This window comes from Haloarcula quadrata (genome assembly GCF_003634715.1).
GTDB lineage: Archaea > Halobacteriota > Halobacteria > Halobacteriales > Haloarculaceae > Haloarcula > Haloarcula marismortui.
In genome coordinates, this window is sequence record NZ_RBWW01000004.1 from 1 (window position 1) to 55,392 (window position 55,392).

At 55.1% G+C, this 55,392-nt stretch carries 57 protein-coding genes and 6 pseudogenes (1 of these 63 only partly in view); 28 read left to right on the forward strand and 35 right to left on the reverse strand.

Annotated elements, in window-relative coordinates; genetic code table 11:
* From BDK61_RS22210 to BDK61_RS24060, 4 genes are all read right to left on the reverse strand, one after another.
* On the reverse strand, nucleotides 1-744 hold a 744-nt coding region (locus BDK61_RS22210), incomplete at its 3' end, for a glycosyltransferase family 2 protein (RefSeq protein ID WP_148709176.1).
* Nucleotides 741-1,655 carry a HEAT repeat domain-containing protein gene (locus BDK61_RS22215; RefSeq protein WP_148709177.1) on the reverse strand — a complete coding sequence of 305 codons (915 nt, stop codon included), beginning with the start codon at nucleotides 1,653-1,655 and terminating at the stop codon, nucleotides 741-743. The genes BDK61_RS22210 and BDK61_RS22215, both read right to left, overlap by 4 nt.
* Nucleotides 1,656-1,825: 170 nt before the next feature.
* Nucleotides 1,826-2,194 carry a response regulator transcription factor gene (locus BDK61_RS22220; RefSeq protein ID WP_007189723.1) on the reverse strand — a complete coding sequence of 123 codons (369 nt, stop codon included), beginning with the start codon at nucleotides 2,192-2,194 and terminating at the stop codon, nucleotides 1,826-1,828.
* 248 nt (nucleotides 2,195-2,442) lie between these two features.
* A complete protein-coding gene (locus BDK61_RS24060; protein WP_241432648.1) occupies nucleotides 2,443-2,775 on the reverse strand; it encodes a hypothetical protein in 333 nt (110 codons plus the stop codon).
* An 84-nt stretch (nucleotides 2,776-2,859) separates the two neighbouring features.
* Here BDK61_RS24060 and BDK61_RS24065 point away from each other — a divergent pair, with 84 nt between their 5' ends.
* The gene (locus BDK61_RS24065) at nucleotides 2,860-3,162 is read left to right on the forward strand and encodes a hypothetical protein (RefSeq protein WP_241432647.1); all 303 of its coding nucleotides are present in this window, start codon (nucleotides 2,860-2,862) and stop codon (nucleotides 3,160-3,162) included.
* A gap of 296 nt (nucleotides 3,163-3,458) precedes the next feature.
* On the opposite strand, the gene BDK61_RS22230 is transcribed toward BDK61_RS24065, so the two are convergent.
* A complete protein-coding gene (locus tag BDK61_RS22230; protein ID WP_007189720.1) occupies nucleotides 3,459-3,764 on the reverse strand; it encodes a hypothetical protein in 306 nt (101 codons plus the stop codon).
* Nucleotides 3,765-3,891: 127 nt separating this feature from the next.
* On the opposite strand from BDK61_RS22230, the gene BDK61_RS22235 reads away from it, so the two are divergent.
* Nucleotides 3,892-4,146, forward strand: coding sequence for a hypothetical protein (locus BDK61_RS22235; protein WP_229380466.1), 255 nt, complete (start codon nucleotides 3,892-3,894; stop codon nucleotides 4,144-4,146).
* A gap of 900 nt (nucleotides 4,147-5,046) precedes the next feature.
* On the opposite strand, the gene BDK61_RS22240 is transcribed toward BDK61_RS22235, so the two are convergent.
* From BDK61_RS22240 to BDK61_RS22255, 4 genes are all read right to left on the reverse strand, one after another.
* Nucleotides 5,047-6,234, reverse strand: a complete 1,188-nt coding sequence (locus tag BDK61_RS22240) for a LolA family protein (RefSeq protein WP_244210011.1) — start codon at nucleotides 6,232-6,234, stop codon at nucleotides 5,047-5,049.
* Between the two features lie 292 nt (nucleotides 6,235-6,526).
* Nucleotides 6,527-7,036: a radical SAM domain-containing protein gene (locus tag BDK61_RS22245; protein WP_121304886.1), complete on the reverse strand. Its 510-nt coding sequence runs from the start codon at nucleotides 7,034-7,036 to the stop codon at nucleotides 6,527-6,529.
* 19 nt (nucleotides 7,037-7,055) lie between these two features.
* Nucleotides 7,056-7,229 (reverse strand): hypothetical protein, encoded by a 174-nt coding sequence (locus tag BDK61_RS24070; protein ID WP_244210013.1) that lies wholly within the window; start codon nucleotides 7,227-7,229, stop codon nucleotides 7,056-7,058.
* A gap of 343 nt (nucleotides 7,230-7,572) precedes the next feature.
* Complete coding sequence (locus tag BDK61_RS22255) at nucleotides 7,573-8,274, reverse strand: halocyanin domain-containing protein (protein ID WP_167467425.1); 702 nt, start codon at nucleotides 8,272-8,274, stop codon at nucleotides 7,573-7,575.
* Between the two features lie 292 nt (nucleotides 8,275-8,566).
* On the opposite strand from BDK61_RS22255, the gene BDK61_RS23155 reads away from it, so the two are divergent.
* The 3 genes from BDK61_RS23155 to BDK61_RS22270 are packed head-to-tail and all read left to right on the forward strand — an operon-like array spanning nucleotide 8,567 to nucleotide 10,193.
* Nucleotides 8,567-9,139, forward strand: a complete 573-nt coding sequence (locus BDK61_RS23155; protein ID WP_148709178.1) for a hypothetical protein — start codon at nucleotides 8,567-8,569, stop codon at nucleotides 9,137-9,139.
* The gene (locus BDK61_RS22265; RefSeq protein WP_121304808.1) at nucleotides 9,136-9,402 is read left to right on the forward strand and encodes a hypothetical protein; all 267 of its coding nucleotides are present in this window, start codon (nucleotides 9,136-9,138) and stop codon (nucleotides 9,400-9,402) included. The genes BDK61_RS23155 and BDK61_RS22265 overlap by 4 nt, the downstream gene beginning before the upstream one ends.
* A complete protein-coding gene (locus BDK61_RS22270) occupies nucleotides 9,402-10,193 on the forward strand; it encodes a hypothetical protein (RefSeq protein WP_148709179.1) in 792 nt (263 codons plus the stop codon). The genes BDK61_RS22265 and BDK61_RS22270 overlap by 1 nt, the downstream gene beginning before the upstream one ends.
* Before the next feature lie 376 nt (nucleotides 10,194-10,569).
* Here BDK61_RS22270 and BDK61_RS22275 read toward each other — a convergent pair.
* Nucleotides 10,570-10,716, reverse strand: a pseudogene (locus BDK61_RS22275) (IS5/IS1182 family transposase); the annotation flags it as partial.
* A 64-nt stretch (nucleotides 10,717-10,780) separates the two neighbouring features.
* Here BDK61_RS22275 and BDK61_RS24435 point away from each other — a divergent pair.
* Nucleotides 10,781-11,044 carry a potassium channel family protein gene (locus BDK61_RS24435; protein WP_121304812.1) on the forward strand — a complete coding sequence of 88 codons (264 nt, stop codon included), beginning with the start codon at nucleotides 10,781-10,783 and terminating at the stop codon, nucleotides 11,042-11,044.
* A 234-nt stretch (nucleotides 11,045-11,278) separates the two neighbouring features.
* Here the strand turns inward: BDK61_RS24435 and BDK61_RS22285 are convergent, their stop codons facing one another.
* On the reverse strand, nucleotides 11,279-11,461 hold the full coding sequence (locus BDK61_RS22285) for a hypothetical protein (RefSeq protein WP_121304814.1): 183 nt from the start codon (nucleotides 11,459-11,461) through the stop codon (nucleotides 11,279-11,281).
* 176 nt (nucleotides 11,462-11,637) lie between these two features.
* Between BDK61_RS22285 and BDK61_RS22290 the strand changes: the two genes are divergently transcribed.
* Nucleotides 11,638-12,774, forward strand: coding sequence for a DUF4238 domain-containing protein (locus BDK61_RS22290; protein ID WP_121304815.1), 1,137 nt, complete (start codon nucleotides 11,638-11,640; stop codon nucleotides 12,772-12,774).
* A 298-nt stretch (nucleotides 12,775-13,072) separates the two neighbouring features.
* Here the strand turns inward: BDK61_RS22290 and BDK61_RS22295 are convergent, their stop codons facing one another.
* The gene (locus BDK61_RS22295) at nucleotides 13,073-13,324 is read right to left on the reverse strand and encodes a hypothetical protein (RefSeq protein ID WP_121304817.1); all 252 of its coding nucleotides are present in this window, start codon (nucleotides 13,322-13,324) and stop codon (nucleotides 13,073-13,075) included.
* On the reverse strand, nucleotides 13,321-13,617 hold the full coding sequence (locus tag BDK61_RS22300; protein ID WP_121304819.1) for a hypothetical protein: 297 nt from the start codon (nucleotides 13,615-13,617) through the stop codon (nucleotides 13,321-13,323). The genes BDK61_RS22295 and BDK61_RS22300 overlap by 4 nt, the downstream gene beginning before the upstream one ends.
* A gap of 181 nt (nucleotides 13,618-13,798) precedes the next feature.
* Here BDK61_RS22300 and BDK61_RS22305 point away from each other — a divergent pair, with 181 nt between their 5' ends.
* The 7 genes from BDK61_RS22305 (at nucleotide 13,799) to BDK61_RS22340 (ending at nucleotide 22,516) form a co-directional block, all read left to right on the forward strand.
* Nucleotides 13,799-14,005, forward strand: coding sequence for a winged helix-turn-helix transcriptional regulator (locus BDK61_RS22305; RefSeq protein WP_161618955.1), 207 nt, complete (start codon nucleotides 13,799-13,801; stop codon nucleotides 14,003-14,005).
* Between the two features lie 480 nt (nucleotides 14,006-14,485).
* Entirely contained in the window at nucleotides 14,486-15,166 is a 681-nt protein-coding gene (locus tag BDK61_RS22310) for a transcriptional regulator (protein ID WP_121304823.1), read from the forward strand.
* A complete protein-coding gene (locus BDK61_RS22315; RefSeq protein WP_121304825.1) occupies nucleotides 15,163-15,477 on the forward strand; it encodes a helix-turn-helix transcriptional regulator in 315 nt (104 codons plus the stop codon). The genes BDK61_RS22310 and BDK61_RS22315 overlap by 4 nt, the downstream gene beginning before the upstream one ends.
* 2,188 nt (nucleotides 15,478-17,665) lie before the next feature.
* On the forward strand, nucleotides 17,666-17,965 hold the full coding sequence (locus BDK61_RS22325) for a hypothetical protein (protein ID WP_121304829.1): 300 nt from the start codon (nucleotides 17,666-17,668) through the stop codon (nucleotides 17,963-17,965).
* Complete coding sequence (locus BDK61_RS22330) at nucleotides 17,965-18,177, forward strand: hypothetical protein (RefSeq protein WP_121304830.1); 213 nt, start codon at nucleotides 17,965-17,967, stop codon at nucleotides 18,175-18,177. The genes BDK61_RS22325 and BDK61_RS22330 overlap by 1 nt, the downstream gene beginning before the upstream one ends.
* Nucleotides 18,178-18,371: 194 nt before the next feature.
* Nucleotides 18,372-18,674: a hypothetical protein gene (locus tag BDK61_RS24075; RefSeq protein WP_004966303.1), complete on the forward strand. Its 303-nt coding sequence runs from the start codon at nucleotides 18,372-18,374 to the stop codon at nucleotides 18,672-18,674.
* 437 nt (nucleotides 18,675-19,111) lie between these two features.
* The gene (locus BDK61_RS22340) at nucleotides 19,112-22,516 is read left to right on the forward strand and encodes a DUF5817 domain-containing protein (RefSeq protein WP_121304834.1); all 3,405 of its coding nucleotides are present in this window, start codon (nucleotides 19,112-19,114) and stop codon (nucleotides 22,514-22,516) included.
* 120 nt (nucleotides 22,517-22,636) lie between these two features.
* Here the strand turns inward: BDK61_RS22340 and BDK61_RS22345 are convergent, their stop codons facing one another.
* Together BDK61_RS22345 and BDK61_RS22350 are read right to left on the reverse strand one after the other, a co-directional pair.
* The gene (locus BDK61_RS22345) at nucleotides 22,637-23,152 is read right to left on the reverse strand and encodes a type IV pilin (protein WP_011222255.1); all 516 of its coding nucleotides are present in this window, start codon (nucleotides 23,150-23,152) and stop codon (nucleotides 22,637-22,639) included.
* A 162-nt stretch (nucleotides 23,153-23,314) separates the two neighbouring features.
* Nucleotides 23,315-23,698 (reverse strand): hypothetical protein, encoded by a 384-nt coding sequence (locus BDK61_RS22350; protein ID WP_007189752.1) that lies wholly within the window; start codon nucleotides 23,696-23,698, stop codon nucleotides 23,315-23,317.
* A 629-nt stretch (nucleotides 23,699-24,327) separates the two neighbouring features.
* Here BDK61_RS22350 and BDK61_RS22355 point away from each other — a divergent pair.
* Nucleotides 24,328-24,900, forward strand: a pseudogene (locus BDK61_RS22355) (ISH6 family transposase); the annotation flags it as partial.
* A gap of 241 nt (nucleotides 24,901-25,141) precedes the next feature.
* Here BDK61_RS22355 and BDK61_RS22360 read toward each other — a convergent pair.
* Nucleotides 25,142-25,723, reverse strand: a complete 582-nt coding sequence (locus BDK61_RS22360) for a DUF1102 domain-containing protein (RefSeq protein WP_121304836.1) — start codon at nucleotides 25,721-25,723, stop codon at nucleotides 25,142-25,144.
* Between the two features lie 321 nt (nucleotides 25,724-26,044).
* On the opposite strand from BDK61_RS22360, the gene BDK61_RS22365 reads away from it, so the two are divergent.
* Together BDK61_RS22365 and BDK61_RS22370 are read left to right on the forward strand one after the other, a co-directional pair.
* The gene (locus BDK61_RS22365) at nucleotides 26,045-26,641 is read left to right on the forward strand and encodes a DUF7344 domain-containing protein (RefSeq protein WP_121304838.1); all 597 of its coding nucleotides are present in this window, start codon (nucleotides 26,045-26,047) and stop codon (nucleotides 26,639-26,641) included.
* Entirely contained in the window at nucleotides 26,638-27,090 is a 453-nt protein-coding gene (locus BDK61_RS22370) for a hypothetical protein (RefSeq protein ID WP_121304840.1), read from the forward strand. The genes BDK61_RS22365 and BDK61_RS22370 overlap by 4 nt, the downstream gene beginning before the upstream one ends.
* Nucleotides 27,091-27,163: 73 nt before the next feature.
* Here BDK61_RS22370 and BDK61_RS22375 read toward each other — a convergent pair.
* The 3 genes and pseudogenes from BDK61_RS22375 to BDK61_RS22385 all read right to left on the reverse strand — a co-directional run.
* Nucleotides 27,164-27,487, reverse strand: a pseudogene (locus BDK61_RS22375) (IS6 family transposase); the annotation flags it as partial.
* Between the two features lie 559 nt (nucleotides 27,488-28,046).
* Nucleotides 28,047-28,283, reverse strand: coding sequence for a hypothetical protein (locus BDK61_RS24440; protein ID WP_121304888.1), 237 nt, complete (start codon nucleotides 28,281-28,283; stop codon nucleotides 28,047-28,049).
* 1,384 nt (nucleotides 28,284-29,667) lie between these two features.
* Nucleotides 29,668-29,847 (reverse strand): division/cell wall cluster transcriptional repressor MraZ, encoded by a 180-nt coding sequence (locus BDK61_RS22385; RefSeq protein ID WP_121304842.1) that lies wholly within the window; start codon nucleotides 29,845-29,847, stop codon nucleotides 29,668-29,670.
* Nucleotides 29,848-29,921: 74 nt separating this feature from the next.
* On the opposite strand from BDK61_RS22385, the pseudogene BDK61_RS24080 reads away from it, so the two are divergent.
* A pseudogene (locus BDK61_RS24080) lies at nucleotides 29,922-30,080 on the forward strand (IS630 family transposase); the annotation flags it as partial.
* A gap of 6 nt (nucleotides 30,081-30,086) precedes the next feature.
* On the opposite strand, the pseudogene BDK61_RS22390 reads toward BDK61_RS24080, so the two are convergent.
* Nucleotides 30,087-30,956: pseudogene (locus BDK61_RS22390) on the reverse strand (IS5-like element ISHma6 family transposase); the annotation flags it as partial.
* Between the two features lie 44 nt (nucleotides 30,957-31,000).
* Between BDK61_RS22390 and BDK61_RS22395 the strand changes: the two are divergent.
* Both BDK61_RS22395 and BDK61_RS22405 read left to right on the forward strand, forming a co-directional pair.
* Entirely contained in the window at nucleotides 31,001-31,576 is a 576-nt protein-coding gene (locus tag BDK61_RS22395; RefSeq protein ID WP_121304845.1) for a Cdc6/Cdc18 family protein, read from the forward strand.
* Between the two features lie 3,259 nt (nucleotides 31,577-34,835).
* Entirely contained in the window at nucleotides 34,836-35,672 is an 837-nt protein-coding gene (locus BDK61_RS22405; RefSeq protein ID WP_121304847.1) for a VOC family protein, read from the forward strand.
* On the opposite strand, the gene BDK61_RS22410 is transcribed toward BDK61_RS22405, so the two are convergent.
* From BDK61_RS22410 to BDK61_RS22440, 7 genes are all read right to left on the reverse strand, one after another.
* Entirely contained in the window at nucleotides 35,669-36,640 is a 972-nt protein-coding gene (locus BDK61_RS22410) for an ornithine cyclodeaminase family protein (protein WP_121304848.1), read from the reverse strand. The genes BDK61_RS22405 and BDK61_RS22410 overlap by 4 nt on opposite strands.
* 138 nt (nucleotides 36,641-36,778) lie before the next feature.
* The gene (locus BDK61_RS22415; RefSeq protein WP_121304849.1) at nucleotides 36,779-37,483 is read right to left on the reverse strand and encodes an ABC transporter ATP-binding protein; all 705 of its coding nucleotides are present in this window, start codon (nucleotides 37,481-37,483) and stop codon (nucleotides 36,779-36,781) included.
* Nucleotides 37,480-38,241: an ABC transporter ATP-binding protein gene (locus tag BDK61_RS22420; RefSeq protein ID WP_121304851.1), complete on the reverse strand. Its 762-nt coding sequence runs from the start codon at nucleotides 38,239-38,241 to the stop codon at nucleotides 37,480-37,482. Before BDK61_RS22420 ends, BDK61_RS22415 begins: the two co-directional genes overlap by 4 nt.
* Nucleotides 38,238-39,281 carry a branched-chain amino acid ABC transporter permease gene (locus tag BDK61_RS22425; RefSeq protein ID WP_121304853.1) on the reverse strand — a complete coding sequence of 348 codons (1,044 nt, stop codon included), beginning with the start codon at nucleotides 39,279-39,281 and terminating at the stop codon, nucleotides 38,238-38,240. Before BDK61_RS22425 ends, BDK61_RS22420 begins: the two co-directional genes overlap by 4 nt.
* The gene (locus BDK61_RS22430) at nucleotides 39,278-40,192 is read right to left on the reverse strand and encodes a branched-chain amino acid ABC transporter permease (protein WP_121304855.1); all 915 of its coding nucleotides are present in this window, start codon (nucleotides 40,190-40,192) and stop codon (nucleotides 39,278-39,280) included. Before BDK61_RS22430 ends, BDK61_RS22425 begins: the two co-directional genes overlap by 4 nt.
* 3 nt (nucleotides 40,193-40,195) lie before the next feature.
* Nucleotides 40,196-41,524 (reverse strand): ABC transporter substrate-binding protein, encoded by a 1,329-nt coding sequence (locus tag BDK61_RS22435; RefSeq protein ID WP_121304857.1) that lies wholly within the window; start codon nucleotides 41,522-41,524, stop codon nucleotides 40,196-40,198.
* 142 nt (nucleotides 41,525-41,666) lie between these two features.
* A complete protein-coding gene (locus BDK61_RS22440) occupies nucleotides 41,667-42,374 on the reverse strand; it encodes a helix-turn-helix domain-containing protein (protein WP_121304859.1) in 708 nt (235 codons plus the stop codon).
* 802 nt (nucleotides 42,375-43,176) lie between these two features.
* Between BDK61_RS22440 and BDK61_RS22445 the strand changes: the two are divergent.
* Both BDK61_RS22445 and BDK61_RS24085 read left to right on the forward strand, forming a co-directional pair.
* Nucleotides 43,177-43,779, forward strand: a pseudogene (locus BDK61_RS22445) (AAA family ATPase); the annotation flags it as partial.
* Between the two features lie 236 nt (nucleotides 43,780-44,015).
* On the forward strand, nucleotides 44,016-45,686 hold the full coding sequence (locus BDK61_RS24085; protein WP_244210015.1) for a hypothetical protein: 1,671 nt from the start codon (nucleotides 44,016-44,018) through the stop codon (nucleotides 45,684-45,686).
* A gap of 58 nt (nucleotides 45,687-45,744) precedes the next feature.
* Here the strand turns inward: BDK61_RS24085 and BDK61_RS22460 are convergent, their stop codons facing one another.
* The gene (locus BDK61_RS22460; RefSeq protein ID WP_004966314.1) at nucleotides 45,745-46,002 is read right to left on the reverse strand and encodes a hypothetical protein; all 258 of its coding nucleotides are present in this window, start codon (nucleotides 46,000-46,002) and stop codon (nucleotides 45,745-45,747) included.
* A 148-nt stretch (nucleotides 46,003-46,150) separates the two neighbouring features.
* Between BDK61_RS22460 and BDK61_RS22465 the strand changes: the two genes are divergently transcribed.
* Nucleotides 46,151-46,498 carry a DUF7563 family protein gene (locus BDK61_RS22465; protein ID WP_007189749.1) on the forward strand — a complete coding sequence of 116 codons (348 nt, stop codon included), beginning with the start codon at nucleotides 46,151-46,153 and terminating at the stop codon, nucleotides 46,496-46,498.
* A 57-nt stretch (nucleotides 46,499-46,555) separates the two neighbouring features.
* Here the strand turns inward: BDK61_RS22465 and BDK61_RS22470 are convergent, their stop codons facing one another.
* The gene (locus tag BDK61_RS22470) at nucleotides 46,556-48,043 is read right to left on the reverse strand and encodes a hypothetical protein (protein ID WP_121304861.1); all 1,488 of its coding nucleotides are present in this window, start codon (nucleotides 48,041-48,043) and stop codon (nucleotides 46,556-46,558) included.
* Between the two features lie 735 nt (nucleotides 48,044-48,778).
* Between BDK61_RS22470 and BDK61_RS22475 the strand changes: the two genes are divergently transcribed.
* Together BDK61_RS22475 and BDK61_RS22480 are read left to right on the forward strand one after the other, a co-directional pair.
* On the forward strand, nucleotides 48,779-49,147 hold the full coding sequence (locus tag BDK61_RS22475; RefSeq protein ID WP_121304863.1) for a helix-turn-helix transcriptional regulator: 369 nt from the start codon (nucleotides 48,779-48,781) through the stop codon (nucleotides 49,145-49,147).
* A gap of 177 nt (nucleotides 49,148-49,324) precedes the next feature.
* A complete protein-coding gene (locus tag BDK61_RS22480; RefSeq protein ID WP_121304890.1) occupies nucleotides 49,325-49,729 on the forward strand; it encodes an HVO_A0114 family putative DNA-binding protein in 405 nt (134 codons plus the stop codon).
* Nucleotides 49,730-49,832: 103 nt separating this feature from the next.
* On the opposite strand, the gene BDK61_RS22485 is transcribed toward BDK61_RS22480, so the two are convergent.
* A complete protein-coding gene (locus BDK61_RS22485) occupies nucleotides 49,833-50,174 on the reverse strand; it encodes a helix-turn-helix domain-containing protein (RefSeq protein WP_007189745.1) in 342 nt (113 codons plus the stop codon).
* Nucleotides 50,175-50,266: 92 nt separating this feature from the next.
* On the opposite strand from BDK61_RS22485, the gene BDK61_RS22490 reads away from it, so the two are divergent.
* A complete protein-coding gene (locus BDK61_RS22490) occupies nucleotides 50,267-50,581 on the forward strand; it encodes a hypothetical protein (protein ID WP_121304865.1) in 315 nt (104 codons plus the stop codon).
* Between the two features lie 59 nt (nucleotides 50,582-50,640).
* On the opposite strand, the gene BDK61_RS22495 is transcribed toward BDK61_RS22490, so the two are convergent.
* A complete protein-coding gene (locus BDK61_RS22495; RefSeq protein WP_011222243.1) occupies nucleotides 50,641-51,060 on the reverse strand; it encodes a hypothetical protein in 420 nt (139 codons plus the stop codon).
* Nucleotides 51,057-51,656, reverse strand: coding sequence for a site-specific integrase (locus BDK61_RS22500; protein ID WP_007189742.1), 600 nt, complete (start codon nucleotides 51,654-51,656; stop codon nucleotides 51,057-51,059). The genes BDK61_RS22495 and BDK61_RS22500 overlap by 4 nt, the downstream gene beginning before the upstream one ends.
* 343 nt (nucleotides 51,657-51,999) lie before the next feature.
* On the opposite strand from BDK61_RS22500, the gene BDK61_RS22505 reads away from it, so the two are divergent.
* Nucleotides 52,000-52,389, forward strand: a complete 390-nt coding sequence (locus BDK61_RS22505; RefSeq protein ID WP_121304867.1) for a response regulator — start codon at nucleotides 52,000-52,002, stop codon at nucleotides 52,387-52,389.
* Between the two features lie 108 nt (nucleotides 52,390-52,497).
* Here BDK61_RS22505 and BDK61_RS22510 read toward each other — a convergent pair whose 3' ends face one another.
* The gene (locus tag BDK61_RS22510) at nucleotides 52,498-52,755 is read right to left on the reverse strand and encodes a hypothetical protein (protein WP_004966323.1); all 258 of its coding nucleotides are present in this window, start codon (nucleotides 52,753-52,755) and stop codon (nucleotides 52,498-52,500) included.
* A gap of 197 nt (nucleotides 52,756-52,952) precedes the next feature.
* On the opposite strand from BDK61_RS22510, the gene BDK61_RS22515 reads away from it, so the two are divergent.
* Entirely contained in the window at nucleotides 52,953-54,206 is a 1,254-nt protein-coding gene (locus BDK61_RS22515; protein ID WP_121304870.1) for a HEAT repeat domain-containing protein, read from the forward strand.
* Nucleotides 54,207-54,215: 9 nt separating this feature from the next.
* Here BDK61_RS22515 and BDK61_RS22520 read toward each other — a convergent pair whose 3' ends face one another.
* Nucleotides 54,216-54,554, reverse strand: a complete 339-nt coding sequence (locus BDK61_RS22520; protein ID WP_449405078.1) for a DUF7504 family protein — start codon at nucleotides 54,552-54,554, stop codon at nucleotides 54,216-54,218.
* A protein-coding gene (locus BDK61_RS22525; protein ID WP_121302241.1) for a transposase crosses the window boundary here: on the reverse strand, nucleotides 54,535-55,392 show its 3' portion. Its footprint extends 141 nt past the window's final position; only the last 858 of its 999 coding nucleotides appear in the window; its start codon lies beyond the right edge, outside the window; it ends in the stop codon at nucleotides 54,535-54,537. The genes BDK61_RS22520 and BDK61_RS22525 overlap by 20 nt, the downstream gene beginning before the upstream one ends.

A 55,392-nucleotide genomic window follows, 5' to 3' on the forward strand; every position in this document is an offset into this window, starting at 1 on the left:
AGCGTTCAATCGATCAAGTCCCAGTCGTCCTGAGTAGAAAGCGCGTAGGTACTCCATTGTCTGGATTCCAGCCAACCGGTTACGAGGAAGGCCAACTGACTCAATAACACCATTCTCAATTGTGCATCCGTTTGCGACGCGGATCGTCCCACCGGTTGCGACAGTCTCCTCCGGTTGCTCCAAGAATGGTTCGACTGCCTGCAGTAGTCCGTCTCTATCGATAATTGAATCGGCGTCGACTGTACAGAAAAGCGGTTGCTCGGCGAGCCAAATACCAGCATTCACCGCATCAGCTCGTCCCCCATTTTCTTTATCGACAACCTTGACAGAAGGAGCGTCTCTAGACCGATACACAGTTTCAATGTGCTCACTTGGAACCTCAAACGGAACCGGAGCATCAATCGGGTAGAGGTCAAACGCTGAACGGAGTTGAGAGAGAGTCGTATCCTCTGACCCATCATTGACAACGATGATTTCGGTTTCTGGGTAGTTGAGATTTAACAGCGATTGGACGTTTTCAACGATTACAGCTTCCTCATTGTAGGCGGGAACAACGACTGTTACGCCTGGAAAAAATGGCGATGAAAATTGTTGAAACAGGGTTCTTGTTGTCTGCTTCTTTATATCGTCGCGGAGTCCGTATAGCGCCGTAACGTGGACCACCAGATACACACCATTTACTAGTATGTAATATCCGAGCACAACCCAGCCGATTAACAGGAGCCCATCCCCGAATGACATCATTGTGCGGCCTCTTTATTTCCGTACTTTGACCTAAGAACCCAGTCTTCGGCTGCTGCACTGGCGGTACTCAGGTCGCTTTCTGGAACCTGCGCTACCTGACCTTCGAGAGCAACGATAGCGTCAATCGCTGCTCGCGGACTCGCCTCGGTTTTAATAGCGCTTATCAGTCTATCTGTTGACTCCTTGTCATCCCAAGTACCAAGCATTCGATAGACTGCACGTCTGACTTTTGGAGACTCATCTGCTCGTATCTGCTCAATATCGACTGCAGACCGGACATCTTCATGCCATCCGTAACCCGAAAGAGATTGCGCTGCTGCTGCTCGAACGTTTGGAGACTCACTCAAAAACAGAAACCCAATCCACCCAAGGGTTGCATCTGGTTTCGAGGGGCCAGCCTCGCCAATTACCTGTAACACCTGAATGAGTCGCGATTCGGTCCAGTTATCATACGACCCTTTCGCGGAAGTAATCAACGGTTCGGGAGAGAGTTTATTGAGTTGATAGAGCGTATCAATACCGAGAACAGACAGCGGCTCTGATCCCTGCAACAATAACTCAGTCCCAGCCTGTGCCGCATCTGGCTGCTCCTGCTCATAGAGTACTCTGGCTGCTGCGGCTCTTGTTTCTGGGTAGTCCTTACTAGTGTTCTGGAGCACCTCTATTTTGATATCGATATCGAGGCGCAAAATCCATCGTAAGGCCCAGAACCGCTCAAAACGGTTTCCATTGTGTAGTTTATGCTGCGCTTCTTCGTCAATTCCAAGCGTGCAGCCAAGCTTCTGCAGGGCCGCTCGGTCACGCCCCTGAATACGCTGAAGGTATTCTTCAAGCAGTTCAGTGGCAACACGCTGTTCGGATGTGGTTAATTCCTCAACCCACTCTTCCCAATCTGGGTTTGCAGCCTCCATTCGCTCAAGGAGCGCCTCCTGAACGCTAGACCGTACCTTTTTGTTTTGCTTATCGTGTCGCTCACATCGGACGGACTGAGCAATTGTAAGCACCGCAGTAAGAGCCAGCAGGATGATTATAATAGATGCAATTAGTATCAGTATTTCGAACGAAACGGCCGAAGCGCTGCTCATCCAAGGACTCTTTTAATTCGTGCGATAAGTTCATTGGCCGAGAAGGGCTTACTCATGTAGTCAGTGGCACCGGATTCAAGAGCGCGAACAATATCATCTTCCTTCCCACGGGATGTGAGCATAATGATCTGTATCTGATCGAAGCGTTCGCTGTCTTGCATTCTGTCGAGCACCCGGTATCCACTCAATCCAGGCATCATAATGTCAAGTATTATTAAATCCGGGAGATTATCTGGGTTCGCTTTGAGATAGTTCCAACATTCTTTACCGTCGTTCACAGTAGTAACCTCATATCCGCTCTGTAATTTAAATCTAAGTAGCTCACGCATCTCTTTGTCGTCGTCGGCAATTAAGATAGAATTCATCTATAGCAAGTTGAAAAAGATAACAGTTCTACCAATATATTTGTTCGGATACCTCAATTTATCTATTAATAACCATAGCAGAAATATCGGGACTGCTCGGCTGATATTCGATTTAGACTTTTGCCCTTGTTGGGAAACATGATGAATAACTAACCTCAGTCATGATGGACGGTCTTCCAAAGTCACGACTTCTCCAAGATATGCGCCAGCTATTGATTCTTTCTTGTGGCCGTCGTCGCCGAACTCTATCAGGTCGTGCGACCGGGTCGCTCGCGTACCCAGTCTTCGCCGTGATCGTGGTCGCCGAGGCGATACCAACCGACGAAGCCCTCGCCACTCTGGAACTCCGGATCCAGACTGTCGAGATCGTCGAGGTACGTCAGCGGGTACACATCGACGATCTCACCTTGACCGTAGTCGGCCCACTTCACAGCTACTTCTGGCTTGTCACAGAGCCATGGCATAACGTCTTCATCACGAGTCAGTACGTCGAAGAATAGTACGTGCAAATGCGGATAGCCCCTCTCGGTGAACTCCAGGGCCTTGATGTAGTCCGGTCGGTCACGCGGTCGCCCGGTCACCTCGCTGTCGAGATCGTGCCGCCAGCCAGGTATAGCGGAACGTCGAGTATTCTCTTTCGTCGAAGGGTCGGGATCGAAGTACGATTGGAGCCGATTGAAATTCTCGTTGATAGAGTCGATTCCGTAGAGCAGCGAGTCTTGTCGCTTCGGGTCAGTCGTCAGGGTGACCAGTACAGCGTTATCGACATTCTCCTAGCCGTATTCGAGCGCATCGTTGAACCGTGCAAACTGTTTGGAAACACGGCCCTAGTCGTTGAACCGAGTCTTGTAGTCCTTGATCATCCGCTTGGTAGACTCGCCACCACGCCGGTCGACGAAGTGGACATCGAACAGGAGCTTGTAGTCTTTGATGCGATTCAGATAGGATGTAAAACCGTCCTTCAGTAGCTCCCGTAGGTCGTCGTCTACAGAATCGACCTTAGAGAAGTAATTCCGCAGAAACTCTCTGTCGTACTTGATGCCCCCTTCGTTGGCTGTTTGAGTAATGCCTTCTGTAATCTATGGCAAAGATAAGCGGGACCTCTGACGGAACCCCATCAGCATCTCGAAGCACGGCATCCAACGTCCACGCATCGTACTGACTGCCGCTCGGCGCAAGCACATCAACCGACTCGGTCAGCACCTCCTCTTAAGAATCGCCCGCACGGCCCGCCGCACTCGCTCCCGCTCTTCCATAGTGCAGCTCACGCCTCAACACCTCGCACAAGATCGCCAACGAGCGACCCACCGACGTGCGGGCCGATATCCCACCCACGCTTCCCACGCGTGTATTCACACCACTCCGGAAGCGTCTCGAAGGGCGTCTCTGCCAGCACAACCTTCTCTGCCTCACCATCCGCCGAAACAACAGCCACGGCGAATTCATAACTGTCCCAGTAGTGGGCGGCACCCTCGCCGTCAACGCCAACGAAGAGCGGCCGGCCTTGGGTGAGTAGTTCGCGAGCGGTACAATCAGTACAGGTCGCACACCTACCACGCCCGGCGAACACTCCTCAGAAGCCTACCGGAAACGCCGTGCAAGATATAGAGGGTGAGTTCAGCAAGACGAGGGTGACGAATAGCAGCCCAAGTTAGTGGGTCGTCATTTTATTATCGTCAGCTATGTTATGCGGCATTATGGAGCCCTCCGACAAACTCAATGAAGAGAACGTTCGTGCTATCGTACGTGACGAGCTTATTGGTACAAGTCGCACACTGATTGGAACGATATTCTGGACAATCCTCTCTGTATTTACTGTTCTCGTGGGTCTTCAGCTGTTCCAGCTTGCATTTTCTACCTCGTCAGTTCTCGGCTTAGTCGGACTCCTTCTCGCGGGAGTGGTCGTTCTTGGAGCAAGTCTCTACCTCCTCTATCTCCTTCACTGGAAGTAGCAAGAATTGTTTGAGCCGAGCCTTCCACTCTTCGAATCATGGTTGCCTCGAAGTGACCGACTCGCGCGTTCTATTCAGCACTTAGCGGTGTACCAGACTCAAAATGAGTCAACCAGATAGCTGCTGAATTTAGAGATTGCACGCAGTACGACGATGGTAGCCATGCTATTCCTAATCTGCTGAATTACCGGGGTATCTGGGGTGTAGGTTGGATATACAAAAACACATATTACGATTGGAAATCACAAAGGCTGTTGAAAGTGTTCCGAATATTGACAAAAATACACTATTACCGACTCCCAATTTTAGGTGTATGCGGGACAATAATGACCATTGTGCTCTCTAATCCAGACAATAGTCCGGCCACTGTTGGTCCACTCAGTGTAGATATGTTCTGGGTTTCTCTGGCTGTGAATGGGATACTGATACTGTCTGTACTCGTTCTCGGTGCGTATGATCCAGAAGAATATGGATTAGAACCTTAGAAACGCAAGAAGTAGCACTTCTGTACCACCGATTCGGATTCCCTTCAGTCCAGAGCGAGGTCATGTAAGACTCGCGCTTTCCATCTTGCACGGCTATCAGAACACCGCCCTGAGTTGGTAGAAACCTCGACGGTCAATTCGCACACTTACTGAGCGGGTATTTCTGGTGAGAAACAAACGCTGGTCAGAAATCAATCGGTTCTCGGCTAACCAACGGTATGGGTATTGGTCAGCTATTGTTGGTTAGCACTCCGCTGGTCTACACTGTCGCCCCGACGTGCTGATACTCTGCCTGCGACGGCGTCGGCTGCAAGGTCAGTAATTCCGATGGCCTGCCGCTCCGTTCGAGTGCCAGACCGTGTTTTGTGGATGGCCACTGGAATGGACATAATGACACAGCCGGTCAGATAGCAAATCACGTCGTGTCAGCAACTGAGCGTGCAATACGTAGTAACGTGCTGTCGTCGGCTGTGTCGGCAGGGAACCTGCTCAGGTAATAGGTGGTGCCATTCACCGACCAACTAATGCGTACCGTCCTATTTGTCTGCGTTCGCCTTGCTTCGTACTCACCCACTTGCACGGGCGTTCCTGTAGTTGTGTTCTGTGTCCCGTTGAGAATGCCGATCCTATAGTGTGTATCATTGCTAGTGGACTCATACCTAAGCATCGCTACCTCTGGATCAGTTGAGCGGTGCGACGCAACTGCTAACTCGAATCCCGCTGGGATGTCCGGGTTCGGCACTGGAAGTGAAGCAGCGTTGGCCAGCGCCGCTCGTGACTCGTACGTGTTGAATTGAATCTGTTGTGCGCTGTCCGGAACCTCTTGCGATTCGAGTTGGAAGGTTCCGGGTTCGAACGTCGGATTGAACGTTATATTCTGATATGTAACTGTGTATTCGTAGGCATCGCCGTTAGCCACAAACTCTGTGTGTCGCTTGATCGGGAACAAATACTCACTATCTAGCCACAGCGTCTGTGACTGTAACGAGATGCGTTCGCTGACCGGAGCCAGTTCCAGCCGGTAGGTTTTCCGCCCGTCAACTGTCTCTGTGCCATTATATACGACTGTCACGTTCCCACCACGATACGCGGACGAACTGTTCTCTCCAGACTCGTCTTTTTGTGGCACTACTGGCAGGGGTGAAATGCCTGGTGTCGGCGTCGGCTGCGAGACAGGGTGGTTATTTTTCGCAGCGGCGAGAAGTTCTGGATACGTCGTCTCTGTAGCGCTATCATTGGTCTGGAACGACATTCGGTGGAGTTCGTTCGACTCTGGATCATAGGACACAAGCGTTGATCCGTTTGCAATAATAAATCCGTCTTCACCAACCCGCGGTGGTCTTGTTTCCTCCGCTCTAGTAACCGATATCACTCGCTCAAAATACGCAAATGAGTGAACTCGTTCCCGCTTTTGAGTGACGATTGTTGTTGTTTTCTCGTTCCGGGTTCGGACTGTCGTTACCGTTGCGTTGACAGTATCTAGTGTCGCGTAGCGGTCAGCTGCTTCATCCTCCGACGGAAGCCCCTCATCCTCACTGGATGAAACCCCGATTGCGCTGCATCCGCTCACTGTAATTAGTGCCACTATCACAAGTATGTGCACAAGCCCTCGAACACTGAATGGGGTCCCCGCAGACCTATCCATATGTTAAAAAAGACATAGTAATTGAGTGGATATAAAATACCCTCCAATGGGCTGAGTGGATCGGCGTTTTGACTGATACGATTGCAACGAATGTCCCGGGAAACAAATTAATACTTGGCTGGTAATGATTTCGATGACGAACACAGCACACTCAACGCCAACTTATCTGTTCTCCAGAGCAAATCTCAATCGACATATCAGCGTATAGCGTCACCTGTATAGACGGTAGTGTAGTGGCCTGACAGGCACATCAGATGAGATGTCCGAGATGATCGGTCTCGTGAGCCAACTTTGACTGCTCTGGCGACGTGCCTGAGGCCTTTCCAGAAAACGACTCCGGCGAGACGGCCTGTTGCATGGCCGTGAGCTTCGACCGAAGTTGCCCGCTCGTCGAGCGGACCAACTCATCGTCTGGCCAGGAATGGACTTCGAGCCCGTCGAAGCGTGTTGCGACTTGCTGGACCGTGTTCAGTTGTTCGAGGGCGTACTCGACCCAGTACTGATGGCCGTCTTGGATCTGCTGGAGTTCGGTGACAACGTCGTCGTAGCCGGCTTCTTTGGCGGCAGTGAGACACTGCTGGAAATTCGCGCCACGGGGATTGATTGGTTCGTGGAAGACAACGACCTCACCGAGCGCTCTAAAGTAGCTGAGTAGCTCGTGAAAGTCGTCTTCGCCCATCGTGGGGTATGTGGGCGACATCGAGACGAACACCGACACACCGGCCTGCTGGAGTTCGTCTAACGCCTGCCAGCGAATTATTGGTGGTGACACAATAACCTCATTCAGGCCCACCAGCAGGGAGTTCCCGGACCTTCCAGATGTCGTACTCCTGTTCCTCGCCGTCCTCATTAGTGAACGTACTCGTCTGTTCGGTGTGCTTGATGCCGACCACGTCGCCCTCGCCGAGATCGTTGTCGTTGAGCGCGTTGTCGATCTGGCTGTTCGACCACATAGCGACCACGTCGCTGATGCCACGGGCCAGCTTGATGACGGTCGTATCATACTTGCTGCAGTTGGGCGTGAGTTCCCGAATCTCACCGACGAATGATTCGCCGAGTTCGAGATCAATCCACTCTAACCGTGACTCAGCATCTATTCAACACGGCATACCAATCTACACCGCAGTAGCGGTTGAGACTGGCCGTCTAATCATACAGAAACTGACTGTTTTGTGGCGCTCAGGCAGCACTCTCTCGACTGGTTTGGGAAGTACCGAAATTTCGAGCGAGGAGACGACCCGGGTCGTGAGAAGCTCACACTATGAGGAGGTTTCTACGACACGCTCCCTACTATGTTCATTCGTCCTCTGGCCACGTCTGGACAATGAGCACGACGATAATTGAGATACCGACTACGACCAGAGCTTCTGTCGAAAAGATGCCGGCAAGAAGAGCCGTGAGAACGCTACCGAATGACTGGGAACTATTAGGTGTCGGGGGCGAGGTCTCGGTTTGAGTGGTTAGCGATGCGTCCGTCGGTTCTGGTGTGGGCGAATCGGCTTGTTCTGTATTCCTTGATGATGGGCTTGATGTCTCACCATCTGCATCTCTAACATCAATTACACCTCTCATGCCAAGAGGGCTATGAGGCTTGCAAAGATATCTGACTATGCCTCCGGACTCGAATGTATGCTCGAAAATATAACCTTCGTTGCTGGAGCTCTGACTTTCAAATCTTCCGTTTTCCTCAGCAATAGTATGACCACCGCCCTTACCGGTCCACTCCCATATGACCGTTGTGCCGGAACTAACTGCAACCGCCGGTGGGTCGAAGGCGAAACTGCCACCATTACCCTCTGCACCAACTGTTATGATTACCTCATTTTGGCCAGTTCTCTCGACTACAGTTCCATCATAATTGCTGGTATCTGAGAGCCATCCGCCAAAGTCCGTCTGAGCCGTCGTGGATTCAGTTACCGTAGATAAGATTGTCCCAGAAAGAAAGATTGAGACAGTTGCTTGCAATAATCGACGCCTTTGAACGTTGTTCGATTTCATCGGGCATATTTTTTTCATGAGTTTATAAATAATTTGTACTTACTGAGTGTAGCCTCAACCGTGAACGTATACTGTTATCTCCACTGGGCGCGTATCTACTGGAAAAAAGAGGTTCCTCTTTATCTCAAAACTTTCGGCGTTGAGTACATACTCTGGTGCCAGACAGAATAGTTTTATCCGTGGTTTGCTTAATATTCTACGATATAATAAGAGCAAAGTATATGAACCGATTATACAGGTGATGTACGCTATTTGGAACAGTCTGATATATTAGATTGAATTAAAATAACTCATGAAAAGAAGGCTTCTTAATATATCAGTTATACTTGGACTGTTTCTTATTATTTCTCTTCTCAGTATCCTAGCAACTGCTACTTCAACAGCAAATATGGGCTATTATGACCCTTTGTTTGATGATTGCGATGGCTTGGCACCCGGAGAAAGAGAAAGTGCTGTTACCTACTTGGAAAATACAGCGGGCGAGCAAGGATATGCGGCTGACGAATTGGAAACTGAAATAACAGACTCAGGAGGTCTTGAAGTTTCCACGAGTGATGGTGCTACAATTTTTGATGGCTCATCCTCTATAATTTTCAACTGTCTGGGTTCAGACACGAATGAAACCAGCCAGACATTGACCCAGACGTCGACTCCGGAACCGACTGACACACCAGCACCAACTGACACACCCACGCCAGCACCGACTCCAATCAGCACCGCAGCCGAGACGTCGACTGGCCCGCAGACAATCGGTGGCATCTTCACAACAATCCTCGTCGAGATCTTTTCAGCTGAGGCACTGGTTGTGATCGGCATCTCGATTATCGTCGTGTTGATCGTCCAGACGTGGCCAGACGACGAATGAATATCGCAGCAACGATTACCCTCCTGTGGCCGGCGTTGTTCTGCCTGTCCAGTCTGCTCGTTTTCTTACTCGTCGCCACACAGCGCGGCTACGGCCGACAGCGCCAGTATCTGGGTGCCACCGCTATCCTCGGACTCCTCATACTTGCATACGCGTACCCACCAACAGTCACACCGATCCGCTGGGGACTGACACTGATTGGCTTTGCCGCCCCAGTCGCGCTGAGTATTGTGGGGATTCGCTACTTGATTGAGGAGACATGATGGTACACCTACCACTTCAAGTAGCGTCGTTTCTGGAGGTCGTTCCGGCGTGGCTCCCGGTGGTCACCGTCTCGCTCGGCGTCTGTCTCCTCCTGTTTGGCATGGGCGAGCAGTATATTGGAGCCCACATCGGCCATTGGAAGGCGTATACGGAGCGCACTGGGGCTCTCTTAGCGGGCAGTCTTACCGGCAGCATCGCCGGTGCAACGTACCTTACCATTAGACAGGCCGAGCTGACTCTGCTGTTCATTTTTTTCACCTTCATCAGCGGCCAGCTCATCCAAGGGGCGGTCGCAGCTCGTATCATCCAGAAAATTATTGATTTCTTCAAACCCAGTGATGGCGGAGAAGGCAGCGACCAGAGCCTTCTCGCCCGCGGCTATGCGTTCGCGAAGGCGAAAATCAAGGACCGGCTCATCATCGTGGCCGTGACTAGCGTACTCTCGACGTATATGACGTTGAGTATTCTGTCTGTCTTCGTGCTTGGGAGCGGTGAGCCACTGGAAGCCATCGAACGGTTCTGGACCGGGGTTCTGTTACTGACGATTGCCGGGATAGCCTTCGATTTCCGATACTTCTCTCACCGGCTCTCGTGGCCTGCTGCCCTTGGTTTGGTCGTCGCAACGAGTGGGGCCTTCCTCTATAGTCCAGTCGGGTTCTCGAACGTCACGACTGCGTTAGCCCCATATTTGGACAACCCACTTCCGGATTGGATGCGCCTCCCACTTCGCGCATTTGGGTTTTTTGCTGGTGTCGTCTTCTGGGCGCTATTTTATATAAAAGAGGGCTAGTAGCACGGACCTTTGAGAGTATTAGTATCTCCTCCATTGAAAATAGCAGACGGCGGCTGGTTCACTCCGTAACGGTTTGAAAAAATGAGGTCGACAAGGCGATTATGGGCGTCGCTCTACTCAACCTCATTGAGAAGGCACTACGGGCATGCGTCTTTAGCTAAGTGACGAACCACCAGACAGCAGCGACTTATCGAGACATCTTTTCGAGAGGATTGAGGAGGACGCAAGTGTGCACCAAGTTCCCTCCTCAAACCAGATTGAACGTCGGTACTTCCCAACCGACGTAATCGGTGCAATTGAATCGCCGAATTAACCACGAGAAAGTGTCTGGATCTGGATGTGTTCAACCTACACTGGAGGTACGTGGCGGCGCCCCGCCTAGAGCGGGGGCGAACACGTCGTACTCCAGCAGAAAATCAAAATCAAGATGCTCAAACAGCGGAACTGTCTCCGTAGCCGCTACATTCAAGAACTCGTTGACCGAATCTACATTCTGCAGGGCTTTGGAGCTGGTGGACACAGTCTCCAAACCCTGCCGCTTCGCACGTGACGCTTTCTATGACAGGCTCCTTACCCGTATCTTAATGTGGGCATTCTTGTTCGTGTTCGGCTACGCCACAGCGTATGACCGATACGATCTCATTGTTACCCAGAATGGGGCACCTGTGAACAGCTTTGTTGATGCGTTGTACTTCAGTACACTCACATTCACAACGCTCGGTCTCGGTGATTTCAAACCTGACCCAACGGTACAGTTAGCACGGGTACTCGTAACGAGTCAAGCAGCGCTTGGTGCCATCTTGATAGCCATTTTCGTGTTCGTCCTCGGCCGCCGCGCAGCCCGATAATATCCCAGTCTCGCTGGGTGGCTCCCGAATTTTGCTTGTGACGACTGACTCTGAGCCTTGTATCGTTTGATTATGATTCTACTCATTCCAGTTTCCTTAGTGAGAGATACGCGCCCTACAGCCTGCATGGCATTCAGTACATCATTTGAAACTGATAGGAATTCCAGCAATCCATTCGCACACGTACTGACCAGCCGTTTCTGCGCCCCACCAGTGAGGAAATCAGATCGTTGCTCAAATCCGCCGCATCGTCGTCACAACCTCCCGTCCAGTGACCCGCCACTGACACCCGTTCCAGACGGCCTCGACGCGCTCGAACCCGCCATTACTCTGCGGCTCAAATTCGATTTTCCGCTTGGGACCACGAACAGGCTCGTACACGAGGCCCTTCGCGTCGGCGATAGACATTCCGCTCATTAGTCCACCACCCGAGCGGCTTGGTCGACCAGCGACTCGCCCAGTCGAACCTCGGACCAGCCACAGCACTCAGCTGCACATACGGCGACTCACGCCTGCGCCGTCATCGTGTCATACAGAGGATATACTGTAGCAAGAAATTTCACATCGTGAGACATCTGTACCAAAGGAGAAAGATGCCTGAGCGGAAGAACCAGCACTATGTCCCCAAACACTACCTCCGAGCTTGGGCCGACAATGAGAGAATAAACGTATTCCCACTATCGAAAGGCGAATCATTCCCCGACAACACATCCTCCATCTGCTCCCGCAGTTATTTTTACGGCAACCCCCCAATAGTTGAAGACGAACTCCAGCACGTGGACGGAGACCATGCAAGCTCTGTCAGAGAACTCCGAAACAACAACCTCTCAGATCTCTCCCCGCGGCAAATCAAACTACTGCTGTCCTTCATCACTACACAGCGCTCTCGCACCAAGGCCACAAAGAAAGATATCCGTGCCGGCGAAGACTTTCTGCGAGACGCAATAAGAGACGACCTCAAGCATGACCGGTACGAGAACCTGATCACCTGGGATCCTGAACTAACACCGGAAGAAAGAGAGGATACAATGGTTGACGCCTCTCTACTCGGAACCCATCACTACGTCATCGGACTTGGAATCTTCGGATACCACGTAATCAAAGACCTCGAAGCTGTAATGTTATGCAACCTCACTGAGCAAGAGTTCGTCACCTCCGATGTCCCAATAGTCTTCGACAATCCCCGCTATAAACCCTATTACGGAACAGTAGCAGGACTGAGTAACAGAGGGGTTCAAATCTACTGCCCAATAAGCCCAGACCAACTTCTTCTGCTTTACGACCCTCAGATCTATAATATCAGATCCAACCACAAGCAACAAACCCTGATCAAAAACCCTGACGTGGTCAACCAGTTCAACCTGACACAGTTCCACAACGCAGAAAACACCGTACTATTCCACAATAGCACCAAAGACTATATTCAAGACCTGCACAGCCGGATAGACGAAGTTCGCCGCAGACAACAAATCACGGTGCCAATGGCAACAGAAGAGATGGAAATGGTCGAGGTTGAAAAAACCCCACCCTACCAACTACCAAAAATATCGCCTGACATACCCGGCTCCAACACCGTTGAATCATTCAACTATACCAAAGAACGGCCTACTTCTGAGCCTTGGGAAGGCCGGAACTTGGTACGTAAAATGTTCAGTGAGGCCAAATCGCGTGATATCGGACTGATCTACACAATTCGGGTCTTCAGGGAACACCTCGGATCGACCAGCTAACTGGCTTAGAGAGTTTTGCGAAGATCGGAGAACTCGTATGTTTCAACGATCTCAACCGTGTCCATTCCAATCCTTCGCCTCTTCCAACCGGTTCAGGAGTAGGTATAATCAAAGACCAGCACAGAACTTATCAAGAGCGGTCTACGAATCCAATATCTCGAGAGACAATCAAACAATACGCAGACGTACTGGGAAATTATTTCAGTACATGTGGAAATAAGTGAGTCAGAAACCAATCGGTTCTCGGCTAATCAACAATCACAGGTGTTGCTCAATTGTTGTTAGTTAGAACTTTTCGTTACACCGTCGCCGCCACGTGTTGATACTCAGCCTGTGACGGCGTCGGCTGCAGTGTCAACCCGGCCAACGCTAACTCCCGCAACACCTCGGGCGGCACACCCTCACAGTCGAGAAGCACGGCGTCGAGCGTCCATTCGCCGTACTGACTGGCGCTCGGCGCAAGCACATCCACGGACTCAGTCGGCACTTCCTCTTGAATCGCTCTCGCAGCCCGTCGGACCCGCTTGCGTTCTTCCACAGTGCAGCTCATGCCTCAACACCTCGCACGAGATCACCAACAAGCGACCCGCCGACGTGCGGCCCAACGTCCCAGCCACGCTCACCACGCGTGTATTCGCACCAGTCGGAAAGCGTCTCGAAAGGCGTCTCGGCCAGCACAACCTTCTCTGCCTCACCGTCAGTCTTCACGACAGCCACGGCGAACTCGTAGCTGTCCCAGTAGTGGGCAGCACCCTCGCCGTCGACGCCAAGGAAAAGCGGACGGCCTTGCGTGAGTAGTTCGCGTGCGGTACGTTCTTGTGGATTGGATTGCGTAGTTGCCATTGGTTCTGGATGGAACCACGCGCTTCGGTGCTCCAACACCGGGGCGATTTCGTACAAAATCGACCAGCGGCGCGTGTGTTCCTGTACTTAGCTTATATTACGCCACCGGCATAAGTGTTTTCCATACAGCAAACTATAGAGAAAGTAGAAGATAATGAGTACCCGTGGAAAAGATCGATCTGTGAGTGACGAAGAGCTAATTCAGGCAATTAAACGTCATCCCGACCCGGCAGTGAAAAGTACAGAGCTTGCCGAACAGCTACCACTTACGAGTACCCGGATCAATGAACTACTCAAATCATTAGAGAGTGAGGGTATCCTCAAGAAGAAATCATTCGGCAGTGCCAACGGGTGGTGGGTATCCAGAACTCAGGATTTAGACCGCTAAGTAAGTTTGTCACGGGCCGCTTCAACGACACGCTGGTGGCCTTTTGGAGTGATCCACCATAATCGTCTTCCAGACGCGGTTTTGGAGGTTACTAGCCCTTCATTTTCCAGTTCGTTCAGAAGGTCGTTGACACGCTGTCGTGACAGCGGCAGCGGATCAGACACTTCACTGGTGAATAAGGCTGGATCAGCTGATAGCAAAAATTCGAGCAAAATCCGATCATCGCTGACTTTGCGGTCTGACCCTCGCTTAGCCATTCTATCTCATCTTCTACGTCGACATAAATAGTAATGTGCGATGTGATTGTAACTCGTATGGAAAAGTTTGCTGTACGGAAACACTAAGTGCGGTCAGTGTAACAGTCTGAGATAGGCGACGCCACCAACACCACCGGCGTCCCATCGAACCCATGACAGCAGACCAGCCCACCCACGAAGAGTCGCATCGCTCGCCAACCACGCCCCTCGCCGGAGGGAGAGCATGACCGCCTGGCACACCTGCACCGCCCTCCAGCGGGATCTCCTGAAAGCGATTGCCGACCACGACCACTACGACCGCGAGGCCACCGCCGACGCCCTCCAGATCGCCGTCGAAACCCGACGCGAAGCCACCCTCGACGACGCCCACGTCACGGACGCCCTCGCCGAGCTCGAAGCCAACGACCTTGTCACCACCACTGACGGAACCTACGCCCTGACCGACCGCGGCCACGACGCGATCACCCAGGCCGCCCGCTCGCTGGCTATCGTCACCGGCCACGATCTGGTCGCCACCGACGGCGGCACCACCATCCCCTCACACACGGCGGCGGCCACCCAACTCGACACCGCCTTACAGGCCGCCGAACCCGCCCTCGCTGATGAGGAACTCGAACGGCTGGCCGCCGTGAGTACGTATCCCCGGAACACGGACGGCTTCGTTGTCGAGACCCACGCCGAGCCCGCAATCCGCAGCCACGCGCTCGATGTAATCGCCACCACTGAAGACGGCGAGGGGGCACCCGCTGGGGACGTACTGGACACGCTCGCCCAAGAGTATGGAGCCGACCGGGCGCTGACGGCCCTGCTGGACCTTTTGGTGCAGGGCGAGTGCTACCAGCCCGAACCAGCCACACTGCGGCGGGTCGACACCGACGCCGGCGAGCCGGGAGGTGCCCGATGACGACCTACCACGACCTGACGGGCTTCCAGCGCGACCTCCTGGAGGCTATCGCCGCCGTCGAGGACGATCCGTATGGCCTCGCGCTCAAGGACTACCTCGACGAGCGCTACGCCGAGCCGATCAACCACAGCCGCCTCTACCAGAATCTCGACCGGCTCGTCGACAGTGGCCTCGTCAACCGCGACGACCTCGACGCCCGCACCAACGTGTATACGCTGACTGACGCCGGCCAAGACACGCTCTACCGCCAGGCCGAAACACTCGCCGGCCTGTGTGAACTGCCTCGACCCGTCACTGGAGGTGCGCAGTAATGCCCCAACAACTCACGCAACGCCGTCGCTCAGCGGGCAAAGACGGGGACCCAGTCGGTCGGTGTTGTCAGAGGCACACAATCACTGGGCAGGTGATGACCGACTGGTACCCTACTGGAATATACGGACATCTCACACAAAACAGTTACTCGCAGGGACTCCCTCAAAGTCCGAGTTGGAAGGTAGTCCGCCGCCGCCCGCGACGACGGACCAGCTCTCGTGCCTCTGACAAGTATCCAGGACAAAGTGGACAACTTTGTGCTGGCACTTCTTATGTAAGTGGCAATGATAAATGTAATTTACGCTTTACTTTTGGAGCAGAACACATCCAGCAGCGTCCAGAGAAGCGATCTCTGGGACTGAACCAACCGATAGAATGGGTGGTAATATCGGAGACACGGCCGTGTGATCTACCCCCGACCCGTTGCTGGGGAGGGACGGCAGTGACGTTCGTTCCGGGCAGACAAGCCAGGAAACATACCACGCAGTTTTTATTTGGCTGTCGGAAAACGGAGGCCGGGTGGCACTGGGCACCTGCTGTGCCACCCAAATGTCAGAGGCACAAGCGGGTTCTTTGCCCCGCACACGGCCCGGCCAGAGTGATGCCGCGATGTGGCCCAGTCTGTGGCGGCAATCAGAACCCGTTTTTCTCGTATGAACTGCCCAGTAATAATTCTATTTCAGCCCTGCGACACAGCGACACACTTCTGGCCGCCCGACTCTTCGGGCAGTCAGGTTCCAACGCGGCGCTGGACCGTGACCGTCACGCAGATAGCCACCAGCAGGTGCGACGGCCTTCCTGTCTACAGCAACGGAATGGTGGGTATCCTGGGGGTGTGGGAAGTGGGGTGGAAGCCACCATCCGAGATCCGCAACGAGCTCCGACTCTGCTACAATCAGGGGGATGGACACATCCAACGCGAGTGGACAGGGGCCAAGACCCACCTGCCGCTGGCACGGGTGCTGGTAAAAACGGCTGCGATATCCCCGCGGTGTCTGTCGGTTTGCTACAATATTGTTCTCAGAATAAGCACACCGACCAGCATCGCCTGACGGCGACAGGGGTCTCGAACTGTGCACCACAGAATGGTGGGCAGCCGGGAGACCCCGGCGTGCCTCGCACCACCCAACATCGCCGTTCCCGGCGACAGGTCCTGCACCCAACACATTCGCTTCGTCAAGCGGCTATTGGGGAAACATGGAGCGCGGGGCAGAACCTGTCGTCCGATAGCAGTGCTGTAGTTGATAATTTTTATGAAATCGCAGACGCCGCTGGCGGGCGTGTTCGAAGCTGCTGGCATCTCTGCCGACATCAGAATGGGCGACAGCCATGGGCAAATGGCGTGTCGCAACCCATCCAGGATCGCCGATATCGGCGACGGGCTCTGGACCCGGACTACTTGGGTGACCGATTGAGTCGTTTGGGAATACTGCGTGGGACCCAGAGCCCATCAGGACATGCGACGAGTCCCAGTCAAAACGCTTCCGATAGTCGCACAATCGCACGCCAGCAACGTGATAGAACTCAGTACATTCGAGCCTGGTGGCAGCGATCAGCGATGTCGCCGTCCCGTAGACTGTCGTCTCGCCATCAAGGACAGCCACGGAATGAGAATGGTGGGCAGCCGGAAGGAAGTGGGTATGTGGGGGGAAGTGGCGTGTGCACCATTCGAAGTCGTCATCCACGACGACGGGTTCTGGACCCGAAGCTCGCGGTAGCGCAACTGGCTATCAGGGGGATCCGTAGCGGAGACCAGAACCCATTGTATAGAAAGACATTCACCAGACAAAACACTTACGCTATGTCATCGGATACATTCCAGATTGTCCAGCTCCAAACACACACGCTGGACACGCTATGTGCCAACAGTCGCACAGACACAGCAAGAAATCCAACAGCAACGACAGTATTCGGTCGGCGGCGGAATGGTGGCCGGCCGGGGGGCGCGTTCAGTGTAGCGAGCGCGTCGGCCACCATTCGGCGTCGTCGCCTGCACCGACTGGTTCCGAACCTAGTCCGGCCAAGCCCATCGAGAAGGCGTACTGACCAGCAAGCTGGACTTCGGAACCTATCCGTTCGATTGGTCACAATCTGTAAAAGTCATTTTGGCCGACAATTATCACACCGCGGGTCGGGTCGACGCTGCCAGCAACACATCGGGCACCCATCTCAGCCGGAGGTCGGCCAATGACTACTCGCCCAACTGCTGGCGAGATCGTCGCCATCACGACCACCGACAGTGAACCGCTGTTGCTGGTCTGTCGACAGACTGACGAGCACGTCACAGGCGTGTTGCTGGCCGACCTCGCAACAGAACCACTCCAGCGGTTGCGGGCGTCCGAACCCGACACGGCTACACGCCGGGAGCTGGCCACCGCCGTCGAGCGCGCTGACGAGTTGCTGTCGTTCACCGTTCCGCTCACAGATTGTGCGCTAGTTGAACGCGATAGCAGCCGTCCCGACCCCTTCGAAGGAGGGGATGCCTAATGGCCCGCGCTGACCCCTCGCCGGGTACTGCGACCGACACAGCGACCACAGAAACCGATCAGTGGGGACTCCGCTACATGGTCGGTGATCTCGAACACTACACCGAGTGGACGACCGAGTTCCCCACTGTCGAGAACTACTACGACCAGTACCGCCGCGGTGACTACGCGCATGATGTCGTCATCGAACGCCGGGCGGTGGTCGAACGATGACGGGGCGTGGCACTCACGACGGCGTCGACGGTCGCCGATCACTCGAGAACCGCTGGCTCGACGCCGACGCGGTCGCCGCCGTGGGTGAGCCAGCTCGTAAGCCTAAGACTGAGGATGGCCCGATATCGAGCAGCGCTTCGCCCGGCGTGAGCGGATCGTCTTCGACGAGGATGAGGCCCAAGATGAAGAGATGGATGACTGAGCCAGTTCGCCTCCGGGTTCGTGCTCGTCGCAACCAACAGGGCTCGATTCTTGAATGGCACCCTGACGACGAAGGCAACGCCAAAGAGGCACTTGCATCGCCGCGGGCACTCATCCGTGATCTCTACGGCGCCGTCAACCGGTCGACCGTCGTCGACGGCGATCTCGTCGCTGTCGTGGAGGCGTGGCCTCGATCGGGCGACGTGATCGACGTGATCGTCCTTGAGGAACACGCCCGCAGCGAGAGTGCGACTGAACGCCTGCGGATGCAGGCCAGCGCGGAGGTGGCCCAATGAGGGCCTATAACCCGTCAGACGCGCGTCTGACGCGACCTGTTGCAATAGCCGACGTATTTAACACACAGCCGACCAAACCGATTCAACATCAAGCACAGAGAAGACACTCACCGCTAATCGGTGAGGAACGGGATGCCGGGGTCGTACCACCGACCTCGGCTGAGAAGGTGACGAACCAACAGTTCTCACCTACTGTTTCTGACCGGGATAGAATAAGCGTTGTGCCCGAACAGCGAGAGCCATCTCTGCGCTCTTGTTTGGGTCTGTTCGTGTCGTCAGAGAGCCGCTAGACCGTCGTGAGCCGCTGATACGAAGATGTACGCCGCAGACTACACACTGACCGGTACGCTTCAGCCCCTCTCGGGAGCGCCACGGGGAGAGCTGTCGCTCTCCACTGGGCGAAACTCCACCCAGAGAGGGTTCCCAGGAGGGATGCCATGACGTTCCACGTCGTCGGCTGTTCAGACTGTTCGGCACTCTGGATCATCGACGAGTCAGGGGACTCGAAAGCCTGCTGTCCAACCTGTGGCCGGACTCACAGCCGGGAGCACCTCCGTTCACTCGCGTCGGCTGCTGACAGGGAGGTCGCAGCGCAGCGACGGTCGGCTATCCTTGCATCACGCCGCGATGAGTCGGATGCTGACCTACGTGCGTACTGGGACCAGGCTACTGACGACCCAGTCATCGACGATCGAGAGTATCTCGACGGGATGGGTCTTGACGACGATCTCGTCGATAACCTCTGCGGTGAGTCTTCGTCAACGTCGACGACGTCTGATTCATCGATAACCCGTCCGGACTCCGGGCCCGACGTAGACGTCGACGTGGCGAACAGACCACAGCTCCGCGGGTCTGCCTATCCAGACGCTGCGGAGGAACCGGGAATTGCTCTACTGGACCCTCGGGGTCAGCTCTCGATCACCGGACTCACCTACCATGATGTGGCGCCACAAAGCTCCGAGTGGCTCGGTGATCTCCTTGCGGACCTCATCCCGATGACGGCACGCTGTGTCCAGGACCTCGCAGTTCTCCATGAAGGGGGACCCGACCCCTCGGACCCGCGCCAGACGAACTACGAGGTGCCCCGCTTCGTCCAAGAGGTTCTCGCCGGAGAGGTCGCTGGCCTCGAGGCGGCCGACGCTTCTGTCGGGGCTATCGAGGAGGCACGCGCCTACCTCGACGCGGCGGCCCGCTACGCGCTCCTGTGGGACAACGAGTGTTATCGGGCCCAGCGCGGGTTCAAAGGCACCGAGCAATTCGAGCGGATTCAACGAACGCTCACCACTACTGGCACGAGTCGTGGGCCGTTCAACGCTGGCGTCGACGCACTCCGACACTCGTTAGTCGCCCTGCACGCTGAACGCGAGACGCCACTGCCAGTCACGTTCGTTCTCGACGGAGAGGCCTGGACGGCAGCCGACCGAGAGACTGTGAAACGCGCCCTTCGGGTGTTGGATGTCCTTGCCGACGCTCTGGATGTGCGCCTCCAGATGTCGCCTGGAGTCCGGCAGCGAGTGCGTCGGCTGACGCTGCGGGCGCTCGACGCCGATGACGAAGCGGACATCCCGGCATGGGCTGAGCGCTTCTCGTTCCTTACTGAGGCCGGATACTCCTCCCGGCGTGGTGGGGACGTCGACGAGGACTCAGACGAGGGCCAGCTGGACGAGCAAGCCTGGGGCTGGGTCGATACCAACCGGTCCCAGACAGGCCCGCTGACTGTGCTGGCACATCTCGATACTGACGGTGAGCGCTCCGTTCGCGCTATCAAGCGAGACGACGCAATCGCCTATGCAGACGGCAGCATCGACCGCTACGTGTCGTTCCTCGAAGCCGAGGACATCATCACGGTGGATCGCTCACACGCCTCGAATCAGGTCTCGCTGACCGCTCTCGGCGAAGCAGCACAGCAGTATGTCGACCGAGAGGGTAACCCTGTCCACCCGTCCCAATCCCGGCTGTCGGGGGCGTCTTACGGACACCCCTCACGGTCTCGTAAGTGTAGTGTATCCGCCCAGAAGCGCGACCGGTACCCCCCCGCCGAACGGTGGCTTGCCGCGACCGGCTCCGCGCCTGAGTCTGGCTATGTCCAGTGGCTCGGCGACCGCACTGGTCCTCGCGAGGTCGAACCGCCGGTTCTTCACCGCCGGTTTTCCGCCGCGAAACGCGTTGACGGCGTCACCTTCGCCGACGGGGACATCCTCGACTGGACGGACGACGATGACGCACCCGACGGCGACGGTCGCGTGTCCTACATCTCGACGTTTGATGACGAAGCGCTTGTCATCCTACAGTGGGGCGGCCCCGTCGTAACACTGGGACGTCTGTGTGGAGCCTTATTCAGCAATCGGATGCTCAGTAAGGCATTAAATACGGATGCACTGGGGAAACAGTGGAACCGGGCCCACGACGGCGTCGAAACGTTCGAAAACGATCTCCACGATGTCCTCATTCAGGCCAAACAAATCGGCTGGCTTTCCAGTGACGAACTCGAAGATCTGGACAACTGGCGCGAACGGATCGGCGCAGTGCGGTCCATGCTCCTCTCGCAAGTTGGGGACTTCGGCGACCTCGACTCCGGCCTGCAGGCCCAGCTGATGCGAGACCTCCACGGGCTGCTCTGTAGCGCGATGAACGTCTACGACGCCGCCGGCCTCGACGTAACCATCAACATCCGACTGCCCGATCCCGATGCGCTCCGGCGTAACGAGAATCAATACGAGAAGTTCCTCGATTTTGTTCGCTACACGATCACCAAACAGGCCGGCTATCGCGACGACTACGGCGTCCACAGCTGGTATCGGATGTGTATCGAGGACCGCCCACAGAAACTCCGGGCGCGGTCCGAATACGATATCGACGACACCGATCCCGTTGCTGACCTACTGGCGTCGTGGGTCTTCACCGGCCCTGGCGTCTCCGACCTCTTGCCAGACGTCCAGGAGGCCGTCGACGAGGAAGCGACTCGCCTTCGCGATCGCGTCGACGCCGGCGTCGAAGACGCCGCCATCCTCGATATCCCGATGGTGGAAGCCAATTCCCACGGCCATATCCGGGGGCTCGTCCGGGAGATTGCCGACCGCAAGGGGTTCTATGACGGCAATCGTGCGGATCTCGACCGACTCACCCGCTGTCTGGAAGCAGCGCTCGCGACGACCGACCGTGGCCCGGACCCCTGCCTCGTGGCAGATGCTCTCGACAGCCTCGAATCGCGTGACAGCGTCTCTGACCGCCTCGATATCGACGCCGTCGAGACCGCGCTGGCCACGCTCCCCAGCGCAGCGATCTTCCCAACGCTGCCGCCGGCAGCCCGACGGATGCTCTCGGCACTGTTCGCGAGCACCGAGCCACTCGACCGGCAGGACCTCATCGAGATTACTTCAGAGAGTTCCTATAACCGCCATCACAAGACGCTGCGGGCGTTCTTCCTCGTGGAAGATACCGGCGAGGGCTTCGTCGCACACCTGGAGCCGTGGTGGTCGTCGACGTCATCGGTGAGCGAGCCGTACCACGACGACACTCCGTACCCGGGATCACCGGCCGGCCATCCGTCGCACATCCTGCTGGGCCCAGTCTATGACTCTGGGCTGCTGGACATCCCGCCGGATGAATACGCCGAGCTCGGATATCTCGACTACAAGGAGCTTCTCGACGAGCTGGGACTCTCGCGATGGCGGCCCATCCTGGAGGCGTTCTGTAGCGATTGCCACGAGGCAACTACCACATCGCATGCTGCGGACTCAGAGCTATCTTACTCGGACCACTCAGGGGTTCGAATCGGGCCGCCGTCGGTGACTCACGACACCGCTCAGGTATCGATTACTCAGACTGCCGCCGATGACTAACTGACGACTGTCCGTTGAATGCGTATATAACTTCCACAAGCAGTGAGACGTGTCAGCGATCGTGCTGGGGGCAGCACGTGTATCCTTCGGCTGCCGGCTTTATGGGTCAACATATCTTAATTATGGGCGAAACGTTTCCTCAAACAGAGTGGCGCTTGATTCGCTATCTACATAGACGATATCGACTTCAAGCTCGTTGGCTGCTGGTGTCTCACCGTCACGGAAATCAGCTGTCCCGCTATTCACCCTGAATTCAATCGTTTCTCCTGCCGACCAGACATCCGTCCCATCATCAGCGATGAGCTTGGTTGATCCCGACCTCTGATCGATCAAGTCATCGTTTCCATCGATATTCTCATTCAACAGCTTGGATGAAGCTGTACTCGGCAGATCCACTAACCGCGCCTCGGTATCCACACCAGGGCCAGACGCACGAACAATGATCTCGATGTTCTCGACGGCCACGCTGTCACCGGCAACGTGTGTGATCCGAACAACCTGCTGGTCACGATCGCCGCCAGCAACAAATTCACCACTTGTCTGACCGACCGATGGCGCAGGATTATCGACATCCTCTGCGAATCCAAGTACGAACGTGGCAATCGTTGCGGCTAGTATGACTGCAATTGCGACCATCAGAATAACGGAAATAACGGGTGAAACAGCTCGCTTTTCTTCCACAGGCTCACTGTTGTTCCCTCTCAAAATAAATCACTGCCTCCTCTTTTGCACCATCTGCGCGTTCACCTTCCCTGTTCAGCCTGCCATTGGTAGCTGCTGTTAAGGGTGCCGCCAGATTCAGCTAAGCTGATATTGCTCTTGAATCGTCGGCGAGACCAGCTCGTAATCAATATGCTCACCGGTGAACTCAGCGTTCCAGACGAATTGGTTGGTGATGCCGTACTTGTTTCTGATATCGGCTGGTAAGCACCACTGGAGGCCGGTCTGGATGTCGACGATATCGATATCGTATGCGCCCGGCCCCAGTGTCGTTTCACAATAGTCCTGGTCGATGTGGAGTCGCACCGTCATCGACGAATCCTCGATATCACGGAGGCCGAGCCGGAAGACCCCCTCAGGTTCAGTCCCGGCCGCAGCCAGCCACTCTCTCTTGATGCCCAGGTACAGAGACGTCCCGCCGCGCTTGATCACACTCCGGCCCGCAGCCATAGTGTTGGCCATGCCAGATACTTACCGAGTAACTAGGATAAACGTATCGACCGAATTAGTCAATGGCTGTTAGATGCGCTAAAATTGTATATTTACGGCATTTAGAATATCGACTCTATTTGACAGCGTACTAGTAGATATAATATCTAAGTCAGACGTTGAGACCTCTTACCAGTTGTTGTGCGTCTGGTTTTTATCTACCAGAGACGGTGGAATAGGTGAGCGATAGGCTTGCCTACTGTTCAACTTCGTATTTGTTACTTGCTGGGATCGTTGTCCCACATTTGACGCAACTAAGAGTCCCGGTAGGAGCGGTTCCGCAGACCTCACACCGCCACGTGTCCCCGACCTTGATTATGTCACCATAACAGTCGTCGGAAGTGTGTACAGTCCCAGTTCGTGTGTATCCACAGTCAGGACATTTGTATTTCCTAACCGTTACCATATTCGGGGTTATTGGATCTGCCCGAAAATACCTTATTCTACTTTTGATTTCGATGATGGCTGACCAATCCCAGTCCGGACCACTGCGCTCAGGAATAGATTCGCTGCATTCATACCAACTGATATACCAGCACATTTCTGCTATTTTGAAGCTCCGTCTGTCGACCGTTGGCTCGCCCCTTGGGTAGCCTTGGTTGTTCTCGCCGGAAAACTGGGATCACCAACTCGATTTGTCTCACGTTCCGCGCACACTTGGGTACAAGCTGTGGGACGACGGAGTACTTTCACTGGAGGATCGTAAAGAGATCATTTCGGAGGTCGCTGGAGAGTTGTTCCACCTCAAGAACTCTGTCGAGAAGCATCGTCCGCGGGAGGAGTATTCGGCGATCCGCAAGCGGATCGCCCGAACGAAAGAGCGGATAGAGAAGACAGCATGGCAGTTAGAGCAACTCTCTTCGCCGAAAGCAGCATCGTATCTTCGGCGTGGTCTGGACTCGATGGTGACGTTTGCTGAGGATGCGACAGACGGGTTCGAGGTGCCGTGGACCTCGAACCCTGTCGAACGAGCAATGGGGGAGGTAGCCAAGCGATGCAAGCGTGACTGGATGCAGTGGAGCGAAGAAGGGTTAGATGCGCTGTTGCAGTTGTCTCTGACGAAATACGCTAATCCCGACTACTACCACGAGTTCTTCGATGAGTTTCTCCAACGGTCAACTCACGGAAAGATACGATGTAGCGTGTCAGTCACAGCGAATGGAGGTGAAGTCTGAACGGTTTTCCGACGCGACCGAATTTTTTAGATGCATTACTCAAGTTTTTCTTTTTCCTTGTGTGAGGATACGTTTTCGGACATCCTCAGATGTCTCTTTCAGATACCAGATAACCTCCTCATTGGCGTATGCGTCAATAATGAAAACTTCATCAGTAGCTTGAGAGACTAGATTTGTCGACTCATTTGGTGCGACAGAAAGTGAGGAGGACGTTACATCTGAGTGTCAGGTACTCAAGGTGTTATCCGCTTCCGTACGGCCCATCCGTATCCGTGACGGCGAATCTGATTTCGCCACCTGGTAGACTGGCCCTGTCCCGCGCGTCAATCGCCACACCAACTAGCGTAGAGTTACCCGAGTCGAGACCGCCTCCACTTGCGTTGGTAGTTTCGTATCCGCCGAAGTCGTCCCAACTCGGGTAGAAGCTATCTTCGGGGTAGGAACCACTGTACTCTTCGTACACTTCTTTCGGGACAAAGAACCATTTGTCTGGGTTCGCCAATCCGGATTTATCGATAGTAATATCGAGATCGTTCGGACCGTTGTTAGTCATCCGGAAAACGCCATCAAAAGTCGTGACCGAGTCAGCGTTGATACCGCTGCCACCGTTATTGTTGTCACTGAAGTCCAGAACGAGTTGTTTCCCGTTGTGTTCCGCGTACGGTGAGGTCTCCGTCAGACCGAGGTAGGCGGATTTGTCACCTGCCACATTGACACCAACGGTACGAGTCGCCTCAACACTAGCGAACGCACCAGTACCCATTGCAGCCGCTGAGCCGGCGGCGAGCGATCCCATACCGACGAGGAATTTGCGTCGTTGCATTGTATTGTCTCCGTATGCACACCCGTTCGACCAGTCACGTCACCGACACCATGTCCGGGGTGCGCTCACTTGTGGACATAACCTATCACCACTTTGGTATACACGCCGGCCACACTGCAAAGACCGATTGTACCGCCGCAATCATCGCTTGCGGCATGTAAACAGTGTTTGCAGGGCTGTAATCAGACCTTACTCATCAGGGCCACAGAACTGTGGGTCCCAGTAGGGTAATAGAGTCAACTTACTGATAATTACAAATTCAATAACTATACTATGGGGTAACAATGACCAGTCTGCGGGAACTGCGTGGTGGCAGTATGTATGAGCGAAACCTTAGTAGATTCTTCCCAAGGCGGCGGAGGACAGGACCGGAATCAGATACCGACGGAAGAAGCGGTGTTCGAAGTCCTCAGCAACAGACGACGGCGGTACGTGTTCCACTATCTGAAGCAACAGGACCGGCGGGTGTACCTCAGGGAGCTGGCCGAACAGGTGGCAGCGTGGGAGAACAATAAGTCCATCCACTACCTCTCGTCTGGCGAGACCAAGCGCGTGAAGACGGCGCTGCACCAGCACCACCTCCCGAAGATGGACGACAGGGGGTTCGTGGACTACGACGCGACGCGGGAGACGGTTGAACTGGACGAGGCCGTCGCCGACCTGGAGGTGTACCTCGACGTGGTTCCGGGGGCCGACATCCCGTGGAGCCTCTACTATCTGGGTCTCTCGGGGGTTGGGATTGCAATGCTGGTGGCGGCGTGGGCGGACCTCTGGCCGCTGGCGTCGGTTCCCGACGCTTCCTGTGCGGCGTTTCTCGTGGTGACGCTGCTGGTCTCTGCTGTCGTCCACACGTACGTCACGTATTCGCGGCTGCGCCTCGGTGGGACCGACAAGCCGCCGGAGGTGAGCGACAGGTGAACCTCGGCTCCGTATCGGTCGCGCTCTGTGCGCTGGCCCTTTCGATGACGCTCGTCGCACAGACTGGGGCGGTGACCAGTATGTCAGCCGGGCGCTCGATCGAAGTGGCCGTGGCAGACGACGAGGATGCGTTCGTGGGCATCGACGTGCAATCGGTCGAAGTCGAACGCAACGCGACAGAGAACGTGACGCTGCTGACTGTCGAGAACCGGTTCGACCATTCCGTCGACCTCGATGTAGTGGTAACCGGTGCCGAGGACAACCAGCGATTGAACGTCACGGCCGTCGACGCTCCCAAGTCGCTCAATAGTGGCGAACGGGGTAGCGTGGTGGCGACGGTTGAGTGTGCGAACGCGACGACGGCGGAGATGCTCACCGTCGCCCTCAGCGCGTCAGGTGGTGGAACCAGTGTCAAGCTACCGCGAGACATGAACGCGCAGTGCGTCTGACCTGCTCACCAGAGCTCGTTCTGGCTTTATCAGTTAGTTCCGAACCTGTGGTTGACTTTGAATTTGGCACTGTCTAGTTCTGGATGACCTCGGCTGGCGTTTTCCCGTCGAGTGCTTGGTTCGGTCGTGCGTGGTTGTAGTGGTGTCTGAAGCGTCGTAACCACTGTTTCGCGCTGGATTGACTGCCCCTCCAGAAAGAATGGGAGCGGTCGATTCGCACGGTCACAGTCTGGAACCACTTTTCGATGTGGTTCCGAATTCGATAGTCGAGCTGACCGCTCAAATCGTGACGTGAGAGGGCAGTCAGATAGCCGCCAGCATCAACAAGAAACACCGACTCGGCGACATCGTGTTTCTGAGTGAGTCGATGCAGGAACGCCGCCGCGGGGTCTGGGCCAGCAGGGACGCAATCCATATGAGGAACTCAAGCGAGTCGTCTGAGACAACGAAATGATCTCACGGGCTCACGCCGTACCAGTTGTTCAAGCCGCCGGGTAAACGGATACATTTGATCAAGATCGCGTATTTCTCACCATCCCCGTGAGAAATGTAATAGGGTTAAACGCGAAGGGAAGAATGTATATCAAAATATCGATATAAACCAAATAGAATCGTCGGCCACACACACACCCCACTTGCGAAATGTTTTCCGAGATTGTAGAGTGGGTGGCCCCCCTAGCAGAGGTCCTGAAAACACGATAAAAGCGGTAATCTCCGAGTAGGAGTGCTGAAAGTGCTGTTTCCAGATTAACCTTTTCTAGTGGAAAAGCTTAAACAGCAGGCACGGCAACAGTATTCACACTGCAACTACTGCGTGTAGTGGCAAGGAAACGCCGCCGCTACACCGCACTAGTGGCTGATCTTGACCGCTCCTCCCATATTCTGGTGTAACAGGCACTCTAGCTGGGTTTCATGACTGACCAGCCCACCTAGCGAGCTTTTCTGCCCCGTCTAACTTAGGTCAGAACATTTCGTAAGTGGGGGGTGTGTGTGAAAACATTAGTTATCGTATAAGAGACGGTTCTGCGGTAGGCTCTTTCATGAACGTTAAGGAAATCTTGGAACCGCTTGTTTGAGCGGGGCTCTGTGCCAACAGTTTCGCAGAATTTTTTGTAGCGGTCGTAGAGCTCGTTCGTTCGACCAGGCTCCGAATCTGTGAGGAAAAATAGAAAGGCAGCAAGGCCCGATGACAGTAGTTGCTAGTACGATTTCGTTAGTTGTGCGGTCAAGGAAGCGTGTGCGATACGGAGCGGTGGCGGAATCGTCTGCGGAGGCGGCAGCGGTGCCGGCGGCGGCTGGCGGGTGCTGTCCAGGCGGTCCCTCCCCCTCCCTCTCAGGCGCGGGATTACACGGCCTCTTGCGAGACTTTCCGGTACCGCCAAACAGCGAATCGATTTCAGATTGGCGGCAGACTTCAGCATCGAGACGGGCTAACACTTCCGAACCGCTATCACGGAGCGAAATATGATTGCCGGCACCAACTGAGTAGCAGTCAACCAGTCCAAGCTCTTTGAGGGTACTGAGATACTGGCTTACCGTTGAACTGTCGCGACGAAGCATTTCGGGTAGGGACGCCTGTGGGACCGTTTCTGTCGGCTCATCGCTTAACGCCCGCAAGAGTTGGACGGGTCCACCCTCGGGGTCAAGCGCACTGAGAGCGTCGTCAACAACCTTCTCAGCCGGGTGATCGCTGTCATGGGTAGTATTTAGGTAGTCGTCAAAGTCCAACGGCAGGTCAGAGCGATGCGTGTTGGCCAGCCAGCAGGCCGTGCGGCCTGTACAGAGTAGATATACATCACACTGCGTGTCGAGGACAGAGAGCAGTCTGAACGTATTCTCGCGCTGCTGTCGGGGTTGCTCTGCAAAGTCAGTCTTGTCGATATGGGCTGCAATAGTAGGTGTCTGGTCAGCAGCAGCAAGGATGGCGAGTGGTCCGTCAGCAAGATCGGAGTCTATTGCTTCATCGAGCGTCGGGTAGTCGGCCCAGACAGGAGCAACTTGGCCTTGTCCAAGAGCAGCAGTGTATCGGAGTGCGTTTTCGTGTGCCACGCTTTCCGGCGGTGTTCGGTCAGGGGCGGCATCGGGTTCTCTGGCGGCGTCAAGCCAACCCACCAGCTGTGCGTATCGACCGTCGCGAGCAGTCACCCCAGCGTCGCGAAGCGTCGACGTCCACTCACGCTTCGATGTTCCTGCAAGTAGTTGCCGAACTGCATCAGTGAGAGTAGTCTGGAAGGGTCTAGACGACAGGATAGAATGCAAGACATCAGATGGGGGTGCGTCGCTAACATCGACTCTAGTTGCATCAAGTCGGTCCTGACCCCTGAGTGAGAGTTTCACTGCGCACCACCGAATAGCCAAGTTTCGCCGGAATTTACGGCTTTCATCGGCCAGTACTCCGTATTAGAGGCTCAGCTGACGATGGGAGAGAACTAATAGTCTGGAGCGATAAGGAGCAGACACGGCCCACACGCTCCAACGATTTAGCGCACAGGACCTTTCCACAATCATATGCGCTGAATCGCGGGTGGCCCGTGTCAGCCCCTCTTGGGGCTAACACGTACATTCTGAGTGGCTACTCTATTCGCCGTCACCTCCGTCGTCTTCATCGAGGTAGGTTACTTTTGTAGCCTCGAATTCAACGAGTGCTTTCCGCCCCTCGATGGTCAATGCCTGACGGTGTTCTTTTGGGATGACGAGTCTGCCCTTCTCATCGACTGCCTTACTGAACGAGATGGTTAGGTTGTCGTCGGCACTCATCTTGTTCAGTATTATGTATTTGGTTCGGTTATAAGTCTATTGGACAGGTTGATGGAGCAAATTCATTAAATAGTAAAAACTTTGGGTGGGAGTCTTCGCCGTTCATTGTCGAAGGTGGCGACGAGTATCGAAGACAAATCACAGAACTGTTCGGGAATCTGACTAATCAACTTAGCTTCGCCTCCTCGTGGATCGAGAATCACCTTGACAACTATCTCAATAAGTTAGTTTAGCCACTACGTTCGCCCGAGGCCGCAGTCCTTCACTGATTCGTTGGTTCGTTCCACTCCAGTGCGGCGATTGTACGTCTGGTTTAGTATCGATTGTTTCAGCTGTACATCCTCGCTGTGTTTCTCAATGCGGTCCTCGACCCTGTATTCGATATCTTTCGGGTCGTCAGCGTTTCTAGCATTGTACGGGGCGACTGGCACGACCCCTGTGGCCAGCAGGTGGTCGTGCCAGTCGAGGGTGTCGTAGGCGCTGTCACCGACCATCCAAATCGGCTTGGCGACGGCGAGCGCATCACAGGTGACGCGCATCGCCGTCTCTTCTGGCGCTTGTTTGCTCTCGGTGAACTCCGCTGCAATCGGTATTTTTTGTCCGGTCGAAACAATCGTACAGCCGTAGCCGTAGTAGTACTCTTCATCGGTTGGATCGTAGCATTTCGACGCATCTTGGTCAGCGGGCATCGCCCTCACGTCGGTTGAATCGATGCAGTAGGTCAAGTCGAGCAGGCCGCGCCGGGCGGCCTGCTCGACGAGGTGGTCAAAGACTTCGTCGACGACGTGTTCGAGGTCAGTAAGGAACCGATCGACCGCGTCTCTTGACGGCGGTCGATCGAAGCCACAGCTCAGCCAGACAACCGTGTTCTGAAGCTCCCGCTCAGCAGGACGAATTCCGTAGATATCACGGTAATAGCAGTGGAGGAACCCACGCAGCATCTCTGGTGGTTTATGCTCTCGTGTTCGCCCCGTCTCCGCCGGGGCGAACACATCGAACTCGCCAAGAAACTCGAAGGAGAGATGCTCAAACAACGCTAACGTCTCGGTCTCCGCGACATTGAAGAACGACTCTACCGAAGGCTCATTCTGCAGGGTCGCTGAGTCCATACCACCTCAGCATTCACCCTGCTCTTTGGTGTGGTAACTGTTCTATGACACCCTCACAGCGGGCGAAAAAGGCCTTTCTGGACGGCGTCGTTGACAAGCCAGTCATCGCCAAGACTGCAGCACTGGCAGCACAGGATACGGGGTCGGCGCGTCACGCTCTCGACATTCTCAAGGAATCGGGCGATATCGCAGACGAGAATGGTGTTGACTCGATAACCGAAGCGCATGTTGAGGAAGCATACGAGGAAGTTGAGCGGGGGAAGACACGGAGCCAGCTCCGCGATCTTCCGACTCAGTCGAAACTCGTGCTCCAGGCTCTCCTCAGTCTGTCACTCAATGGTGAGACGCCGGCAATGAAACAGACGGTGTACGATGTCTACGAGAAGATCGCATACGATATCAACACCGATGTGAAGTCAACGCGAACCATCCATGATCGGCTTAATCAACTGTCGCTCAATGGTTTTGTCCACATGGAGCAGAGAAACGAGGGACTCTCTGGTGGAATCTATAACCAGTACGATCTGGACCTCAGAGAGGAGATCGTCACGGAGGTTCTCAAAGAGAACAACCGGATCAGTGAGTTGATGGAGACGACAACGCTCGACTCGTTCAATTAACCTCCAGTCCTTGGAGAGTGGTTTGCGAGCGCTCCCCATCTGTTTTCACCACTTCGCTCATCCGTAGCACGTTGTTGATTCCACAGAGTTGCTCGAACAGCGTGTTTCAGTCACGAACTTCCCTACCATTTCGACCACACCGGAGTGCGAGTGACCAGCCTCAAGCTCCTCCACGGAGTTCGCGAAGCTGACTTCGAAGCGGCAAAAAGCACGGAGCCGACCTGAAATATAGCACCCAAATTCAGAACTACTGCGAAACGATCCGCTACCCTCTCGAGTGGGATGACGACATCGGCGGCGAGCATGTTGATGGCGGCTTCCGAGTCGACCTTGATCAAGACGGCGAGGTCGTCAATACAGATGCATCTGAAGCCGACAGCACCACCGACGAGTCTGAAGCTACCGACTAGCAGCTCCCGCACGACCACCGGAAGCCGGCCGTAGTCACAGCGTCGTCACCCCCGACCCTCCATTTGTTTCTCGCGAGAGCCCAACCTCTCGGAGACGCTAGCAGTGACGATCCCCAACAGATCACTGCCTAAAGCGAGACAAACAACAGGCTCGCTCCACGCCGACCCACTCCTGAATTACCCTCCCAGGCCCAGCAGTCCCCCACACGACTCCTAACCCACGCCTGTCTCACTCTCGACGCAAAACTATTCGACGACTCTCTTCAGGCTCACTATTCACTGGCCGTTGAGGTACAAGAAGTGTGTCTTATACTCGCCCGCCACCATCGAAGCCCTCAAACTCGGAATCACACTTGCGAGAGCGATATCATCGAGTTGCTGTTTCGACCCAGCGAGATGCGATCAGTTTCTGCTACCAATTCCCCCGCTTCAGCGATTCCTAACGCGGAAATGGAAAACGACCCCCCAACTGTCGACGCAAAAATGACTCATAAATGGAGCGCGACCCCCCGACTGTCGAAACAAAAATGGCTCACGAATGGAGCGCGACCCCCCGACCCTCAATACAAGGCTAACAAATGGAAATCTCGCGGCCACCCGACCGTCTACACGAGCTACTCCGCACCGATCTCGAAAGCGGGTTCGTCGACAACCGAACGCAGATTCACACCACCACCTTCACACGCAGCACGCACCACAACCGACGCGGCTCAGCACCGTGACCAACAGCTCGATAGTGTTATTCTGATCGCCACTCTTACCACATACTCTATGTATTTCGGTGGGTGTCTACACCACTAATTACCAGACGGAAGTCGATTCGCAGGGGGTAGTGATTAGTTCGGTAATTACCAGACAGCGACCTGATTGGGGCCGTCTGTAATAACCTCTCAATCCCGATCATCGCCTGCTCCATCTCACCGCTAATTACCAGACGGCAGCCGGATTCGACAAGGCCGTAATTAGTTCTGTAATTACCAGACAGCGACCCGATTGGGGCCGTCTGTAATAACCTCTCAATCCCGATCATCGCCTGCTCCATCCCACCGCTAATTACCAGACGGCAGCCGGATTCGACAAGGCCGTAATTAGTTCCGTAATTACCAGACGGGAGCGAGTTAGACGGGGTTCGTAATTAGCTTCTAATTCACCCGTCTCATTCTTCTAATTACCAGACGGCACCCGATTCAGAGGCATGTATAAAAAGATATATATTATACTCATCATCATAGCTAATTACCAGACGGCGGCCGAATTCAGGGGGTTCGTATTTAGAACACCACCCACCAAATCGAGCGTCGTTGTTCAGCCATAAGCAGAGATAGCTTTAGAGGCCCTATAGAGCAACCTCCTACCCCCGTCGCAGTTCAGCCGAATTCACACAATTAGGGTTCAGGGGAGATGAAGTTCAGTGGATAGTCGCGTAGCGAACGATTCGGGCCGGAGCCAAGAAACAGGCGGGGGAAAGTGGGGGAGACGGGAGACGGACGAGGAGGAGACTATCAGAGATATGATAGTGGATGGAACCCTGAGTGAGCGGCACAGAAGACGGGAGAAATGAGGCGATGAACAGGGGCCGACGACAGACCAGCAACCACCACCAGCAGGAGGCCACGGAAGAGCCACAACCAGCGCCGGCGGCGAAGGGAGACAACAACGACTGCGAGGCAGCAGGGGAGCCTGACTCGAAGGACCGACATCGAACGAGAGGCGAACCAGACTCAAGACACGACGACAGATCACCAACTGATCGATAGCACCGGATCTCGATCTACGACACCACCAGCAGGACTGACCCGGCGGCAACAACTCGACGAGCGACGGGAAGCGAGAATCGACCAGCGAGGGACACCGACCAGCGAGGGACACCTCGATCCGAACAGCGACCAGCATCGAAGGCGACCAACGATCGAACTGGAAGCAAGACCGAACCGGCGGGGCACGACGACATGGGGGGACCACCGAGACGACACGACACCCGACGACGAACAGCGGCGGTGGGGCGACAACAAGAGGCGAGGGCCAGATCACGATGCGAGAGCAGGGAGTGGGCCCGGTCAACGACGTCGAGAGTCGTAGTCGCGATGCGACAGTGAGGGATGAGTGTGCGGGGAGACGCGATCGTGACTGTACCGAGAGCGAAACGACGGTGGGGGATGGGGGCGGCGTCGACGACGAGTCAGCGACACTGCGGGGGCGGCGAGGCGACGGGGGCGGCGAGAACAACGACGACGTCGACGGCAACCGAACGGCGAGTCCGAAGCGACGGTGGGAGGGAAGGCGGCGACGACAACGAAGAACGCGACCTGAAACCGCCGCAACGAGGGACAGCGACCAGAGGAGGACAAAGGGAACGAGAGGGGAAGGGGGAGAGATGGAGAGTGGGAGGCGAGAATCGAATGTCTTGGTTTTGCATTCGGTATACTCCGTTCGCTCGAGCAAGCGCAGTTGTCATTTCGGGATGGACCGGCCCCAAGCGTCAGGTGGTGTCGCGATCGTCGCCGGCTGGTCACTGGGTAGGGGAGAGCCCATGTGGTAATTACAAGCAGATAACCGAAACCGAGCGTATTGCGCCCGTCTGTAGACCAGCGAAGGACCGCTCCACGCGATTCATGAACTCAACCCGGAGAAAGTACCCGACTGGGGCGGTGTATATGACCCCGAAGAGGACGCAGGGTGGACCAATATCAGGGGAGGCTGACACCCGGTTTTCCTGCAGTCCTCGTACCCCCCTCAGCGCACCGGGTACCCGGTGTGATCGGCGTGCAACAAACTACCCCGAAATCCGGAACTACTGGTAAGTCACCCCCGATAGATATTCACATACGGCTCAAGACAGTAGCGCCCCCATGGACCTCGAGATTGACCATGTAACCATCGCAGCAACTGACCTCGAACAGCTGCAAACTGCGGCGGCAGAGGCTGGGTTACCGACTGAGTACGGCGGAGAACACTCAAATGGCGTCACTCATATGGCGGTTACCGGCTTTCAAGATGGTAGTTATATTGAATATATTTCTGCGTTTGATAAGACGGCTATCTCACCGTGGTGGCATGTACCGATCCAGAAGGGTGGTGGGTCTTGTGCATGGGCAATTCGCGTTGATGATATTGAAGCAGTCTCGCTTCGACTTCGCGAGCGAGACGTTACGGTTGATGGGCCAGATAGCTATCAGCGCGTACGCGAGGATGGAACTCGAGTCGAGTGGCAATTAGCCTCGCTCGGGGGAGGAGATCCTGGCAAAACACTCCCGTTCCTCATTGAGGATGAAACGCCCCGTAGCGAACGTATCACGCCGACAGCAGACTTGACGGACCATCCACTCACTGGGATCGAACGAGTTGTCCTTGCTGTTTCGAACCTCGAGCATGCTACAGCACGATTCGAAACAGCATTTGGACTGAATTCCCCCCAGTATGTCGATGATAGTCTCCCTGCAGAAGTAGCCGATTTTCCAGGGACACCCGTTATACTTGCTGAACCCGACAACAGCGGCTGGCTCCGAGAACGGCTTGATAGATTTGGCCCGCTTCCGGTGGCATATCTGCTCGGAACAACGGACCGGGTGTCACCATTCCCAATTGAGACGCAAGCCTCCATCGCTACCCACAGCGTCGACTGGCTAACTCTGAAGACGCCAATTGACAGGCCCTATATTGGAATCATCACGGATAATCTCGGCTAGATTGACTGTTCGGACCCGACATCGTGGTCAAGTGCGCGTTCGTACAGGTGGCTAGCGGTTGCCGCATCGAAGACAGCGCTACCGACGCTTTCGACAATGACTATCTCTTCTGGGTCGCGTGGAGCGGCAGTTCCATCCAGGACCGTTGCCAGTGGCAGGAGATCTGCTTCGGTGTAGTCGGTTGCGGTCAGGTCCCCGATTTGAGCTACTTCCTCAGGGACATCAGCAAAGACTCGGTTAGCACGCTCGAATAGCGCCGGTTCGAGCTCCTGCATACTCGCTTGGTACGCGCCTACGGCAATGACAAGCGTGTCAGAAGATACGGTATCTGTTGGCAGCACTGGGCTGTGGCTCGTAGTTGCCGTCACAACGATATCTGCCTCCCTCACTGCCTCACTAACTGAGGTTGCCGCTGTTGCATCGATTCCGTGTGTTGAAAGGTCGTCAACACAATCGTGCTTGGAGTCGCTTGGTGAGTAAATACGCACGCTATCAATCTCGATGAGGGCATCGATAGCGCGTGTTTGCCACCTAGCCTGCTGGCCGGCCCCGATGACAGCGACAGTTGCTGGTGTCTTCGCTAATGCACGTGCGGCAAGTCCACCGATACTTCCCGTCCGAGCGTTCGTGATACGCGTGGCGTTCATTACTGACGCCGGTTGTCCGGTATGTGCATCGTTGAGTACAAGTTGTGCATGAATGGTTGGTAATCCATACGAAGGATTCTCGTCATGGACACTCACTAACTTCGTCGCGAAATAGTCCGACCCGTGAATGTATGCGGGCATCACTAACCCAGTCGCGAGTGGCTCCTCAGATTCCAAGTCAGCTCCAATCTCGTAATGTGGTCGCGGAGGGCGTTCGACACGACCCGCCGCCTGTTCAAGCAGTGCGTCCCCGACAACCTCTGCAACGGCATCGAGTTCGATGAGCGGAGAGAGTGCCTCATCGGAGAGCAGCAAGACCATGTGTAACCAAACAACACTGCTTGGGATAACATTTCTTACCCGCGGTGAGACGCTAAGGCTCCCGAGCGCGAGCTATCAGGCGAGTGATGCGGTCGCTCCTCGAACCTGCTATCAGCAGCTAAAAAATATTGTTCGTCCTTAGCCACCAAGGAACCGCTGTCGAACCTCCTCATCATGGAGCAGTTCGTTACCTGGTCCTTCATCGCGGTTTTGCCCATTCGCAAGGACATACCCTCGATCACATCTCTGTAGCGCTTCCTTGGCGTTCTGTTCAACCATTAGAATCGTCGTTCCAGCGTCATTGATATCATCAATCCGGTCGAACATATCGTCAACCAGATTCGGCGCCAGTCCAGCAGATGGCTCGTCAAGCAACAGCAAGTCAGGATCGAGCATCAGCGCGCAGCCCATCGCGAGCATTTGTCGCTGACCGCCTGAGAGCGATCCGGCTTGTTGATTCCGCCGGTCCGAAAGCGGCTGGAATCGGTTGTAGATGGCCTGCTGGCGATCAGTTGGCACCTCATCCAGGACGTATGCACCGAGGCGTAGATTCTCATCAATACTCAAAGATGGGAAGATATTCGCGGTTTGAGGGACGTACGCAATGCCTTCACGGATAACCTCTTCCGGGGGCATCTTACTCACATCTGACCCACGGTATGAAATTTCTCCGCCAAGATGAGAGGCGATTCCGACGATCGTCTTCATCACTGTTGACTTGCCGGCACCGTTTGGGCCGACAATCGAGACGTACTCTCCCTCATCGACTGAGAGGTCGATATCGGTCAGAATCTGCAAGTCGCCGTAACCTGCGTCAAGATTCTGAATATCGAGCAGACTCATTCGCCACCACCAAGATATGCTTCAATAACTCGTTCATCTGACAGCACCTCGTCAGGTTCCCCATCAACCAGTAGCTTCCCCTGTTGCAGCACGATGAGTCGATCGACGAGCTCTGCCAATGTTTCAAGTTCGTGTTCGATTACGACGATCGTCATCCCCCCATCATTCAGCTGTTTGATATGGTCTGCAATCTCGTTCGTCAACGTCGGGTTTACCCCGGCGAATGGCTCATCCAGCATGAGTAGTGTCGGATCAAGCATGAGCGTACGCGCAAGCTCGAGCAGTTTGCGTTGGCCACCGGAGAGACTACTGCTATACTCGTCAACAAGATGGCTCAACTCAAAGGACTCGATGAGGTCGTCTGCCTGCTCGCGGACGCTGGCCTCGCGATTAGTCATGGACTTGGTCCGAAGCAGTGCTGGAAGCGTTCGCTCACCAGGGTGGTTCGGTGCAGCCAGCCGAACGTTCTCCCTGACCGTCATCGTCTGTAGCTCCCGAGTGTGTTGGAACGTTCGAACTAGCCCGTCGCGGGCGAGGGTTTCCGGTTCAGCTTCTGTGACATCCTCACTATTGAAGCGAACCGTACCGGAATCGGGCGTGATGACACCGCTAACACAGTTGAAGAATGTTGATTTCCCCGCACCGTTCGGGCCAATAACTCCAACGAGTTCACCCTCATCAATGCTAACGGAGACATCTTCAAGTGCCTGAATGCCTCCGAACCGTTTCCCGAGTTCCTCGACGTTGAGCAGTGTCATGTATCGACCCCCAGCTGCTTAGCATCTCCAAAGATTCCCGCCGGTCGGAACCGGATAATCGCGACGAGGATGAGCCCAATGATAATGAGCCGGACGGAGGCGAATGCACTTGATGAGATCGGTGTGATATCGAGCGCGAATCGCGAGAACAGCCGTAACGACATGATAACTGCGAGTCCGATGAGCACTGCTCGATGGTTTGCTGCGCCGCCCAAAAGCATCCCAATCCAAATCGTAACGGTGACCTGAATTGTGAAGAAGCCAGGAGCGACTGCACCGTTGTACAGCGCGAAGAGGCCTCCAGCGAAGCCAGCAAGTGCTGCCCCATACACGAACGACTGCATCTTGTACGAGAAGACTGGCTTCCCGATGGAGCGTGACACCAGCTCGTCAGCTCTGATTGCACGCAGCACACGTCCGTACGGTGCATTTGTCAGCCGGGTGATTCCACCTAACGTCACGAGAGTGAGACCACCGAACAACAGAAGGTGTGCAGTCATCGCAGTCTGAGTGTTCTGTGCAAGATTCGCCACTGGCTGCGGAATACCGAGGATACCTACGTTCCCACCGAAGATACCCTTGAAATTGACCGTAATCGAGTGGAAGATCTCCGCCGTTGCGAGAGTCACAATGGCGAGGAAGTCACCACGCAGTCGGAGAGAGGTCATCGCAACAATCGCCCCGACAAGTGCGGCGGTTCCGACGCCGGCTACAACTGCGATTGGCCATGGCAACCCGAGTCCAATGCCGGCAAATGTATTCTGCGCCGAGAGAATTGCAACAGTGTAGGCACCGACGGCGAAGAACACGACGTGACCGAAGTTTACGAGCCCCGCAAACCCGTATTGCAGATTCAGTCCCAAAATAAGTAGTCCATAGATGACGAACGTCGTCGCAACCTCAACGAAGACGTACATTGATCCTGGAAGTGACACGATAAGGGGTGAGACGGCGAGTCCTACTGCCAGGACGGCTGCAAGCACGCCGGCAAGTAACGGGATATCACCAGATTTCGACGGAAGCCAATCGAAGCGACTCACGCTTCACGTACCTCCGTTCCTGTAATACCGCTTGGCTTGACCAATAGGACCGTGATGAGGACAGCAAACGCCACTGCAGACGAGAGTCCAACCATCCCGGATGGTAGCAACGCAGATGAGAAAGCCAATACAAGGCCGATGATGTATGCACCAGCAATCGCTCCATATGGACTTCCTGCTCCACCTAGGATGGCAGCGGCAAGAATCTGGAGAATATAGCTGTAGCCCGTCGTAGCATTCGCACTGGTCTGAACGGCAACGAGTACACCTGATAGACCGGCGAGAATTCCAGCGAGTACCCAAACGCTATCGCGGATTCGTTGGGTGTTGATGCCACGGACACGAGCAAGACTCTCATCATCGCCCATCGCGCGCATAGCGAGTCCCACATCTGTGCGTGTCAACAAGAGATGGAGGAGTGCGAACACGGCAAGTGCACAGCCGACGACGACGAGTTGCTGAGACGTTACAAAGAAGTTCCCAAGCAGATCTGCTGGACCGACAGAGATTGGGGGAAGTCCCTCGAACCGGAACGTTGCTGTCTGTGTGTCGAAATACCGTGCGTTGCGGCCAGCGAGAAGTCGAACTACGTTCCGAAGAGCCAAGCCCAGTCCAATTGAGGTCAGCAACATTGGAATTGGACCCGTCTCGTTAATCGGCGTAAAGAACACTCGGGCAAAGATGAGACTGAAAATTCCCCCGCCGACCATCGCCACGATAACTGCTCCAGCCAATGGAATGGGAAGCGTCTGGGCGGCGAGTAAGCCGATGAACGCCCCGATGGTGAGGTACTCGCCGTATGCAAAGTTGATCATGTTCACGATGCCATAGATGAGCGTGAACCCCACGGCTGCGATTGCGATGTATGACCCGGTTACAAGCCCAAGGATGACATTCTGGGCCAATCCCATTGGTTAGTATTCTCCCTCCGGAACGGAGTCACGGATGGCGTCAGCCGCAACTTCGTCCGTCACAACGAACTCACCGTCTTGTGCGGTCCGGATTGTGACTGAGCCGAAGACATTTCCATGTGCGGTGAAGTTCGTTGGCGTCGCAGCACCCTGGTAGGAAATCTCATCACCATTTGCGAGAGCTTCTTTCCCCTCCGCAAACGTTGAAACAGTTGTGCCACCACTGCGAGTGACCTTCCCGATGTTTTTCTGTATGGCTTCATGTGAGGCCTCGCCAGCGCGCTCAATTGCAAGCGCAGCGACCTGTGCTGCGTCCCACGATGGCGGAGTCCACCCGTTTATCTCTGCATCACCGGCCTGCTGATAAATCTCCTCGAAGGTGTCGTAGCTGGGTCCGGATTGCCCAGGGGTAGCCGCCCATGCTCCGTTGAGCCCACTGCCGACCTGATCGATAACTGCTTGCTGAGCGAGAGTGTCGGAGAGAATTGGCTGACCGCCGTAGCCGCCATCCGCCCAGTCGCTCAGTGCCGTAATTGCAGACTCCTGCGGGAAACTGACCAGGAATGCATCGAAGTCTGCCTGAAAGAGGCGGTTGAGTGCAGACTGGTAGTTTGATTGACCGAGGCTAACCTCAACGCGGTTCGCAACCGTGCCACCGTTTGCCTCGAATGTGTTGAGGAACCCATTCACGTAGCTTCGTTCGCCCTCTGTGTTGCCAGTGAGAACACCGATATTGTTGTAGCCTTGATCAAGCGTGTAGGTAGCGTTTCCTGAAGTGTGGACAGTGTCGCCGACAATTGGCCGCCATACCCACTCGTCATCACTGGTGTCGCTCGGAGTCATCTTGTCCCCACCACGGGTGTCAAGGAACGTTGAACCAGGCCACGGCGTGAGGATTGGGGCCTGCTGCTCTTGCAGGAAGTTCCAGAGTGGGTTGATCTCACTGGAAAACAGCCCGAGAATCGCGGCCGCATTGTCGTTTTCTAACAACTGAGTCACGACGGTACGGGCCTCCTGTGGGTTGACTGCAGTGTCTCGGCGTGAGATACTAAGTTCTGCGCCGAGTGGTCCGCCTGCATCATTGATATGCTGAACTGCGGCATCAGCCGCCTGCGAGACGCCTGGCTGGAGGAAGTCCCACTGGCCGGTGAGTGCTGCCGGTTGACCGAAGGTGATTGTATCCGGGCCGCTGGATCCAGTCACCGTACCATCTGGATCAGTCGCAGTTCCGTTTCCGTCTGTACTGATACAACCGGCCAGCCCGACGACACCGGTCGCTCCAACTGTTTTGAGAACACTTCGGCGATTAACTTTGCTGGTATCGTCTACCATACTGCGTCTTAGTGGAACATATGCAAACAAAGATAACAGTCCGACCATGGACGTTTCTTTAAAAGAATCTGTTATTGCATAGCGTATCTCCGTTATGTGCGAGCAGTACACATAACTAACAGCGGTGCTACATCAGGTTCGCTTAGAAGTCGAGCAACACCGATTCTGCCCGCCGGAGATGGCCGAGAAAAGTTGTCTTTGCGACACCAAACTCGTCTGCCAGTTCTCGAGTAGAGACTTCACGCGGCCACTCGTAGTATCCCCTCTCCTGAGCGAGTTTGAATGCATTGCGCTGTTTCGGGGTTAGCGTATTCAGAAGTTGTGAGCGTCTATCTTCCTGCCCACCGCTTGAGATGCGGGCGATATCAATCTCTGCCTCTGTACGCTCACGGATGCTGTCTAACTCTGAAGTAATCTCTGAACGTTCCCCTGCATAGCAGACATGCCAGGATTCCCGTCCATCCTCAATTCGTCCGGGGGCGTTGTGGACAAATCCATGCTCAAGCAGCTGCGGGCAAATCATGTCGTTTGGGTCGTACTCTAAGAAGAACTCGTATGAGACGGTCCCAGAGGCGACACGTTGGGTATCAAACCGCGTCTCGACCTCACGCAACTCCCCAGTCAGCGATGACGACTCGATGTGAGCAAGTAAATCGGTGACCTCTGACTCTGATTCACCGTATGCTGTGAAGATTCCACTCGTTTTCGCTGAACCACCACCTATAGTATCATAGATTGCGTGAGCTAGCACTCCTCCAGGCAGCTCTTCAGTTGCCTGAATAGCCCAACATTCCGGATGCCACAAGTCCAGAGTCAAATGCGTCCCCATCTCAGGTGGCGCTGTACTCATGTAACAGTAAGAGTACTGCCGACTCATCACATATGAATTTTTCCACGCAGGATGGACACCTATTAGAAATCGTATTTGCAACAACTGTTACTACAGGTGTAAGATGGGGCCGATCCAAGTTTCCATGACCATCTTACACCCAGCAGTCCTGTATTGAGTCCCTGATGGAGAAATAGCCGCTTCTGGAAGCGCTTCTGCCAGAAATGCTCTTACACCCGGGTGTAAGATGGAACGTCAGACTCAGCCGAGGGGATTGAATCAGCCCGTGGAAACCGGACAGAGCCAAGAATCCCCACGGGACAGATGAACGGCCGATCGTAATCGCGCTTCAACCCAGCACCAGCAACTCTGGAGGCGGTCAACGTGATCAGATCATGGGGCCATCAGAAGGCGGCGTCTGCAAACCGACTACTGTCAAACAGCACTAACCAACAATCAGTCGGGAAAGGGGTAGGCTGTTGGTTAGTCTGGAGTCGGTGTCGGAGGTAAAGACACGGAATCCCGGGGGGAGAGACACACCACTCTTTCATGTGAAGCCGGGAATGGGTGGAGACCCTGTGGAACCCCAGCAATCAGTCACTGACCACAAAGCAGCTAAAAACAAGAGTTTCAATACCGCTATCACCAGAATCGGGATTCTGGCCAATTAGACTAGTGTCAGCGCTTTAGATGAAACAGTGGACTGTTGTTCTAGTAACTACTCTAGTCTAGTTCTTCACTCGAAACAGTGGTGTGTGTGAGTGGCTTCACTTGAAACAGATGCAGAGGTGGTTTTATATACTCCACTTGTGAAAGATTCTCTATGCGTCGGTTCGAGCGGAAGCAAAACATCTTCCGGAACAAAGACGCCCTGGGGGAGTCCTACCAACCGGAACGGATTGAGGAACGGGATGAAGAAATTGAGGAGTATATGAACGCTCTCCAGCCGGTAATCGATGGGTGGGAACCAAATAACATCTTTCTCTACGGAAATACGGGTGTCGGGAAAACAGCCGTCACCGACTACCTTCTTGACCGACTTCAGGACGACGTCGCTGCGTACGATGACATCGATCTCTCCATTATTTCGCTCAATTGCAAGACGCTCAACTCCTCGTATCAGGTCGCTGTGGAACTCGTCAATGAACTCCGTCCATCCGGCGGCGAAATCAGTACGACCGGGTATCCACAGCAAACCGTGTTCAAAAAGCTCTATCAGGAGCTTGAGGCCATCGGTGGGACCATTCTCATCGTGCTTGATGAAGTTGATTCAATCGGCGACCGAGATGAGTTGCTCTATGAGCTTCCTCGAGCCAGAGCCAACGGGAATCTCGACTCGGCAAAGGTTGGCGTTATTGGCATCAGCAACGATTTCAAATTTCGTGACCAGCTCGACCCTCGTGTCCAGGACACACTCTGTGAGCGGGGACGAGGAATCCACACCAGCCTCGCTCACTGCTGAACCTATCGCTGTCTGCCGATTGTGCGCTATCTTTGGATTGGGGCTGACAAACTAGACAGATGCCCCATTGTGTTGCCGTCTCCGGATTCTCTCTTGGGAAGAACACAACGACGCAGAGACACCACTGCGATGGGTTTGGACTGGCCAACGACTGAAACCTCCCGTAGACATTTGTAAGCCAGCAGCTAGAGTCTCTCGTAATGCCACGCAGGTGGACAGAACAATATATGCGGGAGCGGTTTCCTGCCGAGGTTCGTGAAAAACGACTTGAGCAGGGGTTAGATCCCACACAAAAACCCACACACGAGTGGCTCCGAGAGAACGGCTATCGGCAGTTTCTTCGCCGGGCTCGTGAGCTCGGGTACACACCCGATACGTTCCTCCTTGAGGAGTGTGGATTCGATGAACGGCACAAAGAGTGGCCTTGCTCTGATGGGGAGCTGATCAGGCGTCTGGAGGACTGGCTAGCCTACCACGAGGACGTGGGTGAACGTCTCAATAGCACATCCATCGGCGACGCCCGAACCCATCTCCGGCGCATCATGGAACTGTCTGAACAGTGCATCGGAACCGGAAATCTGCTGAAGTATGGCCGTGGTGAACAGACGGTCTGTGTCCGGCGGGCAAAACACCTGATGCGAGCTCTGAAAACCGAGTTCGAGAATAGCCAGACACGATCTAACTACATCACCACGTTTCGGGACTTTCTGCACGATTCGTACAAAGATGGGTACGTTGAGCATGAGCCGATTACAGCGCTGGTCGACCGATCCGGCTGGACTGAAACGACCAACGGACCGGGATTCGCCGCGACAACTGATCTCGTGAAAGCGTATTTTGAGGCCTGTGAAACCCGTGTCGAGCAATTCCTGATACTCGCGCTGGCGGGATACGGCGTCCGACCAAGTTCGATCTGTGGGGACGAAGATCGCGATGCCTTCGTGCTCGATGCCGAGGTACCGCACATGACCTTCTCGGATGCCCGCAAGAACGGTCCGGGACAGATGCCACTGGTCATCGGTGTCGATTTCGTCCGGTCGTACTTCGAGACACTGGAGCAGGACCCATCGTATGACGGTACGATCCTCCCGAGTGACCGGTCTGCCGATGGTGCCCGGTCAGCGCAGTGGGTACGAGACAAGATCGCAGCCATCGGCGAGCGGACAGACGCAACGCTGCCAAACGGAAATAAGCCGACACCGAAGCACTTCCGGCAGTTCTGGTATACTTGTTTTATCGAAACGTACAGTGAGTGGCTCGATCGAGCCGACGATGTTGCCTCAATGCGCGGGGCTTCCTCGGGCCAAGTGGCCGCAGAGGCCTATGCCGGTGACAGTCCGTGGTTCAAACAATTCATCAGATATATGCGGCCGACGCTGGAGGCAGCCTTCCCGGCGGAGATCACACCAGCTGATGAATTGGGCAATATCGACGTCAATCCCGACCGTGGTCCGACAGGGCAGACATCGCTGCAGACGTTTGCACATACGACTGCTGCGAGCGTTCTGGGTTGGTGTTCGGTTGCTATTGGTGCTCTGACGAAAGCCCGTCTTCAGAAAGAGAAAGCAGAGTATCTGCCTGATGACTGTGAGCTTAAGATTGTACGACCACGCCGATTGGCGAAGGGCACCCTTGTCTCGATGGTCCTCATCGTTATCATGGGAATACAGATGGCTGAATTGGGTGTCTATTTCAACCCGATAACAATGGAAGCTGGCACACCAACCATCCCGATGCTGGAGGTTGTCGGTGGTTCAATGATTGGTGCTCTCAACACGCTGTGGGCAGATTACAAAGTCCGAATACAGGATGAGCCAGACAAACGCGGCATCTTTGACGCACTGCCGTTCTTTGGGCCGGACGCTGAGTAAGTCTGCGGTAGGACCTTCGTTCAACTGTGTTGGCGACTAAAGTTCGGATTCAGTACCCCTACCCCCGGCTTCCGCCACCGGCACCGACCTGCACACCGGTCTCGGGTGTGTCGCCAGTGTACCAGGAATCGTCGACACACGACTCGTCGAGCACAGAGATCCGCCACTCGCCGGGCTGTTCCATTTTGACGAGGAATTGAATCTCGGTATCGGGGGTTCCATCCTCATCCAGCAGCCCACACATATCGAGTTCGTCTTTTGGAATCGTTACCATGCCGGAGTTGCCGCGAACATTGAGCTTGTTAATGCTTGGCATTATATTTCACGACCATCGCCAGTGAATGGCCACACTCCTGCTGTTCGGTGAAGACGAGCGTAAAAACCACTCCCATTTTGACACCAATTCGTTGACACCTGTCAAAATGGGCTGGTGCTTTACTAGGCGTGCCAGCCGATACCGTGCTATGGTGACCTCCGTCTCCTGCCTGAATTGTGGCGAGCCAGTCAATGCACAGTACGCACGCGTGTTCGGGAACGATGATGACGAGGTCCATGCTTGTCGGAACTGTGCGACACAGGGTGCTATCTCGAACGGCGCCGCCGTCGACGCCGACCGAGACGGGACGCCGCTGGTGCACCGTCCCGACGTCGACGAGCCCGTTGAGGCTGTCTTCCACGAGGCAGAATCCGAGGAAGACTCCGAGGACTACGTCACGCTCGAGGAACTCCGCGAACAGCCGACCACCACACAGACTGGGTCAAGCACCGACCATCACGACGACGAGGCGTTTGCTGCCCTGATCGCTGAATAGCCTTCAACTCGCCTCGAACCGGGCCCTCGACAGATTGCGGTCCACTGTCGCATCGTTTCAGTGATGAGAGACGCGTGCAGCGACGATGATCTCGCCCGCTGCCCGCTCAAAGAGGAGTTCATACCCCTCAGCCGTCTCTCGCAGCGGGCTGTCTGGGAACGATCCGTCCGGATATGGGCTCGACGGCGACTCGACAATCTCCGGTTCATCGCCACCGATATCGATCAGCCCGCTTCCGGGTGCGAGGACACGCAGCTCATGGACGGCGCCATCGACTGCGGTATACTCTTCGACGATCGTGGGCTGCCCAGCCTCATCGGTCGCGACCTGGACGGCATCATCGCTCTCATCGTCAGCAGCAGACTCGGGAACACTCAGCCGGAACTGGAACTCCGGTGTCTCATGTGGATAGCCCAGGTCAGTGAACTGGAACTCGGAAAACCGACTTTCGGTATAGCAGAGTCCATAGCCCGGTGGCCGGGACGCGAAGAGATTCTGATCTTGCTTGAGGCCTCGGAACGGCTTGGGTGTTTCTGCCTTCGTCGTTCGATTCGGGCGCTCGCGATTACTCAACTCGACCCAGTAATCAAACTCCTTGAGCCAGTGATTGTGGACATCTTCCTCGTGATGAGCGGCGCCGACGAGCGACACTCCGGCCGACCGCATTTCCTTCGCGGTGTCAGACATGATCTCGACACACTCGTAGGTCCAATGGCCTGCCTCGCCACCACTCGTGGATTCCGGGGCAAGCATTCCGAATTCATCGAGATAGACGGTCATCCAATTTCGGTCACCATCGCTGTCAACCCGCGTTCCGCGGAATGTCCGGGCGGCGAGAAACCCAAACCACCAGTGTACAACCGGAGTCGGCTTGTCTTCGCCCTGCGGCGTGAACTTCGGCTGTTCGGTCGTCGTATCCGGAATGGCCATTGCTCTTTCACAGCCCCGGAACAACGGATCGGGATAGACGACATTGAACGTCCCTTTCGGATGGTCCTGGAGCTGCTCGATGAGATCGAACACGTCAGTGTAGTAGCGCACCGCCCGGACCAGCTCCGCTGGAGTGGGCGCGTCGCGGTCGACAGCCTCCATCCAGCGGCCGTTGACATCAATCCCCTCTGGTAACCAGAGCGTTGTCCAGTCGCGGAGTCGACGCCAGTCTGAACTCTGCTGACGACCGTTGCGGACAATTCGCTCGCCGTTGTGTTCCATCTGGTACGTGGCAAACTGGTCGATAGCAGTGGACTTCCCGGAGCCTTTCGGGGCCTCAATGAGCGTGAGACTGGCTTTCGGACTGGTGACGGTATCTGGCCCGTCAGCTGCATCTTCGATATGGATGAGCATATCCGGATAGACACCAGAAAGGGCTGCCCCCGTTCGTCGATAGAAGGCTTCGGGATCGAAGGCGGGAATATTGAAGCGCTGACGGATTTCGTGGGCATCAGAGGGGTATTGACTCGGCGCCGGTCGACCGATGACGATGGGCTGGCCTTGCTGTGTTCGAACAGTGTAGCCGTCGCCGTCAGGATCTTCGCCTATCAACATCAGTGGGTGTGCAGCTGTGGCTGGCTAGTACCGATAGTTGCCTCGTGGCATTCTATTGCGGGCCCTCTCTCATCGGCGAGTGCCTTGCAGTGGTGGTCGAAGCTAGCTGCCGGCTTGTTCCTGTCACCAGCGACTGCAGTGCTGAGAGCCACAGTGGTCATCGCAGAATAGTTGACAGGCGACTAGAATAAATCCGTGGGCTCTCATACACGCGCTCGTCTGTGTGATGAACTCGAGCGCGTACGCCGTGGACCTCACCAGCATACCTTCGGTAACGACCCGTGTGGATCTGCCCGCTGCCACAGCCCGCTGACTCGACTGTGAGCAGTAGTCAGTACTGGATATATACGAACCCTGTCAGGTACGGTCGATGGTGGCAGAAAGGGGAGATATTGGCTGGGTAGTGACACTGACGACATTGTTGTGACGTTTTTGCGGTGAGCGGTACGCGCGCGTTTCCGGAACTGGAACGGAAGGGGGGACCCCCCAACCGCCCAGTCTGTGCATATTGACTGACCTGCTGCGTCCACTCACAGCACCCGCAGCGAGTACTACATATCAGAAGTAGAGTATAGTTCTGTTTGGGATGTCACAGTCCCAGTCAAGTGGCGCCGGAATCTACTAGGATGTTCAACTGCTATCAGCTGGTACTGATGTTCGTGTTGATGTCACAGTCTGTCGGCCACTCACAACGCTGCGAACGCGCGCGTCTTGATTGTGCTGGAGAGAGTATTGATGAGTGAGTCACGACTGAGCGACGGCGAGGGATCTGGGGCGCTGGAGGAGTGGGTCGAACTGACGGCAACTGAGCGACGTATCCTCGCCGAGATCAGTAAGATGGAACAGGAGGACTGGGCGATGTGGGGCGGAGCAGTGATTGATGCGGTGGGCGAACAGCACCTCTCGGTGTCAGACAAACAGGTGTATCGCGTCCTTAGCAAGCTGGTTGACCGGGGGTGGCTGGTCGATTTGATACCGGACAAGCGGACGAGCCGATACGCACTCACGCCAACTGGGCGAGATGTGCTTGAGGCAGGCCATGCAGAGCTGACAGCAGCTGTCGACGAACTCCCGGATGAACTGCTGAGTGAGCGTCGGGAGTAGTTTGCACCGACCAAGCTCGCGTCACCCGCTTCCTATGTAGAGAGGTTCATAGGCTTATTCTTATGGAGTTGATACCATAGGGTAGCGGATGTCGTCCTACACCACCATCGAAGACTGGCGGGATGTCAAAGACGGCTATGTGTTGCTGTGACCATCCGGCAGACGGAGGACCATACTATGCCCACGTTCAAAGTCACCATCGGCGAACGCGACCGTCTCGATCGGCGAACCCGCAGTCGCATCAAAGCCGCACAGGAAGGCGACAACTTCGAGGACGTCCAACCGAGACTGAATTTCGAATCATACGACCAACTCAATCGCCTCCTCAGCCCGAAGAACCTGGAATTGTTAGAGGCAATCTCTGAACACGAACCCGCGAGTATTCGCGAGGCCGCTGATCTGGTAGACTGCGACTACAAGCAAGTTCACCGGAATCTCTCCGAACTGGCAGATATTGGTGTCCTCGAGTTCGAAGGCGGCGGATCAGGGAAGGCGAAGACGCCAAAATTGGTCTACGATGGCCTTGAGGTCGATATCCCGTTTACTGGTTCGAACGGAACCACTAGTACTGCTGCGCCATAGCACTCCGCTGGTGTCTTCGTCGGTCACAGGTCGAGTTGAGCCAGTAGTTCACCCTTTACGGGAGGAGTGTCGAATATCCAGACATGACAGCAACGGAGGTGTCTTACTCGCTTCCGACGTTGTTGAGCGCGCTGTTCAGCTCGAAGAGTTCTCGAACGACATCGCTGTCCGCAACTCGGTATCGACGTGGGGACGTGTCTGGAACCACTTCGATGAGTTCGACCTCGAGTAAGAGGTCGGTATAGTTGCCGACCGTCTGGCGCGTAACGCCTGCATGCTCTGCGAGTTCGGTTTTGTTGAACTCACGGTTCGGCGGGAGATCAAGCAACGCGTCGACGAGAATCGGGATGGCATCGTGCTGCGTGAGGTAGAGCCATCCGCTGGGGTGTTCCTTCCGGAGTTCTTTCTTTTCCCCGCGGTCGGCTGCGTGGTCCATACTGCTCATACGGGATAACTGCTCTACGCGTGTATAAGGATTTCCACTAGCGTTAATCACCATTAACAGGTCTTATATACGAGTGGCTTCATCGCTCGATTATGGAGAAGCCGTCGGTGAAATGTGCTCTCTTGGCTACGATGATTGCCAAACACAAATGGGGCACACCGATTACGGAGGACGCTCTGCTGAATCTCTCGGCTATTGGCGACGACTATCCAACAGCGCGCGAGGTCTACGCAGACCTCCGGAGTGAGCCGTATATCATCTATCGCGGCAATCGTGGTATCGAACTCGACAAGAGCAACTTCGATAGCCTCGCCGATGTCTTGTACCACGAGTGTGGCTGGGAAGCCTGGGAGATTGAGAGTCGCCTGAAACACTACGAGGGAATCGACGATCACGACTGGTCGTAACAACCAATCTGGGTTCTCGGTGAATCTTCTAAGTGGTCATCGCTCGTGGTGGCAAGCGTTCACAGGTAGTCTGAGAACCAATCCGGAGCGCCGGTGTACTCGGCCCAGCAGCGCTTGTGGCACGGCTCTCCTCGGGCATTCGGTATCGCGCGGTCAAGGTCGACCATCTCACCACAGAGGTCACACTCGGCGCGGTGGCCCATTTGTCGCTGTTCAACCGAGAGGTCCTTTGTCTCGATATGGAGCTCGTGCAACGCCCTCGGCGTGAGCCGGACCAGCACCTTCTCGCGGTCGTCGTCGTCCCGCCTCTCTGGTGTGTACGTGAGCACCCAGTCCTGGCCTTCCTCACCATCGCCGGCCGGGCCTAGGGAGATCGTCTGTGCCAGCTCGTCCGAAACGTAGTGCCATTCGTTGTCGGCAAACCGTGGGTAGTGGCCCGTCGGTCGCGGGTCCTCGGGATCGATATCGTCGTCGGTCATAGAGACTCGACCTCCTGGAAGGCTTCGTCGATGACGTCCTCACTGGGGGCGTTCAGATATGGTTCAATCGCAGCGAAGGAATCCCAGCCACCGACGGCCATCACCACACGCGGGTTCATCTGCTCGTCGACGAGAAGTCGTTGGGCGAACCGTCGACGGAGATCGTGCGTACTCACCTTCTCAAAGTCGTCGTCGCCGGTCGCCTCAGCCGCCCGTGCAGCTGTCCGTCGAACCACAGCACGGACACCCGGTTGCTTCAGATCGATAAAGGGGTCTTTCGGCGCGATGTTGTGCTCGTTCTGGAAGCGCTGGAGGTCGCGCTCGACGTCGGCGGGGAGGAAGGCATCGCGAGGCTTCCCACCGTTGCCGCTGGTATCTTTCCCGGCCTGGATACGGAGCCGGTACTGTCCACTCTCGGTCTGCTTGACGTCGACGGGCCGAACCTGTGGTATCTCGAAGGCACGCAGGCCAACGAACGCACCGATCTGAATAATGAGGTCGTCACGCTGACTGTTAGTGGCCCGCCGGAGGTCCTCGATTTCAGCGTCGTTCAACCATACTTTGTACTCGTTGCCCTCGGTCGCTTCAATTCGCATTACGATTCCTTTAGCTTCCGTCACTAAAGTATCTAGCGACTGGTAGGAACGGGGTGGGACACCCCGTGTACCGAGTGAAAATAGGATAGTCTGTTACGACTAATATAACAAGTCGTTACTCATTATCTTAGGCGTGTCTTTGAGATATGGCCGCTCGGTATGTTTACGTACTGAATAGGCGGTTCTTTTTGACAGTTCTGAAAATAATCACCTTGCGAACTGTTCTGTGACACCTTACTGGCAGTGACATCCGTGGGCCGCGCACGGCGCAAAGTCCGCGCTAGCTATCAAATATGATAATCGTGCCCATGTCGTTTTTGCAAATGTCATAAAATAGCTAAATATGTCGAGTAGTGTTCAAGAGGCAATCCAAGTCCTCCATGTTGATGATGAACCGGACTTTCAGGACCTCACTGTGGAATTTCTTGAACGCGAAGACGAGCAGTTCAGTGTCGTCGTAGCTTCTGGTGCCACCGAGGCTCTAGAAATAATCGACAACGACAAGCCAGACTGTGTCATTTCAGACTTCGATATGCCCAGAGCAGATGGACTTGAATTTCTACAAATGATTCGGATAAAGTATCCACAACTCCCGGTTGTTTTCTTCACTTCGCAGGACCGTGAGACGATTATTGGTAGTGCTATCGCCGTCGGTCCCACAGGCTATGTAAAAAAGGAGGCAACTGCTGAACAGTACGAATTTCTAGCCGAACAGATTCGCAGTACGATGTAGTGACCAAACCGCGACTTATCGGACAAGTCGTAATTACGCTAACGTCGGGATTTGGAATTAACCACGACGTTCGTTGGACGCCGTAACACGCCTCGAAAAGTGAATAAGTTACGCGCGCTCTCTATCTACCTCAACCAAATATTCAATAACAAAATCCCACTCGTCGAGATCATAGTGAATCGTTGCGACGTGAGTCTTTGGCTCATATTCGCCTGGATTGATATTTGCTCGCACTGCGTCCCATGCTGGTGTCTTGAGGTCCATTTTCTGACCGTGGTCGCTCTCATCGCGGATGTCCGGCGGTTCCGAATCAGTGGTTGAACCGAGGCTGCCAGCTTCCCTCACAACAATCTTTTCGTACCTCATACTGTCTTTACTCATCACCTTCCTTCCAGAGATAAATCTGCTCGTTTGACTCTGTTTCGACGGCGTCAATCATCGGCAGGTTGTCGGATAGTGACGCTGGATCGACCAGCGGTCATGCCGGACCAGTATTGCGACAATATGTTTAAGACTAAACAGAACCATGACGAAGTTACTAACACCAACCGGAGGCTGCATGGGTGTTCAACGACGAACCGGGTGATAACGAGACGTTCCTATATAAACTCGAACGGGAATCAGAAGTTCAGAAGCTTATCGCACACCTAAAACGGAGTAGGAAGAACTACGTTCGACGACGAGCGGCCACAATGCTGGGGAACATTGCAGAAATCTCGAACCCCAACGAGCGACGGCAGGCTGTCAAAGCACTGGTCAGCGCTGTTAAATCGGATGAGGACGACAGCGTTCGCGCGGCTGCGACCGACGCGTTGTATCAGCGTGGCGAGGACGCGTTCGACTATCTGGTCGCAGAACTCGCTGAGATGGGAGGCTCAGAGGCAACTGAGCGAACCGCGACAACACTGCTAACCGAGTGGCTCTCAGCTGACCACCTTGAGTTCCGGATGGTCGCGGCGACGGCACTTGGCGAACGTGGTGCGACGGCGGCTGTCCCGGACCTGGTTAGGGCGTTAACTGACCCGGCCCCTCGCGTTCGAACCCGGGCTGCGCAGGCGTGTGGGCGACTGTCAGATCCGCGAGTCGTCCCACCACTAAGTGAGCGCCTTTCAGATGATCGACAGCAAGTGCGGGAAGCTGCCGCTAACGCACTGGGGGCCATCGGCACGGACCGCGCGCTTGTAGAGTTGGTTCCCGTAACCCAGGCAGACGAGGAGGGGCTTCGGCTCATTGCGGTCGATGAACTCGGACAGTTTGGGTCGGTAAAACCTATCGTGGTCCTTGTTGATGCCCTTGATGACGACTCAACGACGGTCCAGCGGGCAGCGATGCTCTCTCTGCTGGAGTTACTCACGACGGCCTCCACAGAGGAACTCGAACTCATTCGCGGGACCGTTGTCGACGAACTGGCTCGAGCAGATGTCCAGGCAACAGTGCCGGCGCTACTTGATATCGCTGCAGACGGGACCCGGCGGCGGTACCGGCAGACAGCGATTTGGTTGTTGAGCCGCATTACTGGTGACCGATATCGATCCGAAGTGATTGACTGCCTGCTCTCGGCTCTAGACAAGCCCGACGAGGAAACCGCACAGCTAGCCGAAGCAGTGCTCCCAGAGCTACGGAGTCCCGAGTTAGAGAAGCGCCTTCGGGTGTATCTTAGCCGTGAACGTGGATCCGAAGAGGCACGGAGCCGCGTTCAAGCAGTTCTTGATGAGATATGCGACGGCTCCTCGGGAGAACTTGTGACAACGGGTGTCGACTATACATATGTCGACAGTCCGGCCGACTACACGAACCAGCACAGTTCGCGTGACTGACTGCACCTCTTATACGGTCCTAAACCGTGAACCCTTTGCCCGAATCTGCAGGTCGAACAGTTCCTTGAGTACGTTGATTTCTGATTCGGGCTGTGCGTTCGGATTCAGGTAATAGTGGGTGAGCGCATCCATGTTTGCCAGCCGAGAGTTTAAGACGTGAACGAACTTGAATGCCGTCTCAGTGTCGAATAAACGAAGTAGTTCGCTGAGAATATCAAATCCAACGGTTAGTCGCGAGTTGCTTGTTTGTTGTTCGTCCAAGACACGAACGAGCGTCTCACCAAGTTCGGTCATGCTTACTCCCTTAGAGCGTGTCATAGAATCCTCCTCATAGTGTGAGCTTCTCACGACCCGGGTCGTCTCCTCGCTCGAAATTTGTGATTGCGACAACGATGCGGAGACACAGCGCAATGAACACCTCTGTTCGTGCGTGGACGCGGCCTCGGGCGCGAACGTGCCCGAGGCCGCAGTCCTTCACCGCATCGTTGGTGCGTTCGACTCCTGTACGGCGGTTGTACGTCTCATCCAAGACTGATTGCTTGAGCTGAACCTCCTCACTGTGTTCCTTGATACGGTCTTCGACCCTGTATTCGATATCGAGCGGGTCATCAGTGTTTCGTGGGTTGTACGGGGCGACTGGTACAATCCCTACTTCCAGCAGGAAGTCGTGCCACTCAAGAATGTCGTAGGCACTGTCTCCAAGCATCCAGATCGGTGTCCCGACGGCGAGCGCGTCTTTTGTGACGCGCATCGCCGTCTCAGCGTCTGCCTGCTTGCGTTGGGTGAATTCTGCTGCAATCGGGATCTTTGAACCGGTCGAAACGATCGTACAGCCGAACCCGTAGTAGTGCTCTTCGGCCGTTGAATCGTAGTTCCACGACGCATCGTCGTTGTACTGGATCGCTTCAACGTGCGTCGAATCGATAGAGTACGTTGAGTTGAGCAGGCCGCGGGCGGCGGCCTGCTCGACGAGCCTCTGGAAAACATCATCGATGACGTGTTCTAGGTCGGTGAGAAACCGGTCGATTGTGTCTCTGGATGGCGGTTTGTCGAGCCCGCAATAGTACCAGACGAGGCCGTGCTGAAGTTCTCGTGCAACCGGGCGTGTACCGTAGACATCCTCGTAGTAGCAGTGCAGAAAGCCGCGAAAGAGGTCTGGTGGCTGATGCACCCGTGTTCGCCCCCT

What these genes read in the sequence shown, in the direction of transcription:
- BDK61_RS22215 (WP_148709177.1), bottom strand. Translation starts at nt 1,655, where the DNA reads ATGGAGGCTGCAAACCCAGATTGGGAAGAGTGGGTTGAGGAATTAACC.
- BDK61_RS22220 (WP_007189723.1), bottom strand. Translation starts at nt 2,194, where the DNA reads ATGAATTCTATCTTAATTGCCGACGACGACAAAGAGATGCGTGAGCTA.
- BDK61_RS22235 (WP_229380466.1), top strand. Translation starts at nt 3,892, where the DNA reads ATGGAGCCCTCCGACAAACTCAATGAAGAGAACGTTCGTGCTATCGTA.
- BDK61_RS24070 (WP_244210013.1), bottom strand. Translation starts at nt 7,229, where the DNA reads ATGTGGTCGAACAGCCAGATCGACAACGCGCTCAACGACAACGATCTC.
- BDK61_RS22255 (WP_167467425.1), bottom strand. Translation starts at nt 8,274, where the DNA reads ATGAAATCGAACAACGTTCAAAGGCGTCGATTATTGCAAGCAACTGTC.
- BDK61_RS23155 (WP_148709178.1), top strand. Translation starts at nt 8,567, where the DNA reads ATGAAAAGAAGGCTTCTTAATATATCAGTTATACTTGGACTGTTTCTT.
- BDK61_RS22265 (WP_121304808.1), top strand. Translation starts at nt 9,136, where the DNA reads ATGAATATCGCAGCAACGATTACCCTCCTGTGGCCGGCGTTGTTCTGC.
- BDK61_RS22270 (WP_148709179.1), top strand. Translation starts at nt 9,402, where the DNA reads ATGGTACACCTACCACTTCAAGTAGCGTCGTTTCTGGAGGTCGTTCCG.
- BDK61_RS24435 (WP_121304812.1), top strand. Translation starts at nt 10,781, where the DNA reads ATGTGGGCATTCTTGTTCGTGTTCGGCTACGCCACAGCGTATGACCGA.
- BDK61_RS22285 (WP_121304814.1), bottom strand. Translation starts at nt 11,461, where the DNA reads ATGAGCGGAATGTCTATCGCCGACGCGAAGGGCCTCGTGTACGAGCCT.
- BDK61_RS22290 (WP_121304815.1), top strand. Translation starts at nt 11,638, where the DNA reads ATGCCTGAGCGGAAGAACCAGCACTATGTCCCCAAACACTACCTCCGA.
- BDK61_RS22295 (WP_121304817.1), bottom strand. Translation starts at nt 13,324, where the DNA reads ATGAGCTGCACTGTGGAAGAACGCAAGCGGGTCCGACGGGCTGCGAGA.
- BDK61_RS22300 (WP_121304819.1), bottom strand. Translation starts at nt 13,617, where the DNA reads ATGGCAACTACGCAATCCAATCCACAAGAACGTACCGCACGCGAACTA.
- BDK61_RS22310 (WP_121304823.1), top strand. Translation starts at nt 14,486, where the DNA reads ATGACCGCCTGGCACACCTGCACCGCCCTCCAGCGGGATCTCCTGAAA.
- BDK61_RS22315 (WP_121304825.1), top strand. Translation starts at nt 15,163, where the DNA reads ATGACGACCTACCACGACCTGACGGGCTTCCAGCGCGACCTCCTGGAG.
- BDK61_RS22325 (WP_121304829.1), top strand. Translation starts at nt 17,666, where the DNA reads ATGACTACTCGCCCAACTGCTGGCGAGATCGTCGCCATCACGACCACC.
- BDK61_RS22330 (WP_121304830.1), top strand. Translation starts at nt 17,965, where the DNA reads ATGGCCCGCGCTGACCCCTCGCCGGGTACTGCGACCGACACAGCGACC.
- BDK61_RS24075 (WP_004966303.1), top strand. Translation starts at nt 18,372, where the DNA reads ATGACTGAGCCAGTTCGCCTCCGGGTTCGTGCTCGTCGCAACCAACAG.
- BDK61_RS22340 (WP_121304834.1), top strand. Translation starts at nt 19,112, where the DNA reads ATGACGTTCCACGTCGTCGGCTGTTCAGACTGTTCGGCACTCTGGATC.
- BDK61_RS22345 (WP_011222255.1), bottom strand. Translation starts at nt 23,152, where the DNA reads ATGGTCGCAATTGCAGTCATACTAGCCGCAACGATTGCCACGTTCGTA.
- BDK61_RS22350 (WP_007189752.1), bottom strand. Translation starts at nt 23,698, where the DNA reads ATGGCCAACACTATGGCTGCGGGCCGGAGTGTGATCAAGCGCGGCGGG.
- BDK61_RS22360 (WP_121304836.1), bottom strand. Translation starts at nt 25,723, where the DNA reads ATGCAACGACGCAAATTCCTCGTCGGTATGGGATCGCTCGCCGCCGGC.
- BDK61_RS22365 (WP_121304838.1), top strand. Translation starts at nt 26,045, where the DNA reads ATGAGCGAAACCTTAGTAGATTCTTCCCAAGGCGGCGGAGGACAGGAC.
- BDK61_RS22385 (WP_121304842.1), bottom strand. Translation starts at nt 29,847, where the DNA reads ATGAGTGCCGACGACAACCTAACCATCTCGTTCAGTAAGGCAGTCGAT.
- BDK61_RS22395 (WP_121304845.1), top strand. Translation starts at nt 31,001, where the DNA reads ATGACACCCTCACAGCGGGCGAAAAAGGCCTTTCTGGACGGCGTCGTT.
- BDK61_RS22405 (WP_121304847.1), top strand. Translation starts at nt 34,836, where the DNA reads ATGGACCTCGAGATTGACCATGTAACCATCGCAGCAACTGACCTCGAA.
- BDK61_RS22410 (WP_121304848.1), bottom strand. Translation starts at nt 36,640, where the DNA reads ATGGTCTTGCTGCTCTCCGATGAGGCACTCTCTCCGCTCATCGAACTC.
- BDK61_RS22415 (WP_121304849.1), bottom strand. Translation starts at nt 37,483, where the DNA reads ATGAGTCTGCTCGATATTCAGAATCTTGACGCAGGTTACGGCGACTTG.
- BDK61_RS22420 (WP_121304851.1), bottom strand. Translation starts at nt 38,241, where the DNA reads ATGACACTGCTCAACGTCGAGGAACTCGGGAAACGGTTCGGAGGCATT.
- BDK61_RS22430 (WP_121304855.1), bottom strand. Translation starts at nt 40,192, where the DNA reads ATGGGATTGGCCCAGAATGTCATCCTTGGGCTTGTAACCGGGTCATAC.
- BDK61_RS22435 (WP_121304857.1), bottom strand. Translation starts at nt 41,524, where the DNA reads ATGGTAGACGATACCAGCAAAGTTAATCGCCGAAGTGTTCTCAAAACA.
- BDK61_RS22440 (WP_121304859.1), bottom strand. Translation starts at nt 42,374, where the DNA reads ATGAGTACAGCGCCACCTGAGATGGGGACGCATTTGACTCTGGACTTG.
- BDK61_RS24085 (WP_244210015.1), top strand. Translation starts at nt 44,016, where the DNA reads ATGCCACGCAGGTGGACAGAACAATATATGCGGGAGCGGTTTCCTGCC.
- BDK61_RS22460 (WP_004966314.1), bottom strand. Translation starts at nt 46,002, where the DNA reads ATGCCAAGCATTAACAAGCTCAATGTTCGCGGCAACTCCGGCATGGTA.
- BDK61_RS22465 (WP_007189749.1), top strand. Translation starts at nt 46,151, where the DNA reads ATGGTGACCTCCGTCTCCTGCCTGAATTGTGGCGAGCCAGTCAATGCA.
- BDK61_RS22470 (WP_121304861.1), bottom strand. Translation starts at nt 48,043, where the DNA reads ATGTTGATAGGCGAAGATCCTGACGGCGACGGCTACACTGTTCGAACA.
- BDK61_RS22475 (WP_121304863.1), top strand. Translation starts at nt 48,779, where the DNA reads ATGAGTGAGTCACGACTGAGCGACGGCGAGGGATCTGGGGCGCTGGAG.
- BDK61_RS22480 (WP_121304890.1), top strand. Translation starts at nt 49,325, where the DNA reads ATGCCCACGTTCAAAGTCACCATCGGCGAACGCGACCGTCTCGATCGG.
- BDK61_RS22485 (WP_007189745.1), bottom strand. Translation starts at nt 50,174, where the DNA reads ATGAGCAGTATGGACCACGCAGCCGACCGCGGGGAAAAGAAAGAACTC.
- BDK61_RS22490 (WP_121304865.1), top strand. Translation starts at nt 50,267, where the DNA reads ATGGAGAAGCCGTCGGTGAAATGTGCTCTCTTGGCTACGATGATTGCC.
- BDK61_RS22495 (WP_011222243.1), bottom strand. Translation starts at nt 51,060, where the DNA reads ATGACCGACGACGATATCGATCCCGAGGACCCGCGACCGACGGGCCAC.
- BDK61_RS22500 (WP_007189742.1), bottom strand. Translation starts at nt 51,656, where the DNA reads ATGCGAATTGAAGCGACCGAGGGCAACGAGTACAAAGTATGGTTGAAC.
- BDK61_RS22505 (WP_121304867.1), top strand. Translation starts at nt 52,000, where the DNA reads ATGTCGAGTAGTGTTCAAGAGGCAATCCAAGTCCTCCATGTTGATGAT.
- BDK61_RS22510 (WP_004966323.1), bottom strand. Translation starts at nt 52,755, where the DNA reads ATGAGGTACGAAAAGATTGTTGTGAGGGAAGCTGGCAGCCTCGGTTCA.